Annotated in this window: 48 protein-coding genes; 25 read left to right on the top strand and 23 right to left on the bottom strand. The window is 67.6% G+C overall.

Going from position 1 to position 57153, the window contains the following annotated elements; translation table 11 throughout:
- Positions 1–1342: 1342 nt before the first annotated feature.
- Both Q0Z44_RS07775 and Q0Z44_RS07770 read left to right on the top strand, forming a co-directional pair.
- Positions 1343–2476, top strand: coding sequence for an efflux RND transporter periplasmic adaptor subunit (locus tag Q0Z44_RS07775; protein WP_298011592.1), 1134 nt, complete (start codon positions 1343–1345; stop codon positions 2474–2476).
- A gap of 10 nt (positions 2477–2486) precedes the next feature.
- On the top strand, positions 2487–5594 hold the full coding sequence (locus Q0Z44_RS07770) for an efflux RND transporter permease subunit (protein ID WP_298011590.1): 3108 nt from the start codon (positions 2487–2489) through the stop codon (positions 5592–5594).
- Here Q0Z44_RS07770 and Q0Z44_RS07765 read toward each other — a convergent pair whose 3' ends face one another.
- Positions 5595–9107 (bottom strand): transglutaminase family protein, encoded by a 3513-nt coding sequence (locus tag Q0Z44_RS07765; RefSeq protein WP_298011588.1) that lies wholly within the window; start codon positions 9105–9107, stop codon positions 5595–5597.
- Between the two features lie 102 nt (positions 9108–9209).
- Positions 9210–9914, bottom strand: coding sequence for an HTH-type transcriptional repressor FabR (fabR, locus tag Q0Z44_RS07760; protein ID WP_298011587.1), 705 nt, complete (start codon positions 9912–9914; stop codon positions 9210–9212).
- A 133-nt stretch (positions 9915–10047) separates the two neighbouring features.
- Between fabR and Q0Z44_RS07755 the strand changes: the two genes are divergently transcribed.
- Entirely contained in the window at positions 10048–11148 is a 1101-nt protein-coding gene (locus Q0Z44_RS07755) for a ferredoxin reductase (RefSeq protein WP_298011586.1), read from the top strand.
- A 13-nt stretch (positions 11149–11161) separates the two neighbouring features.
- On the top strand, positions 11162–12283 hold the full coding sequence (locus tag Q0Z44_RS07750; RefSeq protein ID WP_298011585.1) for an acyl-CoA desaturase: 1122 nt from the start codon (positions 11162–11164) through the stop codon (positions 12281–12283).
- An 82-nt stretch (positions 12284–12365) separates the two neighbouring features.
- Here the strand turns inward: Q0Z44_RS07750 and Q0Z44_RS07745 are convergent, their stop codons facing one another.
- The 3 genes from Q0Z44_RS07745 to zwf form a co-directional block, all read right to left on the bottom strand.
- Complete coding sequence (locus tag Q0Z44_RS07745; protein ID WP_298011584.1) at positions 12366–13337, bottom strand: glucokinase; 972 nt, start codon at positions 13335–13337, stop codon at positions 12366–12368.
- 34 nt (positions 13338–13371) lie between these two features.
- On the bottom strand, positions 13372–14079 hold the full coding sequence (gene pgl / locus Q0Z44_RS07740) for a 6-phosphogluconolactonase (RefSeq protein WP_298011583.1): 708 nt from the start codon (positions 14077–14079) through the stop codon (positions 13372–13374).
- A gap of 83 nt (positions 14080–14162) precedes the next feature.
- Entirely contained in the window at positions 14163–15635 is a 1473-nt protein-coding gene (gene zwf, locus Q0Z44_RS07735) for a glucose-6-phosphate dehydrogenase (RefSeq protein WP_298011582.1), read from the bottom strand.
- Between the two features lie 196 nt (positions 15636–15831).
- Between zwf and edd the strand changes: the two genes are divergently transcribed.
- A complete protein-coding gene (edd, locus tag Q0Z44_RS07730; RefSeq protein WP_298011581.1) occupies positions 15832–17676 on the top strand; it encodes a phosphogluconate dehydratase in 1845 nt (614 codons plus the stop codon).
- 52 nt (positions 17677–17728) lie between these two features.
- A complete protein-coding gene (gene eda / locus Q0Z44_RS07725) occupies positions 17729–18370 on the top strand; it encodes a bifunctional 4-hydroxy-2-oxoglutarate aldolase/2-dehydro-3-deoxy-phosphogluconate aldolase (RefSeq protein ID WP_298011580.1) in 642 nt (213 codons plus the stop codon).
- Between the two features lie 103 nt (positions 18371–18473).
- On the opposite strand, the gene Q0Z44_RS07720 is transcribed toward eda, so the two are convergent.
- Positions 18474–20300, bottom strand: a complete 1827-nt coding sequence (locus Q0Z44_RS07720) for a glucokinase (RefSeq protein WP_298011579.1) — start codon at positions 20298–20300, stop codon at positions 18474–18476.
- Positions 20301–20604: 304 nt separating this feature from the next.
- Between Q0Z44_RS07720 and Q0Z44_RS07715 the strand changes: the two genes are divergently transcribed.
- From Q0Z44_RS07715 to Q0Z44_RS07695, 5 genes are read left to right on the top strand one after another with little or no spacing between them, the layout of a single operon-like run.
- Positions 20605–21840, top strand: coding sequence for an efflux RND transporter periplasmic adaptor subunit (locus tag Q0Z44_RS07715; RefSeq protein WP_298011577.1), 1236 nt, complete (start codon positions 20605–20607; stop codon positions 21838–21840).
- Between the two features lie 21 nt (positions 21841–21861).
- Positions 21862–22569: an ABC transporter ATP-binding protein gene (locus Q0Z44_RS07710; protein ID WP_298011576.1), complete on the top strand. Its 708-nt coding sequence runs from the start codon at positions 21862–21864 to the stop codon at positions 22567–22569.
- Between the two features lie 14 nt (positions 22570–22583).
- Positions 22584–23744 carry an ABC transporter permease gene (locus tag Q0Z44_RS07705; protein ID WP_298011575.1) on the top strand — a complete coding sequence of 387 codons (1161 nt, stop codon included), beginning with the start codon at positions 22584–22586 and terminating at the stop codon, positions 23742–23744.
- A gap of 9 nt (positions 23745–23753) precedes the next feature.
- Positions 23754–24923 carry an ABC transporter permease gene (locus Q0Z44_RS07700; RefSeq protein WP_298011574.1) on the top strand — a complete coding sequence of 390 codons (1170 nt, stop codon included), beginning with the start codon at positions 23754–23756 and terminating at the stop codon, positions 24921–24923.
- An 8-nt stretch (positions 24924–24931) separates the two neighbouring features.
- Complete coding sequence (locus tag Q0Z44_RS07695) at positions 24932–26356, top strand: alpha/beta hydrolase domain-containing protein (protein WP_298011573.1); 1425 nt, start codon at positions 24932–24934, stop codon at positions 26354–26356.
- Here the strand turns inward: Q0Z44_RS07695 and Q0Z44_RS07690 are convergent.
- From Q0Z44_RS07690 to yegQ, 9 genes are all read right to left on the bottom strand, one after another.
- Complete coding sequence (locus Q0Z44_RS07690; RefSeq protein WP_298011571.1) at positions 26316–27689, bottom strand: acyltransferase; 1374 nt, start codon at positions 27687–27689, stop codon at positions 26316–26318. The genes Q0Z44_RS07695 and Q0Z44_RS07690 overlap by 41 nt on opposite strands.
- Before the next feature lie 12 nt (positions 27690–27701).
- Positions 27702–28304, bottom strand: coding sequence for an isoprenylcysteine carboxylmethyltransferase family protein (locus tag Q0Z44_RS07685; protein ID WP_298011570.1), 603 nt, complete (start codon positions 28302–28304; stop codon positions 27702–27704).
- 212 nt (positions 28305–28516) lie between these two features.
- Complete coding sequence (locus tag Q0Z44_RS07680) at positions 28517–29110, bottom strand: thioredoxin family protein (RefSeq protein WP_298011569.1); 594 nt, start codon at positions 29108–29110, stop codon at positions 28517–28519.
- Between the two features lie 218 nt (positions 29111–29328).
- The gene (locus Q0Z44_RS07675) at positions 29329–30213 is read right to left on the bottom strand and encodes a phosphoribulokinase (RefSeq protein ID WP_109037051.1); all 885 of its coding nucleotides are present in this window, start codon (positions 30211–30213) and stop codon (positions 29329–29331) included.
- 10 nt (positions 30214–30223) lie between these two features.
- On the bottom strand, positions 30224–31306 hold the full coding sequence (locus tag Q0Z44_RS07670; protein ID WP_298011568.1) for a class 1 fructose-bisphosphatase: 1083 nt from the start codon (positions 31304–31306) through the stop codon (positions 30224–30226).
- Positions 31297–32352 carry a CbbX protein gene (gene cbbX, locus Q0Z44_RS07665; RefSeq protein ID WP_298011567.1) on the bottom strand — a complete coding sequence of 352 codons (1056 nt, stop codon included), beginning with the start codon at positions 32350–32352 and terminating at the stop codon, positions 31297–31299. The genes Q0Z44_RS07670 and cbbX overlap by 10 nt, the downstream gene beginning before the upstream one ends.
- Entirely contained in the window at positions 32349–32801 is a 453-nt protein-coding gene (locus tag Q0Z44_RS07660; protein ID WP_298011565.1) for a ribulose bisphosphate carboxylase small subunit, read from the bottom strand. Before Q0Z44_RS07660 ends, cbbX begins: the two co-directional genes overlap by 4 nt.
- A gap of 15 nt (positions 32802–32816) precedes the next feature.
- A complete protein-coding gene (locus tag Q0Z44_RS07655) occupies positions 32817–34283 on the bottom strand; it encodes a form I ribulose bisphosphate carboxylase large subunit (protein ID WP_298011564.1) in 1467 nt (488 codons plus the stop codon).
- Between the two features lie 110 nt (positions 34284–34393).
- A complete protein-coding gene (gene yegQ, locus Q0Z44_RS07650) occupies positions 34394–35791 on the bottom strand; it encodes a tRNA 5-hydroxyuridine modification protein YegQ (protein ID WP_298011563.1) in 1398 nt (465 codons plus the stop codon).
- A gap of 90 nt (positions 35792–35881) precedes the next feature.
- Here yegQ and Q0Z44_RS07645 point away from each other — a divergent pair, with 90 nt between their 5' ends.
- Entirely contained in the window at positions 35882–36841 is a 960-nt protein-coding gene (locus Q0Z44_RS07645; protein WP_298011562.1) for a LysR family transcriptional regulator, read from the top strand.
- Here the strand turns inward: Q0Z44_RS07645 and pqqE are convergent.
- The 5 genes from pqqE to pqqA form a co-directional block, all read right to left on the bottom strand.
- On the bottom strand, positions 36816–37988 hold the full coding sequence (pqqE, locus tag Q0Z44_RS07640; protein WP_298011560.1) for a pyrroloquinoline quinone biosynthesis protein PqqE: 1173 nt from the start codon (positions 37986–37988) through the stop codon (positions 36816–36818). The two genes, Q0Z44_RS07645 and pqqE, sit on opposite strands and share 26 nt — an antisense overlap.
- Positions 37985–38296 carry a pyrroloquinoline quinone biosynthesis peptide chaperone PqqD gene (gene pqqD, locus Q0Z44_RS07635; protein ID WP_298011559.1) on the bottom strand — a complete coding sequence of 104 codons (312 nt, stop codon included), beginning with the start codon at positions 38294–38296 and terminating at the stop codon, positions 37985–37987. The genes pqqE and pqqD overlap by 4 nt, the downstream gene beginning before the upstream one ends.
- 16 nt (positions 38297–38312) lie before the next feature.
- Complete coding sequence (gene pqqC, locus Q0Z44_RS07630; protein WP_298011557.1) at positions 38313–39080, bottom strand: pyrroloquinoline-quinone synthase PqqC; 768 nt, start codon at positions 39078–39080, stop codon at positions 38313–38315.
- Positions 39077–39994 carry a pyrroloquinoline quinone biosynthesis protein PqqB gene (pqqB, locus tag Q0Z44_RS07625; RefSeq protein ID WP_298011556.1) on the bottom strand — a complete coding sequence of 306 codons (918 nt, stop codon included), beginning with the start codon at positions 39992–39994 and terminating at the stop codon, positions 39077–39079. The genes pqqC and pqqB overlap by 4 nt, the downstream gene beginning before the upstream one ends.
- Positions 39995–40062: 68 nt before the next feature.
- Positions 40063–40137 (bottom strand): pyrroloquinoline quinone precursor peptide PqqA, encoded by a 75-nt coding sequence (gene pqqA, locus Q0Z44_RS07620; RefSeq protein WP_109038365.1) that lies wholly within the window; start codon positions 40135–40137, stop codon positions 40063–40065.
- Between the two features lie 214 nt (positions 40138–40351).
- Here pqqA and Q0Z44_RS07615 point away from each other — a divergent pair, with 214 nt between their 5' ends.
- The 8 genes from Q0Z44_RS07615 to Q0Z44_RS07580 all read left to right on the top strand — a co-directional run bounded on the left by Q0Z44_RS07615 (position 40352) and on the right by Q0Z44_RS07580 (position 49511).
- Positions 40352–41356: an alpha/beta fold hydrolase gene (locus Q0Z44_RS07615; RefSeq protein ID WP_298011555.1), complete on the top strand. Its 1005-nt coding sequence runs from the start codon at positions 40352–40354 to the stop codon at positions 41354–41356.
- Positions 41353–42711: a sensor histidine kinase gene (locus tag Q0Z44_RS07610; RefSeq protein WP_298011554.1), complete on the top strand. Its 1359-nt coding sequence runs from the start codon at positions 41353–41355 to the stop codon at positions 42709–42711. The genes Q0Z44_RS07615 and Q0Z44_RS07610 overlap by 4 nt, the downstream gene beginning before the upstream one ends.
- Positions 42712–43350, top strand: coding sequence for a response regulator transcription factor (locus tag Q0Z44_RS07605; RefSeq protein ID WP_298011553.1), 639 nt, complete (start codon positions 42712–42714; stop codon positions 43348–43350).
- A 105-nt stretch (positions 43351–43455) separates the two neighbouring features.
- Positions 43456–44643 carry an acetyl-CoA C-acyltransferase family protein gene (locus tag Q0Z44_RS07600; protein WP_298011552.1) on the top strand — a complete coding sequence of 396 codons (1188 nt, stop codon included), beginning with the start codon at positions 43456–43458 and terminating at the stop codon, positions 44641–44643.
- A 68-nt stretch (positions 44644–44711) separates the two neighbouring features.
- The gene (locus Q0Z44_RS07595) at positions 44712–45608 is read left to right on the top strand and encodes an alpha/beta hydrolase (RefSeq protein WP_298011551.1); all 897 of its coding nucleotides are present in this window, start codon (positions 44712–44714) and stop codon (positions 45606–45608) included.
- A gap of 88 nt (positions 45609–45696) precedes the next feature.
- Positions 45697–46461, top strand: coding sequence for an AraC family transcriptional regulator (locus Q0Z44_RS07590; RefSeq protein ID WP_298011550.1), 765 nt, complete (start codon positions 45697–45699; stop codon positions 46459–46461).
- A 205-nt stretch (positions 46462–46666) separates the two neighbouring features.
- Positions 46667–48151, top strand: a complete 1485-nt coding sequence (gene putP, locus Q0Z44_RS07585) for a sodium/proline symporter PutP (RefSeq protein WP_298011549.1) — start codon at positions 46667–46669, stop codon at positions 48149–48151.
- Between the two features lie 76 nt (positions 48152–48227).
- On the top strand, positions 48228–49511 hold the full coding sequence (locus Q0Z44_RS07580; RefSeq protein ID WP_298011548.1) for a Glu/Leu/Phe/Val dehydrogenase: 1284 nt from the start codon (positions 48228–48230) through the stop codon (positions 49509–49511).
- 4 nt (positions 49512–49515) lie between these two features.
- On the opposite strand, the gene Q0Z44_RS07575 is transcribed toward Q0Z44_RS07580, so the two are convergent.
- Complete coding sequence (locus tag Q0Z44_RS07575; RefSeq protein WP_298011547.1) at positions 49516–50490, bottom strand: WYL domain-containing protein; 975 nt, start codon at positions 50488–50490, stop codon at positions 49516–49518.
- A 63-nt stretch (positions 50491–50553) separates the two neighbouring features.
- A complete protein-coding gene (locus Q0Z44_RS07570; protein ID WP_298011546.1) occupies positions 50554–51663 on the bottom strand; it encodes a hypothetical protein in 1110 nt (369 codons plus the stop codon).
- 274 nt (positions 51664–51937) lie between these two features.
- Between Q0Z44_RS07570 and Q0Z44_RS07565 the strand changes: the two genes are divergently transcribed.
- Positions 51938–52327, top strand: a complete 390-nt coding sequence (locus Q0Z44_RS07565) for a c-type cytochrome (RefSeq protein ID WP_298011545.1) — start codon at positions 51938–51940, stop codon at positions 52325–52327.
- Positions 52328–52447: 120 nt separating this feature from the next.
- Here Q0Z44_RS07565 and Q0Z44_RS07560 read toward each other — a convergent pair whose 3' ends face one another.
- A complete protein-coding gene (locus Q0Z44_RS07560; RefSeq protein WP_298011544.1) occupies positions 52448–53098 on the bottom strand; it encodes a phosphatase PAP2 family protein in 651 nt (216 codons plus the stop codon).
- A gap of 172 nt (positions 53099–53270) precedes the next feature.
- Here Q0Z44_RS07560 and Q0Z44_RS07555 point away from each other — a divergent pair, with 172 nt between their 5' ends.
- The 4 genes from Q0Z44_RS07555 (at position 53271) to Q0Z44_RS07540 (ending at position 57019) form a co-directional block, all read left to right on the top strand.
- The gene (locus Q0Z44_RS07555) at positions 53271–53648 is read left to right on the top strand and encodes a hypothetical protein (RefSeq protein WP_298011543.1); all 378 of its coding nucleotides are present in this window, start codon (positions 53271–53273) and stop codon (positions 53646–53648) included.
- Between the two features lie 301 nt (positions 53649–53949).
- On the top strand, positions 53950–55227 hold the full coding sequence (locus Q0Z44_RS07550) for an integrase arm-type DNA-binding domain-containing protein (RefSeq protein WP_298011542.1): 1278 nt from the start codon (positions 53950–53952) through the stop codon (positions 55225–55227).
- Between the two features lie 89 nt (positions 55228–55316).
- The gene (locus Q0Z44_RS07545) at positions 55317–55697 is read left to right on the top strand and encodes a helix-turn-helix transcriptional regulator (RefSeq protein WP_298011541.1); all 381 of its coding nucleotides are present in this window, start codon (positions 55317–55319) and stop codon (positions 55695–55697) included.
- A gap of 53 nt (positions 55698–55750) precedes the next feature.
- Positions 55751–57019 (top strand): DUF6161 domain-containing protein, encoded by a 1269-nt coding sequence (locus tag Q0Z44_RS07540; RefSeq protein WP_298011594.1) that lies wholly within the window; start codon positions 55751–55753, stop codon positions 57017–57019.
- The last annotated feature ends 134 nt before the right edge of the window (positions 57020–57153 follow it).

Below are 57153 nucleotides of genomic sequence, written 5' to 3'. Positions count from 1 at the left end.
CACACCACCAGGTGTGCAGCGACGGCAGGGCCAGCGGCTCGCCCAGCAGCCGCTCGGACAGCGCGGGCAGGAAGCCGTGCACGGCCGGCGACTCGAGAAAGCCGGTGCCCAGGGCGTTGGCCAGCACCACCTTGCCGGCGCGCACAGCCTGAAGCAACCCCGGCACACCGAGCGTCGACTCGGACCGCAGCTCCAGCGGGTCGCAAAAGTCGTCGTCGAGGCGGCGCAGCAGGCCGTGGATGGGCTCGAGGCCCTGCACCGTCTTCAGGTAGACGGTGTCGTCGCGCACGACCAGATCCCCGCCCTCTACCAGCGGCAGGCCGAGGTAGCGCGCCAGGTAGGCCTGCTCGAAATAGGTCTCGTTGTAGGGGCCGGGCGTCAGCAACGCCAGCCGCGGTGTGGCGCCGCCGGCGCAACGGCTGGCCAGTTCGGTCACGGTGTCGATCAGGCGACGGTAGCCCGTGGCCAGGTGCTGCACGTTCAGTGCGCGGTAGGCCTCGGGGAACAGACGCGACACGATCAGCCGGTTCTGCATGACGTAGCCAAGGCCCGATGGCGCCTGGGTGCGCTGCGACACCACCCACCAGGCGCCGTCCGGCCCGCGCACCAGGTCGAACGCGACCACATGCAGGTACACATCGCCGACCGGCGAGACCCCTTGCAGGCCGCGAAGGTAGCCCGGATGGCCGAGCACCAGCGCGGGGGGCAGCAACCCCTCCTTCAAGGCAGACTGCGGGCCATAGACGTCGCGCAGGATGTGGTCCAGCAGGCTGGCGCGCTGTGCAATGCCGCGCTCGAGGCCGCGCCATTCGTCGGCGTCGATCAGCAGGGGCAGCGTCTCGAGCGACCAGGGTCGGCTGGGCTCGCCCTGGGCGTTGTAGACGTTGTAGGTGATGCCGTCCTCGTTGATCTGACGGGCCAGCAGGGCCTGGCGGCGGGTCAGGTCATCCAGCGGCGCCCCCAGCTGGTCTGCAAACGTCTGCCAGGCGGGCCGAAGCCCGCCATCCGGCCCGCGCAGTTCGTCGTGATGCCCGCTCTCCACGGCGGCAGCCCGGCGCAGCAGGTCCTCCGCCACGGCAGGAGCAGGGTCGACATCGTCAAAGAGGGGCAGTGAGGAGGGCATGGGCAGGCAGGGGCGCAGCGACCGGTTGGGAAAACCGGCATGTGCATTGTCGACGAAGCAAGCAAGAGGCTTACCACGCGTTCACCCGTGCCGGTGAGACCAGCGCGCGGGAGCGGGTACGGCGCACGGCACCGGGCCCGTTGAAACGCCCGCGTACACTCGCTGGCGACATGCCGGCAAGGGCCACGTCGAGGGCCCGTCACCATGCCAAGGGAAGCCATGAACCGACTCCGCAGCCTGACCCTGTCCGCCACGCTCCTGACCCTCACCCTGCTGGGGGCCTGCGGGCGCGACGAATCCGCCAACCCCGCTGAAAGCGCGTCCGCTGCAGACTCGGCCTCCAGCGCCGGTTCCGCCCGTGCGGCGTTGAGCGTCAACGTCACCTCGCTGGAGGCGGCGTCGTGGCCACGCACGATCAGCGCCGACGGCAGCATTGCGGCGTGGCAGGAGGCCATCATCGGCGCCGAAACCAGCGGCCTGCGACTGCAGCAGGTGCTGGTCAACGTGGGCGACACGGTGCGCCGTGGACAGGTGCTGGCCGAGTTCCGCCAGGACACCGTGCGCGCCGAGGCCGCGGCCACGCGGGCGGCCGTCGCGGAAGCGCAAGCGGCCCTGGCCGAAGCCCAGGCGAATGCCGAACGCGCCCGCCAGCTGCAGCCGCAGGGCTTCATGAGTGCCCAACAGGTGCAGCAGGCCCTCACCGTCGAGCAGACCGCCCGCGCCCGGGTCGAAGCGCAGAAGGCGCGTCTGGCGGTCGACGATCTGCGGCTCAGCCAGACCCGCGTGCTGGCACCGGACGACGGCGTGATCTCGGCCCGCCCGGCCACGGTGGGCAGCGTGGTGCAGCCCGGTCAGGAGCTGTTCCGCCTGATCCGGCAGGGCCGGCTGGAATGGCGCGGCGAAGTGCCCCAGGTCGATCTGGAACGCGTTCAACCCGGTCAGCCCGTGAGCCTGACGCTGACGGGTGGCACGACACTGAACGGCAAGGTGCGCACGGTCGCCCCCACCTTGAACCCGGGCAACCGCCTGGGCCTGGTCTATGTGGACGTGCCCGCGGGCGGGGTCGCACGGGCCGGCATGTTTGCCACGGGGCGGATCGAACTGGGCACCACCCCGGCGCAGACTCTGCCGCAAAGCGCCGTGCTGCTGCGCGAGGGCTTCCACCTCGTCTACACCGTGGGGCCGGGCAACCGGCTGCGCGCCGTGAAGATCGATGTGGGCCGCCGCGTGGGCGACCGCATCGAGGTGCGAGGCGGCCTCAAACCCGAAGACCGCGTGGTCGTGTCGGGCGGCGCCTTTCTCAGCGAGGGCGACCTGGTGAAGGTCGTGGCCAGCGCACCGGCCGCACGCTGAAGGACACCCCATGAGCCTCAACGTCTCGTCCTGGTCGATTCGCAATCCGATCCCGGCCATCCTGCTGTTCATCATGCTCACGCTGGTGGGCCTGATGGGCTTCAGCCGGATGAAGATCCAGAACTTTCCCGACATCGAGCTGCCCTCGGTGGTGGTGACCGCACAGCTGCCCGGCGCCTCGCCTGCCCAACTGGAAACCCAGGTGGCACGCAAGATCGAAAACAGCGTGGCGACCCTGCAAGGCGTCAAGCACATCTACACCACGGTGCAGGACGGACAGGCCACGACCACGGTGGAATTCCGCCTGGAAAAGCCCATTCAGGAGGCCGTGGACGACGTGCGGGATGCCGTGGCACGTGTTCGGGCCGACCTGCCCGCCGAGCTGCGTGATCCGGCCATCTCGAAGATCAACCTCTCCGGCCTGCCCATCCTGACCTTCACCGTGGCCTCGCCGCGCATGGACGACGAAGCGCTGTCCTGGTTCGTGGACCACACGGTCACGCGCCGGCTGCTGTCGGTCAAGGGTGTGGGGGCGGTGTCGCGCGTGGGCGGCGTCACGCGCGAAGTGCGCGTGGAGCTCGACCCCGCACGCCTGCTGGCGCTCAACACCACCGTGGCCGATGTGTCGCGCCAGCTGCGTGCCATCCAGCAGGAGGCTTCGGGCGGCCGGGCCGACATCGGCGGTGCCGAGCAGTCTGTGCGCACCATTGCCACCGTGCAGTCGGCCGAGGAACTGGGCGCCATGTCGATCAGCCTGTCCGACGGCCGCCGCGTGCGGCTCGACACCGTGGCGAGCGTGCGCGACACCGTGGCCGACGCGCGCAGCGCCGCCTTCCTGAACGGCAAGCCCGTGGTCGGCTTTGAAGTGGTGCGCGCGCGCGGCGCGGGCGAGGTCGAGGTGGAAGCCGGCGTGCGCGAGGCGCTGTCCCGACTGCAACAGGAGCACCCCGACATCGCCGTGACCGAGGCCTTCAACTTTGTCGATCCGGTCAAGGAGAACTACACCGGCTCGATGCACCTGCTGTACGAAGGTGCCGCGCTGGCCGTCATCGTGGTGTTCCTCTTCCTGCGCGACTGGCGTGCCACACTCGTGGCGGCCGCCGCCCTTCCCCTGTCGGTGCTACCCACCTTCGGGGTCATGTACCTGTTCGGCTTCACCGTCAACGTCGTGACGCTGCTGTCGCTGTCCATCGTCGTGGGCGTGCTGGTCGATGACGCCATCGTCGAGATCGAGAACATCATGCGCCACCTGCGCATGGGCAAGACGCCCTATCAGGCCGCGATGGAGGCCGCTGACGAAATCGGCCTGGCGGTGATCGCCACGACGTTCACGCTGATTGCCGTCTTCCTGCCCACGGCCTTCATGAGCGGCGTGGCCGGCAAGTTCTTCGTGCAGTTCGGCTGGACGGCCGCCATCGCCGTGTTCTTCTCGTTGGTGGTGGCGCGGATGCTGACGCCGATGATGGCGGCCTACATCCTGAAGCCGCCGCGCCACGCGCACCGCGAGCCCTTCTGGATGGCGCGCTACCTGGGCTGGGCGCGTTGGTGCCTGAAGCACCGCTTGCTGACCGTGCTGCTGACCATCGGGTTTTTCTTCGGAGCCATTTTCATGGGCGGCCGACTGCCCACGGGCTTCCTCCCGCCAGACGACCTCTCACAGACGCAGGTCACGCTGACCTTGCCCCCCGGCAGCACGCTCGCCCAGGCGAAACAACTGGCCGAAGACGCGCGGCGCATCGTGGCGGCCAACGCCAACGTCAAGCTCGTCTACACGGCGATCGGGGCCGGCAAGGCGGGTGGAGACCCCTTCACCTCCGCCGGGGCCACCGAGGTCAGCAAGGCCACCCTCACGGTCAACCTCACGCACCGCAGCGAGCGGCCGGGGCTGACCAAGCAGGACATCGAAGGCCAGATGCGCGAGGCCCTGCAGGCCCTGCCCGGCGCCCGGGTGCGCGTGGGCCTGGGCGGCGCCAACGACAAGTACGTCCTCGTGCTGGCCGGTGAAGACGGCGAGGTGTTGAGCGCCCATGCCGCCAAGGTCGAACGCGAGTTGCGCACACTGCCCGGCATCGGCAACGTCACATCGACGGCCAGCCTCGTGCGACCCGAACTCATCGTGCGGCCCGATTTTGCGCGGGCAGCCGACCTGGGCGTCACGGCCAGCGCCATTGCCGACACGCTGCGCGTGGCCACCGCCGGGGATTACGACCAGAGTCTTTCCAAGCTCAACCTGGCCCAGCGCCAGGTGCCGGTGGTGGTGCGCCTGCCCACCTCGGCCCGCGAGGACATCGAGCTGCTGCGCCGCCTGCCCGTGCCCGGTGCGCAGGGTGCAGTGCCACTCTCGAGTGTCGCCACCATCGCCCTGGCCAGCGGCCCGGCACAGATCGACCGCTACGACCGCCAGCGCAACATCAACTTCGAGATCGAGCTGAACCAGCAGCCACTGGGGGCCGTGGAAGCGGCGGCCCTGGCCCTGCCCAGCCTGCGCAACCTGCCCCCCGGCGTCACGCAGACCACGGTGGGCGATGCCGAAGCCATGGGTGAGCTCTTCGCCAGCTTCGGCTTGGCCATGCTGACCGGCGTGCTGTGCATCTACGTGGTGCTCGTGCTGCTGTTCAAGGACTTCATTCAGCCCGCGACCATCCTCACGGCACTGGTGTTGTCGGTGCCGGGCGCGATCGTCGCGCTGTTCATCACGCAGACGGCGCTGTCCATGCCGTCGATGATCGGCCTGATCATGCTGATGGGCATCGCCACCAAGAACTCGATCCTGCTGGTGGACTACGTGATCCTCGCCCAACGCGAGCAGGGCCTGTCGCGCTTCGAGGCCATTCTCGATGCCTGCCACAAGCGCGCACAGCCGATCATCATGACGACCGTCGCCATGGGGGCCGGCATGATGCCCATTGCGCTGGGCATCGGCGTCGACCCGAGCTTCCGCGCGCCGATGGCCATCGTGGTGATCGGCGGGCTGATCACGTCCACGTTCCTGAGCCTGCTGGTGATCCCGGTGGTGTTCAGCCTGGTGGACGGCGGCATTGCCCGCACGAAGCGGCTGGTGCGCCGCGCACGGGGCTCCGCCGGTGAAGCAGAGCCCCCGCTGCGCGAGGCGAACTGATCAGCCCTGTCGGGCCACCCGCAGATCCAGCGTCAGCGGGTGCTCGATGCCGGGTGGCAGCGGCTTGAGGTTCATCACGCCGGGTGTGTGGCCCATGCGGAAGAAGCGCGCGAGCCGCCGGCTCTCGGCCTCGTAGGCGTTGATCGGGAAGGTGTCGTAATTGCGGCCGCCCGGATGCGCGACGTGGTACTGGCACCCGCCCACCGAACGCTTGAGCCAGGTGTCGACCACGTCGAACACCAGCGGTGCGTCGACGCCGATGGTGGGGTGCAGGCAGGCGGGCGGCTGCCAGGCCCGGTAGCGCACGCCGGCCACGAACTCGCCCACCCGGCCGGTGGGATGCAGCGGCAGGATGTGGCCGTTGACCGTGATGACATGGCGGTTGCCATTGAGCCCCGAGGCCTTGACCTCCAGCCGCTCCAGCGACGAATCCACATAGCGCACGGTGCCCCCGATGGCGCCCTCCTCGCCCATCACGTGCCAGGGCTCGAGCGCCCCACGCAGCGTGAGCTTCACACCCGAGGCCGCGAAGTCGCCGATGAAGGGGAAGCGGAACTCGAAGTGCGGCGCGAACCAGGCCGGGTCGAAGGCATAGCCGGCCATCTCGAGCTCGGCCAGCACATCGGCAAAGTCCTGCTGCACGAAGCTGGGCAGCAGGAAGCGGTCATGCAGGCCCGTGCCCCAGCGCGTCAGGCGCTGCGCGCCGTGGCCCTGATACGGCTCACGCCAGAACCAGGCCACCAGCGCACGCAACAGCAACTGCTGCACCAGGCTCATGCGCGCATGGGGCGGCATCTCGAAGGCGCGCAGCTCCAGCAGCCCCAGCCGGCCGGTGGGGCCGTCGGGCGAATACAGCTTGTCGATGCAGAACTCGCTGCGGTGCGTGTTGCCTGTCGCGTCGATCAGCAGGTTGCGCAGCATGCGGTCGATGAGCCACGGCGGGCACTGGCCCCACACGCCCATCTGGCGCTCGATTTCCTTGAGCCCCACCTCCATCTCGTAGACCTGATCCTGACGGGCCTCGTCGATGCGCGGCGCCTGGCTGGTGGGCCCGATGAACAGGCCCGAGAACAGGTAGGACAGCGACGGGTGGTTGTGCCAGAAGGTCAGCAGTGACGGCAACAGATCGGGCCGACGCAGGAAGGGACTGTCGGCCGGCGTGGCCCCGCCCAGCACGAAGTGATTGCCCCCACCCGTGCCCGTGTGCCGGCCATCGACCATGAACTTCTCGGTCGACAGGCGGGTCTGGTGCGCGGCCTCGTACAGGTACTCGGTGTGGTCCACCAGCTCGGCCCAGTTCGAAGCCGGGTGGATGTTCACCTCGATCACGCCAGGATCGGGCGTGACCTGCAGCACCTTCAGGCGCACATCGCGCGGCGGCGGGTAGCCTTCCAGCACGATCTGCACGCCCTGTTCGGCGGCCGTGGCTTCCACCGCGGCCAGCAGGTCGAGGTAGTCGTCGAGGCTGCTCAGCGGCGGCATGAACACGTACATGACGCCACCGCCCTGTCCCGCCGACTCGACCTTCGGGCCATTGGCGCGGTCGGGGTTGCGCACCTCGACGCACAGCGCCGTGCGCGTGATCCAGTGTGCCGACTCATGGCGGGCGGGCATGCGGGCCGTGTCGCCATCGGGCCCAGTGCTGGAGCCTGCTGCCCCGGTCGCCGGATTGGCCGGTAGATGCCCCCACTCGCCCCCCACGCCGCGCCCGCTTGCCCCCTCGGCAGCCTGCCCCTGAACGGACACCGCCCCGCCCTGCGCAAAGCCGCCGCCCACCTGATGGGCCGCATACTGCGCGCGCAGCGCAGACGCCTCGGCCAGCGGGGCCTTCGGCGCGAACGGATCGTGCGCGTGCACATAGGGGTAGTCGGCCTCGCTTACCCACGGCAGCGAATCCAGCGGCAGGCGGTAGCCCATCGGCGAATCGCCGGGCACCAGGTACATCCGCTCGTCCCGGAAGAACCACGGCCCGGTCACCCATTTCGGGCCCGCCATGCCGACACCTTCGTCGCGCTTGAGCGGCAGGACATAGCCCACGCGGTGGTCCAGTCCCTGGCCGAACACGCGCCGCAAGCGCACGCGCTCCAGTTCATCGTCCAGCCGGGCCTCCAGCGGGTCGACGTTGACCGGGAGACGGCGTTCGCGCCACAGGTAGTACCAGGTGTCCTCGTAGCCGGTCTGGATGTGCGCCGTGCCGACGCCCAGCTTGTTGCTCAACGCCTCGATGAAGCGCTGCGCGTCGTCCGTGGTGTAGCGCGGTGCGTGGCGCTCGTCGGCAAACAGGCTGGCGTCATGCCAGCACGGCTGGCCATCGGCGCGCCAGAAGATGGAGAGCGCCCAGCGCGGCAGTTGCTCGCCCGGATACCACTTGCCCTGCCCGAAATGCAGAAAGCCGCCGTCGCCATACCGGGCGCGCAGCTTGTGCACCAGCTCGGTGGCCAGGCCGCGCTTGGTGGGGCCCAGCGCGTCGGTGTTCCACTCGGCGCCATCGCGGTCATCCACCGACACGAAGGTCGGCTCGCCCCCCATGGTCAGGCGCACATCCCCCTGGCTCAGTTGCTGATCCACTGCCTCTCCCAGCGCGCCAATGGCCGCCCACTGGTCGTCGGTGTAGGGCATCGTCACCCGGGGCGATTCGTAGATGCGGGTGATGGCCATGTGGTGCTCGAACGCAACCTCGCACTCGTCCACCGCGCCGGTGACGGGTGCGGCACCGGAGGGCTCCGGCGTGCAGGCCACCGGGATGTGGCCCTCGCCGGCCAGCAGACCCGAGGTCGGATCCAGCCCGATCCAGCCCGCGCCGGGCAGGAACACCTCGCACCAGGCATGCAGGTCGGTGAAGTCGACTTCGGTGCCCGAGGGACCGTCGAGCGACGCCACATCGGCCTTCAGCTGGATCAGGTAGCCCGACACGAAGCGCGCCGCCAGCCCCATGTGGCGCAAGGCCTGCACCAGCAGCCAGCCCGTGTCGCGGCACGACCCCGATTTCAAGGTCAGCGTCTGCTCGGGCGTCTGCACGCCGGGCTCCATGCGCACTGTGTAGGCAATCTCGCGCTGCAGACGCTGGTTCAGGCCCACCAGGAAGTCGATCGTGCGCACCTCGGTGCGGTCGATGCTGTCGATGAAGGCCTTGAACGCGGGCGTGAGCTCGGCCCGAGCGAGGTAGGGCTGCAGGTCGTGCAGCGAGGCCGCGTCGTACGCGAAGGGAAAGCGCTCGGCGTAGGGCTCGAGGAAAAAGTCGAACGGGTTGTAGACCGCCATCTCGGCGACGAGGTCGACCGTGACCTTGAAGACCTCTGTCTTGTCGGGAAAGACCAGCCGCGCCAGATGATTCGAGAACGGATCCTGCTGCCAGTTGATGAAGTGCGCGGCCGGCTCGACCTTGAGCGTGTACGACAGGATGCGGGTGCGGCAGTGGGGCGCGGGCCTCAAGCGCACGACCTGGGGCGACAGGGTGACCGGGCGGTCGTAGCGGTAGTGGGTGACGTGATTCAGGGCAACGTGGATGGACACACGACTCTCCGTAGGGCCTGCACCCATGGTGCAGAGACCGTGTGACAAGAGCAAGTTGCGGGCCACCAGTTTGGTGCGGTGCACCCCGCCCCACGGGCAGGCTCAGCGGTCGGGGCGCTCGGCGGAGGCCGCCATGGCCTGCGTGCCTTCCACAATCATGCGGACCATGATGACCATCTGCTCGGTTACTTCACGCTGCCGCGCGGGGCTGAGGTCCATCGCCGTCGCGCCCATGGCGAACACCAGCCGGGTGATGGCCTTGGCGGTCAGCGCCGGCTCGTGCAGCCCCGTGCGCCCGGCACGGGCCAGGCGAATCAGGTCCAGCCGGAGTTCTTCCTCAAAAAAATTGAGCTGCCTGTCGACCGCCTGCTTGAAGGCGTCGGAACCCACCGAGCCCTCGCGCAGCAGGATGTGCAGCAGCTTGTCGTCGGCCTGCAGTTGCTCCATGAAGGCCTCGACCGAGCTACGCACCACACTGCCCTCGCGCCGCGCGCGCCGGCGGGCCTCCCCGATGATCTGGCGCAGCGACTCGCCGGCCCGGTCGATCAGGGTCACGGCGAGCTCGTCCACATCGCGGAACTGGCGATAGAAGCTGTTGGGCGCAATGCCCGCCTCGCGCGCCACCTCACGCAGGCTCAAGCTGGACACGCTGCGGTGCGGCCCCAGCAGCTTGAGCGCGGCCGTGATGATGTCCTCGCGTGAAATGACAGCCTTGCGCCCGGGCCCGGCTGGCACCGACGCGACAGAGGCGGCAGCCAGTTCCGAGACAGAAGCGAGACCGGGCACCGGCGAGGAGAGTGTTGTCATGAAGCTGGGTTAGAACTGACCGACATCATACGGGCCCGAATTAATGCACACGTGTATAGACAATTGTTCTGGCGTGCGTATACTCGGTGGCAAGTTCCTGATCTGCGCCCTTTTCGAAAGGCCCTCCGACACCGTGTCTGTCTCCGCTTCCGGCGCACGCGCGCCCTCCACGCTGGGTCGGCTCATCGAGCCGTTCATCGCCCCCGATGTCTTTGACTTCTGGGTGGGTCACCTCAACCCGGCTTGGTCGTGGTCTCGCCCGCTCGCCAAGGTGGTGGAGCGTCGCGTCGAAGCGGCCGACACCGTCACCCTGGTGCTCAAGCCCAACCGCCACGTCGGCCGCTTTCAGCCGGGTCAGCACGTCAACGTCAGTGCCGAGGTCAATGGCCGGCGCACCACGCGCAGCTACAGTCTCACGGGCATCCCGCAACGCAACGGCCGCTTCAGCCTGACCATCAAGCGAGTCGAGGGCGGCAAGCTCAGCACCCACCTGTGCCGCGATGTCCAGGTCGGCGACGTGCTGGAGATCGGCCCGGCTTTCGGCGAGATGACCCTGCCCGCGAAGCCGGAAGGCCGCTGGGTGTTTCTGGCCGCCGGCAGCGGCATCACCCCGCTGATGAGCCTGACGCGGGCTCTGGCCGCACAGAACATGCCGGTCGACACGACCCTGGTCTACTGGGCCAAGACGCGCGCCGAGTTGTGCTTCCTGCTGGAGCTGCAGGGCCTGGCCCGGCGCTTCCCCAATTTCCACCTGCACATCGTGCTGACGCACGAGGCCCAGCTGATTGCCGGCGAACACAGCGGCTTCATCAGCACCGAGCAGCTGACCGAGCTGGCTGGTGACATGTCGGACGCGCAGGTGTACGCCTGCGGCCCGAGCGGCTTCGTCGACACCGCCCGCGCCCTGACCGAAGGCCGTGTGCACCGCTTCCTGGCCGAGGGTTTCACGCCGGCTCAGATCGACACCACCGATGCCACCACCGTGCGCGTGCAGCTCGCCCGCACCGGCCGCACCCTGGAGGTGTCGACCGGGCAATCGCTGCTTGAAGCGCTGGAGGCGCACGGCGTGAACCCGCGGTCAGGCTGCCGCATGGGGGTGTGCCACACCTGCGTGTGCACCAAGCGCGCCGGCACCATTGAAGACATCAACACGAAAGAACAGAGCACCGAGGAAGAAGGCCAGGTCCGCATCTGCGTGAGCCGCGCCCGCACCGACGTCACGCTGGACCTTTGAGGAGCCCACGAGCATGAGCACCGCATCCCTGCACCGCACGCTGAACGCCGAAGAGATCGAGCGCTTCGGTGCCGAAATCGACGCGCTGCGCGCCCGCACCGTGGCCGACCTCGGTGAACGCGACGCCCGCTACATCCGCCGCATCTACAAGGCCGTGCGCTACACCGAAGCGCTGGGCCGCATCCTGCTGATGGCGGCCTTCTTCCTGCCGGAAGGCTGGCTGTTCCCGGCTGCTGCGCTGGGCGCCGTCATCCTCGGCATGTCGAAGATCCTGGACAACATGGAGCTGGGTCACAACGTGATCCACGGCCAGTACGACTGGATGGGTGACGCCCACCTGCAGGGCAAGCACTTCGAGTGGGACATTGCCGGCACCAGCGACAACTGGCGCAAGACCCACAACTTCCGTCACCACACCTACACCAACGTGCACGGGATGGACGAGGACCTCGGCTACGGCGTGCTGCGCCTGTTCCCCGAGCAGAAGTGGCATCCGGCGCGCCTTGGCCAGCCGATCTACGCCATCATCTTCGCGCTGCTGTTCGAATGGGGCGTGGCCATTCAGGATCTGCGCCTGGGCCGCTGGCTGTCGGGCCGTGTGAGCAACAAGCAGATGTACCGCATCGCCCACCCGGCGCTGCTGAAGATGCGCCGCCAGATCATCAAGGACTACCTGGTGTTCCCGCTGCTGGCCGGCCCTGGCTTCCTCACCGTGCTGGCGGGCAACGCAGTTGCCAACGTGATCCGCAGCATCTGGACCTACACCGTCATCTTCTGCGGTCACTTCACGACCAACGTCGAGACCTTCCCCAAGAGCGTGCTGAAGAACGAGACGCGCGCCCACTGGTACCTGCGTCAGGTGCGCGGCTCGTCCAACCTGACGGGTGGCAAGCTGATCGACCTGTGGACAGGCAACCTGAGCCACCAGATCGAGCACCACCTGTTCCCCGACGTGCCGGCCAACCGCTACGCCACCATGGCGGTGGAAGTGAAGGAGATCTGCGCGCGCTATGGCCAGTTCTACAACACCGGCTCGATGGTCAAGCAGTTCAGCCAAGTGATCTGGCGCATCCTGCGGCACTCGTTCCCGAGCTCGCCCGCCCGCGTGCGGCGCTCGGCCCAGCCTGCCGCCTGAGGTTCACCTCCGCAAAAGCAAACCCGCCAACAGGCGGGTTTCTTTTTGGGCAGAACGAACAGCGGTGCGGCGGCGTGAAGCCTCAGGCGCGACTGGCGCCGATCAGGGCCGGGTAGGCCGAGTGGATCACGTACACGGGGATGCGGGCCAGGTAGGCCCCGAAACGCCCCTTGCTTTCGAAGCGGGCCCGGAAGGGCGAGTGCAGGAAAAAGTCACCGAGCTTGGGCACGATGCCGCCTCCGATGTAGACACCGCCTTGTGCCCCCAGCGTGAGCGCCAGGTCGGCCGCGACCGTGCCCATCATGGCGCAGAAGGTGTTGAGCGCCGCCACGCAGTGCGCATCGCTGCCGTCCAGCGCATGCTGGGTCACCTCGGCGGGGCTCAGTGCGCTGGCCTCGGCGCCCGCCAGGTGGCAGTGCGCCTGGTACAGCGCCTGCAGCCCCTGGCCCGACAGCGCGCCGCGCTCGGCCGAGACATGGCCGGGCAGCAGCGCGCGCAAGGCGCTGAGCACCCTGGCCTCTTCCTCGTCGAAGGCGGGCAGCGTCACGTGGCCGCCCTCGCCTTCCAACGGCACCCACCGCCCCGTGCCCGGCACCGGCACCAGGCCCGACACGCCCAGCCCCGTGCCCGCACCCAGCAGCGCCTTGGCCTTGTCCGGCATGGGCTCGGTTCCACCCACCTGCACCAGATCGGAGACCGGCAACCCGGGCAGCGACAGCGCCAGCACGGTGAAGTCGTTGAGGAAGCGGAGCGATTCCAGGCCCAGCGCATCACGCAGCGCGCTGATCGAGAACGCCCAGTGCGCGTTGGTCAGCGCGATGTGGTCACCCAGGATGGGGTTCGCGATGCCGACCACGCCCGAGCGCGGTCGCATCCCGCCGGTGTGCGGCAGCACCTGCGCGAGGTAGTGCTCGATCGCCTGCTGGGGGCCGGCAAAGTCCTTGCACGGCAGGTTGACGATGTGCTCGATGGGGGCATCGGGCGCTTGCTGAAGGGCCAGGCGGGCGTTGGTGCCGCCCACATCGCCGAGCAGACGGGGGTAACTGGCAGACATGATCAGGTTCGGGTCGGAATGGGCAAAGCCGACGTCAGTCGACGTGGAAGACGTGCACGGGCACGCGGTCCTGCTGGAAGACGATGCGGATGGGCAGTTCGGCGATGTCGCCCGCCGTCGCCGCCTGCTCCAGCAAGGCGCGCTTGGCCGCGCCAGTGCAATGGACCACGGCACAGCGCGTGTCGAGCAGGGCCCGGCGTGTGAGGGTCAGGCGCGGCACCGGCACGTTGGGCTGCGCGGGCGCCCCCACCGGCAGCGTCAGCGGCGCGTGAGCGTCGTCCAGCGCGGCATCCAGTTCGGGCGCATGCGGAAACAGCGAGGCCGTGTGCCCATCGCCGCCCATGCCAAAGACCGTGACCTCGGCCGGCCACGGCAGCTCGACCAACTCGTCCTCGATGGCGCGCTGCCCGGCGGCGGGCGACGGCGCCTCGCTGCTCACGGGCACGAACGTGGCAGCCCCGGCCGGCCCTTGCAGCAGATGGGCACGCACCAGCCGGGCGTTGCTGTCGGCATGGTCGTGCGGCACCCATCGGTCGTCGGCCAGGGTCACGACCACGCGAGACCAGTCCAGCGGCAGCTTGCTCAGCGCCTCGAAGAAGGGAACCGGGGTGCTGCCGCCAGACAGCACCAGCAGCACGCGGTCGCGCTCGGCGAGGCCGGCCTGCAGGTGGTCTGCGGTGAAGCGCGCCAGATCGGCCGCCAGGGTGGTGGCGTCGGCAGCGGTGTGGTGATTGAGTTGCATGGTGTCAGGACCCGAGGGTGAAGCGGCGGCCAGATGACGGGCAATCGCGGTGCCCGTCCGCACCGCCACGCTCGGGAATGGGATCAGATTTCTTCATGCCAGGCCAGGCCATCCCATCCCAGCAGGGCACTCGAGGCCGCCGGCCCCCATGTGCCCGCCGTGTAGGCCTTCGGCCGCTCGGTGCAGGCCTTCCAGGCATCCATGATGGGCTCGACCCAGCGCCATGCGGCTTCCTGCTCGTCGCGGCGCACGAACAGCGTCAGGTTGCCACGCATCACATCCATCAGCAAGCGCTCGTAGGCATCCAGCCGGCGCGAGCGGAAGGTCTCGGCAAAGTCCAGGTTCAGGTGCACGGGCTGCAGGTGCATCACGTCACCCGGCTGCTTGGCCAGCAGGTGCAGCTCCACCTTTTCCTCGGGTTGCATGCGGATCACCATGCGGTTGGGATTCAGGCTGTCGGCTGTCTGCCCGAAGATGGAATGCGGCACGCTGCGGAAGTTGACGACGATTTCGGCCACGCGCTGCGGCATGCGCTTGCCGGTGCGCAGGAAGAACGGCACGCCGGCCCAACGCCAGGTGTCGATTTCGGCGCGCAGCGCCACGAAGGTTTCCGTCGTGCTGCCCGGCGGGATGCGATCCTCTTCCAGATAGCCGGGCACCGGCTTGCCGCCGGCCGCCCCGGCACGGTACTGGCCGCGCACGGTCTTCAGGCCGACATCGGCGCCGGCAATGGGTCTGAGGGCCCGCAGGATCTTCAGCTTCTCGTCGCGCACGGCGTCGGCCGAGATCGACGCCGGTGGCTCCATCGCCACGATGCACAGCAGCTGCAGCAGGTGGTTCTGCACCATGTCGCGCATCGCGCCCACCTGGTCATAGAAGTCGCCGCGCGACTCCACGCCCAGTTCCTCGGCCACGGTGATCTGCACGTCGCGCACCGATTCGCGCCGCCACAGCGGCTCGAACAGCGCGTTGCCGAAGCGCAGCGCCAGCAGGTTCTGCACCGGCTCCTTGCCCAGGTAATGGTCGATGCGGTAGATCTGCTGCTCGCCGAAGAAGCCGCCCACCGCATCGTTGATGGCCTGCGATGAGGCCAGGTCATGCCCCAGTGGCTTTTCGAGCACGACGCGGCTGCGCTCGGTGTGCAGCCCGCGCGCAGCCAGCTGCTCGCAGATCGTGGCAAACAGACGCGGCGCCGTTGACAGGTAGAACACGCGCTCCCGCTCGGGCGCAGCCAGCAGCGTCGACGCCAGCCCCTCGTACGAAGTGGCCTCGGTGGCGTCCACACAGGCGTAATCCAGCAACTCGGCGAAGCGGTCCCAGGCAGCGACATCGAATGCCGCGCCCAGGCACGCCGACACGCGCTGCTGGGCAAGCGCACGGAAGGCATCACGGTCCAGCGGCTCGCGCGCCACGCCGATGACACGCAGCCTGGCCGGCAGCAACCCGTCGTGCTGCAGGCGGATCAAGGCCGGCAGCAGTTTGCGCATGGCGAGGTCCCCCGTGCCACCAAAGATGACCAGGTCCAGTTCGGGAGCGGCTTGCAGTCGTGTACCCATGTTTCCTCGGGACGTCGCAGAACAATGTAGTAATACTACTTCAACGGAAGCCACTTAAACGTGAGAGTGCGTTCCGGGTTATCCCTCGCATCAAGGCCAAAGCATCTTTTAAACATCCAGTGTCGGAAGGGTCAGACTGGAAAAGCTATTGAAATTTCGCTACATTCGGTGCTCTGCCAGCCTACGTGTCTTCAACATGGCCACCTCCCCTGCCCCCTTGCACCCGCAACTCCAAGCCGTCACCGACCGCATCCGCGAACGCAGCGCGGCCTCGCGTGCGGCCTACCTCGCCCGCATCGATGCGGCAGGCCAGACGGGCCCGGTCGAGCGCTCGGCCCTGGGTTGCACCAACCTCGCCCACGCCTACGCGGCCGCACCGGCCGGCGACAAGATCTGGCTGCGCGAACAACGCAGCCCCAACCTCGCCATCGTGTCGGCCTACAACGACATGCTGTCGGCCCACCAGCCGCTGGCCGAGTTCCCGGAGTGGATCAAGCAGGCCGCCCGCGAGGTGGGTGCCACGGCGCAGTTCGCTGGCGGCGTGCCTGCCATGTGCGACGGCGTCACACAGGGCAAGGCCGGCATGGAACTGTCGCTCTTTTCGCGCGACGTGATCGCCATGTCCACGGCCATCGCGTTGTCTCACAACATGTTCGATGCGACCCTGTGTCTGGGCGTGTGCGACAAGATCGTGCCTGGCCTGCTGATCGGCGCACTGAGCTTCGGCCACCTGCCCACGGTGTTCGTGCCGGCCGGCCCCATGACGACCGGCCTGAGCAACGACGACAAGGCCAAGGTGCGCCAGCGCTTTGCCGCTGGCGAGGTGGGCCAGGACGAGCTGCTTGAGGCCGAGGAAAAGGCCTATCACGGCCCAGGCACCTGCACGTTCTACGGCACGGCCAACAGCAATCAGATGCTGATGGAGATCATGGGCCTGCACCTGCCCGGCTCGGCCTTTGTGCACCCGCACAGCGCACTGCGCGCCGCGCTGACCCGAGAAGCCGCTCGCCAGGCTGCGCGCCTCACGCGCCTGGGCAGCCAGTACACCCCTGTGGGCCACGTCATCGACGAACGCGCCGTCGTCAACGGGCTGGTCGGGCTGATGGCCACCGGCGGGTCCACCAACCACACGCTGCATCTGGTGGCCATGGCGCGTGCGGCCGGCATCGTCATCGACTGGGATGACTTCGATGCGATCTCCACCATCACCCCGCTGCTGGCCCGCGTCTACCCCAACGGCAAGGCCGATGTGAACCACTTTCACGCGGCAGGGGGCATGGCCTTCCTGATCCGCGAACTGCTGGATGCCGGCCTGCTGCACGAAGACGTGAAGACCGTCGCTGGCGGCACCGAAGGCCTGCGCGCCTACACCCGCCTGCCACAACTGGACGGCGACCATCTGGTGTGGGTGGACGCGCCCGCACAGAGCGGCGACGCCAGCGTGGTCAGCACCGTCAGCGCCCCCTTCTCGCCCGATGGCGGCCTGCGCGTGCTCAAGGGCAACCTGGGTCGCTCGGTCATCAAGGTCTCGGCGGTCAAGCCCGAGAACCGCCTGGTGGAAGCACCTGCCGTGCTCTTCAACGACCAGAGCGAACTCATTGCCGCCTACAAGCGCGGCGAGCTGAACCGCGACTTCGTGGCTGTGGTGCGCTTCCAGGGCCCGCGGGCCAACGGCATGCCCGAACTCCACTCGCTGACACCCACACTGGCCAACCTGCAGGACAAGGGCTTCAAGGTCGCCCTGGTGACCGACGGGCGCATGTCCGGTGCCTCTGGCAAGGTGCCTGCTGCCATCCACATGACGCCGGAAGTGACGGCGGGCGGCCCGCTGGGCAAGGTGCGCGCAGGTGACCTGATTCGGCTGGACGCCGACGCCGGCACACTCGAGGCCCTCGTGCCTGCAGCCGAATGGGCCCAACGCACGGTGGACACGGCCGATCTGTCCGCCAACTGGGCGGGCACAGGCCGCGAGCTGTTCGGGGGCTTCCGTCAGGCCATCACCGGCGCAGAACAGGGCGCGATGAGCTTCGGCGGTTTCTGACACGCCACGCGCACTCGCTCACTCACTGATCCTCTCCAAGAAAGACACGACGATGCCCAACCTGAACCCCGGCCTGGCCTCCTTCATGCGCCTGAGCCCCGTGATCCCGGTTCTCGTGATCGACCGCACCGAAGACGCCGTGCCGCTGGGCCGTGCGCTGGTCGAAGGCGGCCTCAAGGTGCTCGAGATCACGCTGCGCACGCCGAACGCAATCGAAGTGATCCGCGAAATCGCGCAGCAGGTGGACGGGGCCGTGGTGGCCGCCGGCACCGTGACCACGCCTGCACAGTGGGAAGCCGCGGCCGAGGCCGGCGCGCAGTTCATGGTGTCGCCGGGGCTGACACCGGCCCTGATCGAACACGCACAGCACGCTACGACGGGCCTGCTGCCGGGCGTGGCCACGGCATCCGAGCTGATGATCGCGCTGGACGGGGGCTTCACCAACTTCAAGTTCTTCCCGGCCCAGCAGGCCGGCGGCGTCGGCATGCTCAAGGCACTGGGTGGGCCGTTTGCCGACGCCCTGTTCTGCCCCACGGGCGGCATCACGGTTGAGACCGCACCTCAGTTCCTGAGCCTGCCCAATGTGGCCTGCGTGGGCGGTTCGTGGCTGGCGCCCGCAGCGCTGGTGAAGGCGGGTGACTGGAATGCCATCCGCGATCTGGCCCAGGCGGCCTCGACCTTGCGCGCGGCCTGATCACACCGTTGTTGTATGGGGTCGGCGCCATCGCGGCGCAGACTTTTTGACCGACCCGGCTTCCAGGCCTGGTTGGTCTTTTTTTGCTTGAATGCGACGCGGCTCAGCGTGCGTGCGAGATCCACGCCGCAGCGTCTTCCCGCAGCCCGAACGGCGACTTCACCGAGCCGGGGCGCTGCATGGCCACGCCCACGGCCAGCACGTCGATCATCAGCAGGTGCAGGATGCGGGACACCATGGAGAGCTGCTCGGTGCGGCCTTCGACGTGGTCCACCGCCAGCGTCACGGTGGCACGCCGTGCCAGCGGGGAATCGCTCGCGGTGATTGCCACGACGGCGGCGCCCGCATTCAACGCCTTGTCCACCGCATGGATCAGATCCGGCATGGCACCCGAGCGCGACACGGCGACCACGACATCGCCCGGCCCCAGTAGATCGGCCGCCATGGCCTGCAGGGCGCTGTCTGCGTGCGCCGTGGCCGGGATGCCGAAGCGCAGGAACTTGTACTGCCCGTCGACCGCCACGACATGCGAGTTGCCCACCCCGTGGAACTCGACCCGCCGCGCCTGTTGCAGCAAGGCGATGGCACGCCCGATGGCCTGACCGTTGAGCCCGTCACGCAGCGACACGATGGCCGACACCGTGTTGTCCAGCACCTTGGCAGACAGATCGGGCGCGGCATCGTCCACCCTGACCTGGCTGTGCCGCAACGGGATGGTGCCGGTGAGCCCGGAAGCCAGCTTGAGCTTGAAATCCGACAGCCCCTCGAAGCCAAGGCTCCGGCAGAAGCGGATGACGGTGGGCTGGCTCACCTCGGCCTGCCGGGCAATCTCGGCCACCGGCTCGTTCATGAAGGCACGCGGATGGGCCAGCAGGTGATCGGCCACACGCTGCTCGGCGCGGCTCAGCTCGTTGCGCAGGCTCTTGATGCGGGCCATGACGCCCCCATCGTGCAGCGCCGCACCGCGGTCTCGCAGGTGATGGGCGAGCAGCGCCTCCAGCCCCGTGAGCACGGGCCAGGGCGCCGTGATCAGCACGGTGGGCACGGCCGCCAGCCAGCCTGAAAAACGACCCTTGCTTTCGAAGCGTTCACGGAAGCCGCCGGCCGCCAGCAACGGCCCCATGCGCGGCAACAGTTCGCCACCGAGGTACACGCCACCGACCGCGCCCAGCATCAGTGCCACATCGGCCGCCACCGTGCCCAGCATGCGGGCGAACACGCCGACGGCTGCCGCACTGCGCGGCTCACCGGCGTGCGCCTGGTCGATCACGGTGAAGGCATCGGGGGGCGTGTCGGTCCGCGTGCCCAGCGTCTGCCAGATGAAGCGCAGCCCCTGCGCCGACACGAGCCGCTCTGCCGACACATGCGGCCACTGCCGCCACGCCGCCTGCAGGATGGCCAACTCCGTGTCGTCGGCCGGTGCAAAGCTGATGTGGCCACCCTCGCTGCCCAGCGTGATGCGCCGGTCTTCGGCCGGAATGAGGCCCGACACCCCGAGCCCCTCGCCCGGCCCGATCAGGCCGATCACCCCGCCGGCCTGCGCCTGCCCGCCACCCAGCGCCACACAGGCCTCGGGCGGCAGTGCGGGCAGCGCCATGGCCAGCGCCGTGAAGTCGTTGACGACCAGCAAGGTCTCCAGGCCGAGCGCCTCACGCAGCGCCGACACCGACAGACGCCAGCCCTTGTGGGTCAGCACCACTTCGTCGTCGTGCACCGTGCCCGCCACGGCCAGCGCCAGATGCCGCAACGGGCCTGCCTGCCGCCCGGCCTGAGCCACCCAGCCCGCCTTCAGCGCGCTCGCCAATTGGGCCGGTCCTGTACACGCGCGCTGCTCGACCACCGGCACGCCCTGCAGCAGCGGGCCATCGGGCCGGCACAGGCTGAGTCGGCCATGGGGATCCAGCAGGGCAAGCAGACGAGATCCGTCCATCGAAAAAGCAGCGGTCGGCAAGGTGAGTGAGGGTCGAGGCCAGGGCGCGGGTCAGTATAGGGGGAGCGCCTTCTCTTCCCACTTGGTCCGGGGGGAGACCACGCAATCCCTAAGCGGGCCCCTTCTGCATCTGACTTAGCCTGTCTTCAACCCGGGCGGGGTCCACCTCGCCACCGCAATCACAGACACCCCCGCTTGTCCATGGGTTCTAGCCCGGCGGGGCCTTGGTTCGAGGGTCGGCTTAACGATCATCGTTATCAGTGAAGTGACAATGCAGAATCTCGATTTACCGAGCAGTGACACCATGACGACCGACGCCGCAGCCCCTTCCGCCCTGTCCCGCCTGAAGATCGACAGAAGCGTGCAAGCCAAGACTGGGCGCCCCTCCGCCCTGTTGCCCTGGCTCATTGCGGGCGGGGTGGGCCTCGCCGCCGCGGGTGCATGGGCGCTCTATCCGCGCACGGCCGAAGTCACGACGACCTCGGTGGTGCAAAGCACGCCCTCGCAGCAGTATGTCCAGCTCACGGCGTCCGGCTACGTGGTCGCGCAGCGCCGTGCGGCGGTGTCGTCGAAGGCCTCGGGCCGGTTGATCGAGCTCACCGTGCGCGAGGGCTCCAACGTGAAGAAGGGCGAGCTGCTGGCCCGCCTGGACGCCAGCGACATACAGGCCGGCATCATGGCCGCCGAGGCCGCCGTGCTGCAGGCCGAGGCCAACCAGAAGCAGGCCATGGTGCAGCTCATCAACGCACGCGCCGAGACCACCCGTACCCGCAGCCTCGAAGCCCAGGGCTTTGTATCGGGGCAGATGGTCGACAGCGTGGTGAGCAAGAACAAGGCGGTCTTCGCACAGGTGTCGGCCGCGGAAGCCGCGCTGGCCCAGGCCCGCGCCCAGCTCAAGGCGCAGAAGGTGGCGCTCGACTACACCGAGATCCGCGCGCCCTTCGATGGCGTGGTGCTGGTGAAGAACGCCAACGTGGGCGACATCATCATGCCGATGTCGAGCGCGGCCGGTGCACAGGGCGCGGTCGTGACGATGGCCGACATGGGCACGCTCGAAGTTGAGGCGGATGTGTCGGAGGGCAACCTGTCAAAGGCCCGCCCCGGCCAGCCGGTCGAGATCACGCTCGACGCCCTGCCCGGCACACGCTTCAAGGGCCATGTGGTCGGCATCGTGCCCACGGTCGACCGCGCGAAAGCCACGGTCATGACCAAGATCCGCTTCGATCAGCTCGACCCGCGCGTGCTGCCCGAGATGAGCGCCAAGGTGGCCTTTCTGTCTCGCGAGATCACCCACGCCGACCAGCAGCCCGTGACCGCCGTGCCCACCGCCGCCATCACGCGGCAGGGTGATCAGCACGTGGTCTGGCTCGTGCGCCAGGCCGATGACCGCAGCACGGTCGAATCCGTGCCCGTCAAGCCCGGCCGTCAGCTCGGTGAATTCCGCGAAGTCAGTGGACCCATCAAGCCAGGCGACAAGATCGTGGCCTCGCCCCCTGCCCGTCTGAAGGATGGCGCCCGCGTCGCGCTCAGTGCCTCCTGACGTCACCCGCAGTACGACACCATGCAGCCACGCAAGCGTGAACCGGTGATCCGCATCGATCACCTCAGCAAGACCTACACCCGCGGTGGGCAGCCCATCCCGGTCCTGCGCGACATCAACCTCGAGGTGACCGAAGCCGAGTTCGTCTCGCTGATGGGCCCCAGCGGCTCGGGCAAGAGCACGCTGCTGAACCTCATTGCCGGCATCGACCAGCCCAGCAGCGGCACCATCGCCATCAACGGGGTCGACATCGCCACGCTCGATGAAACCGCGCTGGCCGACTGGCGAGCGGCCAACGTCGGCTTCATCTTCCAGTTCTATAACCTGATGCCGGTGCTGACGGCCTACGAGAACGTCGAGCTGCCGCTGCTGCTGACCAACCTCAGCCGCCGTCAGCGCAAGGCCCATGTCGAAGCCGCACTCGAGATGGTGCGGCTGGCCGACCGCATGGACCACTACCCCAACGAGCTCTCGGGCGGCCAGCAGCAGCGCGTGGCCATTGCGCGCGCCCTGGTGACGGACCCGACGCTGATCGTTGCCGACGAGCCCACTGGCGACCTGGACCGCGCCACCGGTGAAGAGGTGCTGGCCCTGATGGACGAGCTGCACCGTGATCTCGGCAAGACCATCGTGATGGTGACGCACGACCCCAAGGCCGCAGCACGCGCCAGCCGCATGATCCACCTCGAGAAGGGCGTGCTGGTCAGCGATCCGGCCGAGGCCCACTGACCGCGCGGGCCACGATGTTCCTGTTCAAGCTGCTGCTGAAGAACGCCTTCCGGCACAAGCTGCGCACGCTGCTGACCATGGTGGGCCTGATCGTGGCCATCAGCGCCTTCGGGCTGCTGCGCACCATCGTCGATGCCTGGTATGCCGGCGTGGATGCCACCTCCAGCACGCGCCTCATCACGCGCAGCGCCATCTCGGTGGGCTACCCGCTGCCGCTGTACTACGCCGAGCGCATCCGCAAGGTCGAAGGCATCACCGACGTGACCTGGGCCAACTGGTTCGGCGGGATCTACATCGACCGCAAGAACTTCTTCGCGCGTTTCGCGGTGGACGGCCCGAGCTATTTTGCGCTTTATCCCGAATACCGCGTCAGCGACGAACACAAGGCAGCCTTCCTGGCCGATCGGCGCGGGGCCATCGTGGGGCGCAAGATCGCGCAGCGCTTCGGCTGGCAGGTGGGCGACACCATCCCGCTACAGGGCAACATCTACCCGGGCAACTGGAACTTCACCATCCGAGGCGTCTACACCGGCGCCGATGCCCGTACTGACGAAACGCTGATGCTGATGCACTGGTCGCTGCTGGCCGAAAGCGTGCGCCAGCGCGTGGGGTCGGCCCAGGCCAACCAGGTCGGCCTGTATGTGGTCGGCATCAAGGATCCGAACCGTGCTGCCGCCATCTCGCAGGAGATCGACGCCCTGTTCCGCAACTCCGGTGCAGAGACCCGCACGGAAACCGAGAAGTCATTCCAGCTGGGCATCGTGGCCATGAGCCAGGCGGTGCTGATGGCGATCCGTGCGGTCAGCTTTGTGGTGGTGCTCATCATCATGGCGGTGATGGCCAACACCATGACGATGACGGCGCGCGAGCGCCTCGCCGAGTACGCCACGCTCAAGGCCCTGGGCTTCTCGCCGGGCTTTGTCGTCAAGCTGCTGTTCGGTGAAAGCCTGATGATCGCGGCCATCGGCGGGGCGCTCGGCATCGCGGCCACCTTCCCGCTGGCCAGCGCCTTTCTGTCGCAGACGCAGCAGCTCTTCAAGGTCTTCGCCGTGTCGCAGGAAACCATGCTGATCCAGGCCGGGGCCGCGCTTGTGGTGGGCCTGATTGCCGCCGCCTGGCCGGCCTGGAAGATGTCGCGCATCGACATCGTTCAAGGCCTCCGCCACATCGCCTGAAGCCCGACCATGCGCGCCATCCCCCTCTCCTACGTGATGCGCAACCTCTGGGTGCGCCGCGTCACCACCGCCTTGACGGCTGGCGGCATGGCGCTGGTGGTGTTCGTGTTCGCCACCGTGCTGATGATGAGCGAGGGCATCAACGAAACCATGGTCGCCACGGGCCAGCTCGACAACGTCATCGTGTTGCGCAAGGGCGCCGGCACCGAGATCAACTCGGCCATCTCGCGCGACCAGGCCGCGGCCATCGAAGCGCTGCCGGCTGTGGCGAACGACAGCCTCGGTCGCAAGCAGCTCTCGCGCGAGGTGGTGGTGCTCAACAACCTGCCCAAGCGCGACAGCGGCGAGCTCAGCAACGTCACGGTGCGCGGCACCAACGCCGTCGGCATCGGGCTGCGGCCGCAGGTCAGGCTGGTGCGGGGGCGGATGTTCCAGCCTGGCACGTCCGAGGTCATCGTCGGCTCGGGCATCGTGCGCGGTTTTGCCAACATGGAGATCGGCCACACGCTGCACTTCGCTGGCCGGGACTGGGTGGTGGTCGGGCACTTCGATGCACAGCGCAGCGGCTTCGACTCCGAGCTCTGGGCCGACAGCGAGCAGGTCATGCAGGCATTTCACCGCGCGGTGTACTCCACCCTGCTCTACCGCCTGAGCCACCCGGGTGCCCTCGATGCCACGCGCCAGGCCATGACCACCGACCCGCGGCTGCAGATGGACGCCAAGCTGGAGCAGCGTTTCTACGCCGAGCAATCCGAGTCGATGTCACGCTTCATCCGGCTACTGGGCCTGTCGCTGTCGGTCATCTTCTCCATCGGGGCCATCGTGGGGGCCATGATCACCATGTTCGCGGCCGTGGCCTCACGCATCGGCGAGATCGGCACCCTGCGCGCGCTGGGCTTCCGCAAGGAGGCCGTGCTGATTGCCTTCCTGGGCGAGTCACTCGGGCTGGCCCTGGTGGGCGGGCTGGTGGGGCTGGGCGCGGCCTCACTGATGCAGATGGTCAACATCTCGACAGTGAACTACCAGACCTTCTCCGAGATCGCCTTCCGGTTCCGGTTCACACCGACGGTGGCGGGCCAGACCATGGCCTTCGCGCTCCTGATGGGCTTTCTGGGCGGGTTCGTGCCGGCCTGGCGCGCCGCACGGCTGAGCATCATCGAGTGCCTGCGGCAGGCGTGATCGGCGCCATGAGTCCCTCGCACCTGCGCTCTTCGCTGATCGCCGCACTGCTTGTGCTGGCTCACTCATTGAGCCTGTCCGGCCCTGCGCTGACGGCCGACGACCGGTCCGCCGCCACACTGACGCCCGCCATGGGCGCACCGGTCGCCACCTCGCGTGCGGCCCTGCTGGCACGGCACGGCCACACCGAGCAGGAGTGGTGGCTGAGCGGCCAGGCGCGCGTGTACGACCGTGCCGGCAGCTGGGACGCCGACGGGCGCTGGGGCGTGACGCCACGTCCGGGCAGCGCCCGACCCTACGCCACGCGCCTGTTGGTGCGCCACCCGACCGACCCGGCGCGCTTCAACGGCATCGTGCTGGTGGAGTGGCTCAACACCACGCTGGGCTTCGACCTGGATGGCGGCTGGATCCTGACCCGCGACGAGCTGCTGCGCGAAGGCTATGCCTGGGTCGGCGTCAGCGTGCAGGCCGAGGCACTGCCGGGCTTGCGAGCGCTGGGCGGCTCGCGCTATGAGGCGCTGAACCTGCCCGGCGACGCACATGCCTGGGACCTTTATGCCGACGCAGCCGAAACCGTGCGCCGGCAGGCCGCGCGTCTGCTGGAACTGCCCGCCCCCCGGCCTGTCCGGCTGGTCGGGCTCGGCTATTCGCAGTCGGCCGTCTTCCTGACCACCTGGCTCAACGTCTTCGAGCCCGCACGCAGGTTGTTCGACGGCTTTCTGCTGCACGGCGCCGCGCCGGCGGCCGCCCCGCTCCATGGCGACGACAGCCATGTCTACGCGCCCCGCTTGCGCGCCGATCTGCCCGTGCCCGTCATGCAGGTTCAGACCGAGATGGAAGTGGCCGTGAGCTGGCCGCTTTCACGCACGCCCGACACGCACCGTGTGCGTTACTGGGAGGTGGCGGGCGCCGCCCACCTGGATGCCGACGTGCATGCTCAGACCCACACCGTGGCCCCCCCCGCCTGGCGCGCCAAGGAGCCCCGCTGCCTGAAGCCGCTCAACACCCTGCCGCTGCGCCATGCCGATGCCGCCGCCTTGCACGCACTGCGCCGCTGGATGACCGAAGGCGTGGCACCCGCCATCGTGCCACGGATGGCGCGCGGCCCCATCGGCTTCCTCACCCACGATGACGATGGCAACGTGGTGGGCGGGTTGCGCTTGCCGGCCATCTCGGCGCCGCTGGCGCAGTTCGGCACCTACGGCAACCTCACCGCCAGCTGGCCCAGCGTGCGTGGCCTCTACACCTGCATCGCCGGAGGCAGCACGACCCCGCTGACGCCGAAGCGGCTGCAGCAACGCCACGGCAACCGTGAAACCTGGCTGCAGGCCGTGCATCGCTCGGCAGATCAGCTGCGGGACGCCGGGCTGCTGCGCCCGGCCGACCATGCCGCTACGCTGGAGACAGCGCGCCGGACGGCCTGGCCCCGTTGAGCGCCGCAGACGACGCGGGCGCCGCGCTCTGCGCCGCAATGGCACGGCGCACCGCCTCGATCTCGGCCGGCCGCGCGCTGAGATGCAGATCCAGCCCGCCATCGCCTTCCGGGGTCGAGACCACCATCAGCATGCGGAAGGCCACGCCGCAGATGTCGTACCAGGCGGGGCCGCCCTGCCCCAGGTCGATGCGGTACATCGGAAAGTTCACGCAGTTGTTGAGGATGAAGCCGGCGCGCAGCGTCTCACCGGCCGGCCGCATGAACAGCCGCCAGACCGACTTCTGCGCGCGATGGTGGTCCAGCAGCGCCAGCAGGTCTGACAGCGCGTCGTGGGCCAGCTGGGCCGCTGTGGGCCGACACCGCAGGGCCAGTTCAGGCAGGCTCAGACTGGCGACTTCCTGGGTCGTGCAGCGCCCTTCGCCGTAGCCCAGCGCATTGCCGAAGTAATCGCGTGGGATGCGCAGCCGGCGGCGTGCGCGCAGGTCGAGCACGATCCCCACACTGCGTTCATGCTGCGGCGGCATCAGCGGTGAAAACTGTTGAAGGCAGAAGGCCGCCACGAGGTCGCTCGAACTCACGCCCGCCGTCGCATCGCCCGCTGCACGGGCCTCGTCCTTCCACCGTTGCACCAGAGAGGCCGGCACACGCAGCACCGCCTTGCGCAACTGCAAGGCCTGCCAGCCCAGGCGAGCGAACAGGCCGATGCGCTCGGGCATGCTCGGGTCGTACAGCAGCCCCGCTTCCTGCGGCACCGGCCGATCGGCCACGATGTCCGTCAGAACCTTCCGATCGAATGCCCGCAATGGCACAGCCTCTCCGCGACATGCCGCAGACCAGTCGCTCATGAACTGCCAGAAGCTGATGCCATCGAACACCGAGTGCGTGCCGTAGCACGACAGCACGATGCCGCCATCCTCGAAGCGCCAGACGTCGACCTGCAGCAGGGGCACATCGCGCCCGACGATGCGCCAGGGCAGAAACGGCTTGAAGTAGCGGCGCAGGTCGCGGCCCATCGGGCGCTCGATACCGTACGTCGGCAGCGGCCCCGCACAGGCATGCACGCGGAAGTCGATGCCCGCATCGTTGCAATCGATGAAGGCATGGCCGTCGCTACCCTTGCGAAGCCGGCCGGTGATGACCGGGTAGCCGCGCAGCACCTCGCGCAAGGCCCGCTCGGCCCGCACGACATCGAAGCCTTGCGGGTAGACCAGCATGACCGGGATACCGACGTGCCCGTTGAACAGGTCCGATCCCGTCAGACGCTGGGGCGGCGCCTGGGTGCCGGCCTGCAGCCGAACATGGCGCAAGAGGGACGACGAAAACCGGGCCATGGCGCCCCTCCCTCAATAGACAAAGGGGATGAGGCGCTTGCGGGTCTGCTTGAAGCGGCGGTAGCTGTCGCCCAAAGCGGCCTCCAGCGCCGCTTCTTCCACATGGATGCGGTAGAGGTAGATCGCCCACGAGCCGACAAGCATCACGCCCAGGCTGAGCAGGTTGCCCAGCATCAGGCCAAAGCCGCCCAGCGTCATCAACGCGCCCAGGTAGGACGGGTGGCGCAGGTAGCGGTACGCCCCCACATCCACCACCTGGTGATCGGACTGCACCGTGACGGTGTGGGTGAAGAAACGACCGAGCGCCGCCCAGCAGTGCATGCGCAGCAACATGCCGGCCACGATGACCGCCACACCGCCGTAGTACGCCATCAGCCGGCCCTCTGCCTGGATCGCGGTGGGCGCGTGCCATGCTGCCAGCACGGCCAGCACCTGCAGTGCGGAGGCCCCCACCGAGATCACCAGCCCCGAATAACGGTCATCGCCATCGTGCCCGCCCGAGAAGGCTTTCTTGCGCTGCAGTTGGCGCCACTCCATCGTCAGGGCCCAGGCCATCACGGCCCAGATGAGCAGGCCCTCAGGCCACACGAAGATCAGGGGGCGAAGGGAGTCCATGGCTGCTCGCTACGTGTTGAATGCTGAGCAGATTGTGGTCGGCGCATTCCGACCGCTTGCCAAGTGCTTTCCCCTGCTGGGCTCCCGCATCCGTGGGGTGCCGGCACACCGCGCGACACGGGCCTGTGCACGGGTCAGAAACGCCCACGCCCGCGTGAAAGCGGGCGTGGCAGCGGGGCCGGTATGCCGCGCGAGAAGCGCGGCGCGGTGCGTCAGGTGGCGCTCTGGATCAGGCCCCGCTCGGCGGCCTCCTGGGGTTCACGCCACTTGATGCTGCAACCGATGCTCGGCTCCTGCTCACCCGGCCCGTACCCCAGATGGGCCACCAGCCGCATCGCATCGAACAACTCGCGCGGGGCATCGTCATCCACCGGCTCCGTCCGGCCCGCGTCCAGTCGGCCGCGGTACTGCAGCCGCATCTCGGCATCGAAACCGAAGAAGTCGGGCGTGCAGACGGCCCCGTATGCACGGGCCACGGCCTGCGTCTCGTCGTGCAGGTAATGGAACGGCAGATCCCACGCCCTCGCCTGCTGCTTCATCGCGGCAAAGCTGTCCTCGGGGTAGGCGCTGGCGTCGTTCGGGTTGATGGCAATCACGTTCACGCCGATGGTGGCCAGTTCGCGGGCGTCGCGGATCAGGCGCGGCATCATGGCCTGCACGTACGGGCAATGGTTGCAGATGAAGGCCACCACGGTGCCGCGGCGGCCCATCAGCTGCTTCAACGAGTGGTAATGGCTGTCCACACCCAGCAGGCGGAACGGGGCGGCAGGCCAGCCGATGTCGGCAATCGGAGTGGTCAGGGCCATGGTCATTTCCTTTCAGACGAGGTACTGCAAGGGAACACGGACGCGGGAGACAAGGCGGCACGACGGGCCTTGGCCTCGTGCTGCACACGCCCTCCCGGACGGGCACGCAGGGCCTTCGTCGGCTGCGCTTTCCGTGATGGAATCACACCCTTTCGGTGAACGCAAGCCCCGCTTCGTAACAGGGCGGGCGGGGGTGGGTGACACACGATTGACACGCCTCAGTACCCCGCGAGCGCTCGCTGGCGCCGCTCCATCATGCGCCAGATGAAGGGGGTGAAGATGAGCTGCATGGCCAGCGCCATCTTGCCGCCCGGCACCACGATGGTGTTCGCCCGCGACATGAAAGAGTCATTGATCATGTTGAGCAGGTACGGGAAATCGATGCCCTTCGGATTGGCAAAACGGATCACGCAGAGGCTCTCGTCGGCCGTGGGAATGTCACGCGCGATGAAGGGGTTGGAGGTGTCCACCACGGGCACGCGCTGAAAGTTGACGTGGGTGTGCGTGAACTGCGGGCAGATGTAGTTCACGTAGTCCGGCATGCGGCGCAGGATGGTGTCGGTCACGGCTTCGGCCGAGTAGCCGCGCACATGCTTGTCGCGCCACAGCTTCTGGATCCACTCGAGGTTGATCACCGGCACCACGCCGATCAGCAGGTCGGGGTAGCGCGCGATGTTCACCTCAGGCGTCACCACGGCGCCATGCAGGCCTTCATAGAACAGCAGGTCCGTGCCGGGCTGCAGATCCTCCCACGGCGTGAACGTGCCGGGCTCTTGTCCGTAGGGCGCGGCCTCCACGGGGTCGTGCAGATAGTGGCGCGTCTTGCCCGAGCCAGTTTCGGAGTAGCTGCGAAACAGCTGCTCCAGCTCGGCAAACAGGTTGGTCTCCGGGCCGAAGTGGCTGAAGTGCCCGTTTCCCGAGCCCTCGGCTTCGGCCTGGCGTGCGCGCATCTCGCTGCGGTCGAATCGATGGAAGCTGTCGCCTTCGATCAGCGCGGCCTTCACGCCCTCGCGGCGGAAGATGGCCTCGAAGGTACGTGTCACCGAGGTGGTGCCGGCACCCGAGGAGCCGGTGATGGCGATGATGGGATGTCGTTCGGACATGGCAGGCCTTTCAGTCGCGGAACAGGCTGCGCTCGGTGAACAATGGGTTCAGGTCGCTGCGGCTGACCGGCTCGTGGTGATAGCGCTCGATGCGCTCGACTTCCGCGCGCGAGCCGAACACCAGCCCGATGCGCTGGTGCAGCGACGTCGGTCGCACGCCCAGCAACGGGTGGCGCCCGGTTGACGCCCTGCCGCCCGCCTGCTCCATGATGAAGCCGATAGGATTGGCCTCGTACAGCAGACGCAGACGGCCAGGGCGGCTGGCATCGCGGGTGTCGCGCGGGTAGAGGAAGACGCCGCCCCGCATGAGGATGCGGTGGGCCTCGGCCACCATGGATGCGATCCAGCGCATGTTGAAGTCCGAACCGCGCGCGCCCGCCGCGCCGGCCAGGCACTCGTCCACATAGCGCTTGACGGGCGGCTCCCAGAAGCGGCTGTTCGACGCGTTGATCGCGAACTCACGCGTGTGCTCGGGCACCTGCAACTGCGGGTGCGTGAGCATGAACTCGCCCAGGTTGGGATCGAGCGTGAAGCCGACCACGCCGTTGCCCACGCTCAGGATGAACATGGTGCTCGGGCCATAGAGCGCATACCCTGCAGCCACCTGAGCCGCGCCCGGCTGCAGGAAGTCGATCTCCTCCGCATCGCGCTCACCGGCCGTCACGCCCGCGGGGGCCCGCAGGATCGAGAAGATGCTGCCCACCGTCAGGTTGACGTCGATGTTGCTCGAGCCATCCAGCGGATCGAACACAAGCAGGTATTTGCCGCGCGGCCAGGCCTGCGGGATCTGATAGGGCTCGGCCATCTCTTCGGAGGCCATGCCCGCCAGATGCCCGGCCCACTCGGTGCGGCGCAGAAAGACCTCGTTGCTCAGCACGTCGAGCGGCTGCTGCACTTCACCTTGCACGTTGCGTTGCCCGCCCACCTGATCGAGGCCGGGTGCCAGGCGGCCGAACGCGACCGTGCGGGCGATGGCCTTGCACGCCAGTGCGACATCGAGGATGAGTGCATTGAGCGCGCCGCTGGCGCCCGGAAAGCGTCGGCGCTGCTCGATCAGGTATTGCGTCAGGGTCAGGGGATGGGTCAGCGACATGGTGACGCTCCAGGGAGGGTTTCGGATTCGGTGGTGGCCTGCCGGAACACCCGGCTGGCGGCAAAGTCGGCGACGGTGAGGGTGGCCAGTGCGGCTTCGTCCAGCACCGCATGGCGTTCGGCAAACAGGCGGCCGGCCTGGCGCAGACGTGCGCGCTCCAGCGCATTGCGCACGCTGCGTGCGTTGGCAAAGTGGGGCTGCTCGCGCCGCAGGCTCACGTAATGAGCGAATGCCTCGCGCGCACCCGGACCGAACCGATAGCGCTGCGCCTCCAGCATGCGATCGGCAATCTGCAGCAGGTCGGACGGGTCGTAGTCCGGGAAGTCGATGTGATGGGCGATGCGGCTGCTCAGCCCCGGGTTGGACTGGAAGAAGGTCTGCATGCGATCGGGGTAGCCCGCCAGGATCACCACCAGGTCATCGCGGTGGTTCTCCATCACCTGCAGCAGGATCTCGATGGCCTCGGCCCCGTAGTCGCGCTCGTTCTCCGGGCGATAGAGGTAGTAGGCCTCGTCGATGAACAGCACACCGCCCATGGCGCGCTTGAGCACCTCTTTCGTCTTGGGCGCCGTGTGGCCGATGTACTGGCCCACCAGGTCGTCACGCGTGACCGACACCAGATGCCCCGTGCGCACGTGCCCCAGTCGGTGCAGGATGGTGGCCATGCGTTGCGCCACCGTGGTCTTGCCCGTGCCCGGGTTGCCGGTGAAGCACATGTGCAGGCTGGGCGTGCCTGTGCCCAGGCCGTGCGCGGCCCGCAGCCGGTCGATCACCAGCAGCGCAGCCAGCTCGCGCACCTTCTGCTTCACGGGCTGCAGACCCACCAGCTCGGTGTCCAGCTCGTCCAGCACCGATTCCACCTGCGTGGCAGCCAGCACCTCGTGCACGGTCCGTGGCGCGCGATCCCGCAGCGCAGGCGCACCGGCTGGATCGGCACCTGGCACGCCATGCTGCTGCGGTGACGATGTCCATGGCTGTTGGGCCTTCGCATCGCGCGGCGTCGCCGGCACCGGCGCCCCGGGCAGCCGGAACACCGGCGCCGTCATGAGGCGGCCCCGGCTCCGTAACGCTCGCCTTCAGGCCGCTCGGCCTCGTAGCCGCGCACGGTGTAGCGCTGCGTGCGGCCCCAACCTTCGGTGCGCACCAGCCCGAAGCCTGCTTCGGATGCGGGCCGCTGCACGATGAAACTCATCGTGATCGACTCGATGCCGCGTGTGGCGTTGAATGCCACCAGCCGGATGTAGTGCTGGGGAAAGGTCGCGCGGCATTCGCCCAGCACCTGCATCACGCCGGCCGCGTCTTCCAGGTCGAACATCGGCATGCCGAACATCTCCCAGTAGGTGTTGCGCGGATGCGGGTCGTCGGTGTATTCCACGCTCCACGCGTGGCCCTGGCGCAGGGCCCACTGGATCTGCAGGCGGATCTCGTCGTCGCTCAGATCGGGCAGGAAGCTGAACTGGCCCTGGGTGAGCCGGCCGGTCGGGTTGGTCATCATGGCGTGCGCTCCGGGTCAGGCAAGGACGGGGGTGGCGACGTGGTCGCTGGTGTCGGTCGAGGCGTAGTTGAAGGCCACGTCCTTCCAGGTGTCGAGCGCCTGGGCCAGCGGCGCGCACCAACGGGCGGCCTGCTGCAGGATCTCGGGGCCTTCCTGGTCGATGTCACGCCCCTCGTTGCGTGCCTTCACCATGGCTTCGAGCGCCACGCGGTTGGCCACGGCGCCGGCCTGGATGCCGGCGGGGTGGCCGATGGTGCCGCCGCCGAACTGCAGGATCACGTCGTCGCCGAACAGGCTCAGCAGCTGGTGCATCTGCCCGGCGTGGATGCCGCCCGAGGCCACCGGCATCACCTTTTTGAGGTCGGCCCAGTCCTGGTCGAAGAACAGCCCGCGCGGCAGATCCTGCCGGTTGTAGGCCTCGCGGCAGACGTTGTAGTAGCCCTGCACCATCAGCGGATCGCCTTCGAGCTTGCCCACGGCGGTGCCTGCATGCAGGTGGTCGACGCCCGCCAGGCGCAGCCACTTGGCCATGACCCGGAAGCTGACCCCGTGCGACTTCTGCCGCGTGTAGGTGCCATGGCCGGCACGGTGCATGTGCACGATCATGTCGTGCTTGCGTGCCCAGTTGGCCAGGCTCTGGATGGCGCTCCAGCCAACGATCAGGTCGACCATGACGACGACCGAGCCCAACTCCTTCGCAAACTCGGCGCGCTCGTAGATGTCTTCCATCGTCGCGCCGGTCACGTTCAGGTAGCTGCCCTTGACCTCGCCCGTGGCGGCGCTGGCCTTGTTGACCGCGTCCATCACGTACAGAAAGCGGTCGCGCCAGTGCATGAAGGGCTGCGAGTTGATGTTCTCGTCGTCCTTCATGAAATCGAGCCCGCCCTTCAGGCCTTCGTAGATCACGCGGCCATAGTTGCGGCCGGACAGGCCGAGCTTGGGCTTGGTGGTGGCGCCCAGCAGCGGGCGGCCGAACTTGTCGAGCCGCTCGCGTTCGACGATCAAGCCGGTGGGCGGGCCCTTGAAGGTCTTGACATAGGCCACCGGGATGCGGATGTCCTCCAGCCGGCAGGCCTTCAGCGGCTTGAAGCTGAAGACGTTGCCGATCAGGCTGGCCGTCATGTTGGCGATCGAGCCTTCCTCGAAGAGGATGAGGTCATAGGCCACCCACGCGAACACCTGTCCCGGCTGGCCGGGCACGGGCTCCACCTTGAAGGCCTTGGCCCGGTAGGTGTCGCAGGCCGTGAGGCGGTCCGTCCAGACCACCGTCCAGGTGGCGGTGCTGCTTTCGCCGGCCACCGCGGCCGCGGCCTCGACCGGGTCCACGCCGTCCTGCGGCGTGATGCGGAAGAGGCACACCACGTCCGTGTCCTTCGGAACGTAGTCGGGCTCCCAATAGCCCATCTGGCGGTACTTCAGCACCCCGGCGCTGTAGCGCTGCCGGGCGTCGCGGATGATGCCCTCTTCGACTGGCTTGTTCATGACCTGCCCCCATGTCTGATCGATGGATCAGCCGACTGTAGGAAGCGAGGTCGCTAAGGTAAATTCAGTTTTTCTTTTCAGCCAGTTCAGCAATCACTTAACAAACCACCTCACGCAGGTGACGCTTCCGCGTTCTGAGGAACCAGCAACTTGGCCACCAGGGCACCGGCGTACCGGGCGTCGAGCGGAATGCGCACGTGCAGCGGGCTGCCGGGTGCCGCGGTGATCGGATCGCCGTCCATGTTGCGCATGGCGTCCAGCCGGAACTGCAGGTTGCCCTTCGGGTGGATGATCTCCAGCGTGTCGCCCACATCGAAGCGGTTCTTGACCTCGACCTCGGCCCAGCCATCGGTACCCGTTTCACGCACTTCGGCCACGAACTGGCTGCGGTGGAACTGCGAGTGCCCCGCGATGTAGTTCTGGTAGTCCTGGGCCGGGCGGCGCTGCAGGAAGCCGCTGGTGTAGCCGCGGTTGGCCATGCCTTCGAGCTGCAGCAGCAGGTCGGGGTTGAACGACCGGCCGGCCACGGCGTCGTCGATGGCCTGACGGTAGACCTGGGCAACGCGCGCCACGTAATACAGCGACTTGGTGCGGCCTTCGACCTTGAGCGAATCGACCCCGATCTCGGCCAGGCGCGCCACATGCTCGACGGCCCGCAGGTCCTTCGAGTTCATGATGTAGGTGCCGTGCTCGTCTTCCATGATGGGCATCAGCTCACCCGGGCGCTCGGCTTCTTCCAGCAGGTAGACCCGGTCGGCCGCCGGGTGGCGCTTGCCGTCGCCGCAGCCGGAGAAGGCCTTCTCGGCCGCTTCCTGCTCGCGGGCGAAATTGAAGTCGCCTTCCAGTTTCAGCGGCACCGCCTCGCCGGTGTCGGACTGCTCGGTGGCGCCGTGGGTCTTGTACTCCCAGCGGCAGGCGTTGGTGCAGGTGCCCTGGTTGGGGTCACGGCGGTTGAAGTAGCCCGACAGCAGGCAGCGGCCCGAGTAGGCAATGCACAGCGCGCCGTGCACGAACACCTCCAGCTCCATGTCGGGGCATTCCTGGCGGATCTGCTCGATCTCGTCCAGGCTCAGCTCGCGCGACAGGATGATGCGCTGCACCCCCACCTTGCCCCAGAACTTCACGGAGGCGTGGTTGACCGTGTTGGCCTGCACCGACAGGTGGATGGGCACCTCGGGCCACTTCTCGCGCACCATCATGATCAGGCCCGGGTCGGCCATGATCAGGCCATCGGGCTTCATCGCGATCACGGGCTCGATGTCCCGTAGATAGGTGCGCACCTTGTCGTTGTGCGGCAGCAGGTTGCTGGTAACGTAGAACTTCTTGCCGCGCGCGCGGGCCTCTTCGATGCCCTGCTGCAACTGTTCCAGGCGGAACTCGTTGTTGCGGGCACGCAGGCTGTAGCGCGGCTGGCCGGCGTAGATCGCATCGGCGCCAAAGTCATAGGCGGCGCGCATCTTGTCGAGCGAGCCGGCGGGCAGGAGCAGTTCGGGGGCTGGGCGTTTCACGGGCGGTATTGTCGCTGTTCGCGGGTCTCACGGCATCCCCCGGCGCGATCCCCCCACCCCACCACCGCGTATTCACCTCGCTTCCACCGCATGCGCAGCGTCACCTTTCGTCAACTCCGCGTCTTCACCGAGGTCGCGCGGCACCTGAGCTTTGCACGCGCGGCCGAGGCCCTGCACCTCACGCCGCCAGCCGTGACCATGCAGGTCAAGGAGCTGGAAGGCCACGTGGGCCTGCCGCTGTTCGAGCGCCAGGGGCGCCAGGTGCAGCTCACGATGGCGGGCGAGTACTTTCTGGTCTACGCGCGCCGGCTGCTGTCCACGCTGAAGGACGCGGAAAACGTCATGGCCCGCTTCCGCAAGGTGGAAACCGGCGTGCTGACCATCGGCCTGCTGAGCACCGCCGGCTACTTCCTGCCCGCGCTGCTGGCGCGCTTCCAGGCCGAGCACCCCGGCATCGACGTGCGGCTGGACGTCACGCGCGACCTGAGCAAGCTGCTGGACCGCCTGCATGGCAACGAGATCGATCTGGCCGTGATGGGCCGCCCCCCGCGCGAGGTCGCCATGCGGGCCGAGCCCTTTGCCGCACACCCCATGGTGTTCGTGTGCCCGCCGGGCCACCCGCTGCTGGGCGTGGGCCACCCGCCGCTCGACGCGCTGGTGCGCCACCCGCTGATCGTGCGCGAGCCCGGAGCCGAGGTGCGCGCGGCGCTGGACGCCTACCTGCGCGAACACCGGCTCGACCCGCGCGTGGCCATGGCCATCCCGAGCAACGAGACGCTGAAGGCCTCGGTGATGGCGGGCATGGGCATCGGCTTTCTGTCGTTGCACGCGGTGGCCAGCGAACTGCGCGCGGGCCTGCTGCACGTCGTCGAGTTCGAGGACACGCCGGTGGTGCGCACCTGGAACATCGTGCACGAGGCCTCGAAGGTGTTGTCGCCGGCGGCCGAGGCCTTCCGCTACTTCCTGCTGGACGAAGCCGAGGCCCTGCTGGCCGCGCAGGCCGAGGCGCTGCTGGGCCAGCCGATCAAGGCTGCGATCGAGTCCCGCTGAGCGCCAGCGAGGCCTTCGGGTCGCGGAACACCAGCGGCTGCTCGCGCACACCGGCTTCGGCCTGCGCAACGGCCTGCTCGATCAGGTAATGGTGCGGCGACAGGCTGCACACCGGGTCGGCCGCGGCCGGGTCCTGCGTGAGCATGTAGGCCTGACAGCGGCACCCACCCAGGTCCTTTTCCTTCTCGGGGCAGGTACGGCACGGGTCTTTCATCCAGCCGTCGCCCCGGTAGCGGTTGAAGCCTTCGGACGCGTACCAGATGGACTCGATCGACTGCTCGCGCACGTTCGGAAAGGCCAGCCCGGGCAGCATCTTCGCGGTGTGGCATGGCAGGGCGGTGCCATCGGGCGTGACGGTCAGGAAGACATTGCCCCAGCCATTCATGCACTTCTTGGGCCGGTCACCGTGGTAGTCGGGCACGACGAAGAACAGGCGCATGCGGTCGCCGAGCTTCTCGCGCCAGGCCTGGGTGGTGCGCTCGGCGGCTTCCAGCTGCGCGCGGGTGGGCAGCAGCTGCGCGCGGTTCAGGTGGGCCCATGAGTAGTACTGGCTGTTGGCCAGTTCCATGTACTCGGCACCCAGCGCGTCGCCCATCGCGATGATCTCGCCGATGTGGTCGATGTTCAGGCGGTGCAGCACCACGTTCATCACCATCGGGTAGCCATGGGCCTTGATCAGGCCGGCCACCTTCTGCTTGAGCTCGAAGGTCTTGGTGCTGGACAGGAAATCGTTGACCTCGCGCGTGGCGTCCTGAAACGACAGCTGGATGTGGTCCAGACCGGCGGCCTTGAGCGCGGCAATGCGCGACTCGGTCAGGCCCACGCCCGATGTGAGCAGGTTGGTATAGAAGCCCAGGCGGTGTGCCTCGGCCACGATGGCTTCGAGGTCGTCACGCACCAGCGGCTCGCCGCCCGACAAGCCGAGCTGCACGCTGCCGGCGGCGCGGGCCTCGCGCAACACGCGGAACCAGTCTTCGGTGCTCAGCTCCTGCTCGGGCGTCGTCTGTGCGAAGTCCACCGGGTTGTAGCAGAACACGCAGTGCAGCGGGCAGCGGTAAGTCAGCTCGGCCAGCAGCCAGAGCGGCGGGCCGGGGCGCGGCGCGGAAGCCGAAGGCCGGTCGGGCGCGGCCGTCATGTCGACGCTCATGCGGGCACCACCGGCGTGATGTCCAGCCAGCGCTGGGCACGTGCCATGTCGACAAAGGCCAGCACGTCGGCCTGCAAGCCCGTGGTCTGGAAGGCCTGCTCCAGCTCGGTCACGATGGCCTGCACGCTGCGCTCACCATTGCAGCGCTGCATGATCTCGCCCGCGCTGCGGTTCAGCTTGATCATGCCCTCGGGGTAGAGCAGCACCCACGCATCCTGGGCCGCCTCCCATTGCAGCCGATAAGGCGCGCGCACGCGGGGTGTGTCGTCCGGCGCGGTCTGTGTGGCAGGCAGGTTGGCGTCGCTCATGCTGTCGTGTCCGGTGTCAGGCCCGCGGCCCGGTGATCTCGACCTTGCACTGGCTCAGCATGATGGCGTCGGCCAGCGCCCACAGCACATCGAGCTTGAACTGCAGGATCTCGAGCGCGCGCTCCTGCAGCGCACGCGTCTGGCTGAAATAGTCGAGCGTGAAGCGCAGGCCATGCTGCACATCGCGCCGGGCCTGGGTCAGGCGGTTGCGGAAGTACTGCAGGCCCTCCGCCTTGATCCATGGGTAGGCCTCGGGCCACAGGTCCAGCCGCTGCTGGTGGATGTGCGGGGCAAACAGTTCGGTCAGGCTGGATGCGATGGCCTCCTGCCAGGGCTGCTGCCGCGCGAAGTTCACATAGGCGTTGACCGCGAAGCGTGCGGCCGGGGCCACCAGGCGCTCGGACACCACGTCGTCGCGGGTCAGGCCCACGGCCTCGCCCAGACGGATCCACGCCTCGATGCCACCTTCTTCACGCACGCCATCCACCAGGCGCCCGTCGTGATCGAGGATGCGCTCGATCCACTCGCGCCGGATCTCGCGATCCGGGCAGTTCGACAGAATGGCCGCGTCCTTGATGGGAATGGCCACCTGGTACAGATAGCGGTTGGCCACCCAGCCCTGCATCTGCTTCTGAGTGAGCTTGCCCTCGGCCATCATCACGTGGAAGGGATGGTGGATGTGGTAGCTGGTGCCCTTCTCTCGCAGGCGGGCTTCGAACTCGTCGGCCGACCAGCGTGGCCGGCCATCGTCGACCCAATGGGCCTGGTGGTGCGTGTGGCTCACAGAATGATCTCCATGCCGTCTTCGGCCACCTCGACGCCGCGGCGGGCCAGTTCGGCGCGCTCGGGGCTGTCCTCGTCGAGGATGGGGTTGGTGTTGTTGATGTGGATGAGCACCTTGCGCGTCGTGGCGGGCAGGCGGTCGAGCCAGGCCAGCATGCCGTCCTCGCCGCTCAGCGGCATGTGGCCCATGGCACGGGCAGTGCGCGTGGACGCACCCAGGCGGATCATCTCGTCGTCCGTCCACAGTGTGCCGTCCACCAGCACGCAGTCGGCCTGCTGCATGGCGGCCCACACATGGGGCTCCATCTGCCCGAGGCCGGGCGCGTAGAACAGGCTGCGGCCGCTGCGCGCATCACGAACCAGCATCCCGGCGTTGTCGCCCGGGTCGGGCTGATCGCGGCGTGGCGAGTAAGGCGGGGCGTTCGACAGCAGAGGCAGCGCCTGCAGGTGCAGGCCGGGCAGGCGGTCGATGGCAAAACCGGCCTGGTCCAGCGGCATCGCGTGCCACGCCACGCCGCTGTAGTGCGACAGCACCTGGAACAGCGGGTTGCCGCCCATCAGGTCGCTGCGCACCGGCGCCGTGCACCAGATGGCCCACGGCTGGCGGTGCTCGCGCAGCATGTAGAGGCCGGTGGTGTGATCGATCTGCGCGTCCATCAGCACGATGGCCTCGATGGCGGTGTCGCGCAGGGCGCGGCCCGGTTGCAGCGCTGGAAACTCGCGCAGCTGCTGCAGGATGTCGGGCGAGGCATTGAACAGCAGCCAGCGTTCGTCATCGGCGCTGACCGCAATCGAAGACTGGGTGCGCGCCTTGGCTCGCACAGTGCCTTCGCGCCAGCCGCGGCAGTTATGGCAGTTGCAGTTCCACTGCGGAAAGCCACCACCGGCGGCACTGCCCAGAATGCGGATTTTCACAGAAGGGAATCCGGTTCAGGTGCGCCAGTGCCGTGGCAGCCGGCGCACCGGGTTCGCCGAGCCGAAGCTCAGCGGTTGGCGATGTACATCGTGATTTCGAAGCCAAAGCGCAGGTCGGTGGCGGCAGGGGTTTCCCAGGTCATGAGCAGGTCTCCTTTGAGGGGTGTCGCACGGGCTCGCTGCCCGCACGGGCCATCACGGCGTGACGGCTGAACACACTGTAGGCAGGTCGGGATGCGACTGCCATCACGGGTTTCCTGCAGCCCGGCTCATGAATTTCTGGAGTTCCGTTTTGGAACAGTCCGTGACACACCGTGGTACACCGCCGCACCACCCTCGCGCTGCTAGCATCCCGCCATGCCCACGCCTCCCCGGTTGCCCAAGCTGCCCTCGCTGTCTTCTGCGCTGTGTCTGCAGGATTCCGGCTGGCTCGACGTGGGTGCCGGCCACCGCATCGCCTGGTCGCGGCACGGCACACCGGATGGCATGCCCGCGGTCGTGCTGCACGGCGGCCCCGGCAGCGGCAGCAGCGCACGAAACCTCGAGTTCTTCGATCTGGCCCGCTGGCAGGTGGTGCTGTTCGACCAGCGAGGATGCGGGCGCAGCACGCCCCTAGGCGACATCGCGCACAACACCACCGCCGACCTCGTCGACGACATCGAGGCCCTGCGTCAGCACCTCGGCATCGCGCGCTGGCTCGTGGTCGGCGGCTCATGGGGTGCGACGCTGGCCCTGACCTACGCCCTGCGCCATGGCCAACACTGCCTGGGCCTGCTGCTGCGCGGCACCTTCCTCGGCCAGCAGGCCGACATCGACTGGTTCGTGGACGGCGCGCGTGCCGTGCGCCCCGCCGCCTACGCCGCGTTTGCCGAAGGGCAGGCGCCACATGCCCTCATCGAGCGATACGCCGAGGCCTTCCGAAGCGGCGACGCAGCAAAAGCCCATCGTGCGCTGGTGCGCTGGCTGCGCTGGGAAGCGGCGCTCGAATCGCCCGTTGAGCCACCACCCGATGGCCCAGCCGTGCCGGCACCAGGCAGCCCGGAAGCCGATCGCCTGCTGGCCCGCGGGCGGATCCAGACGCATTACCTGCGTCACCGGTGCTTCCTGAAAGACAGCGAGCTGATCGAGGGCGCGCGCGGGCTCGGCCATCTGCCCGGCGTGCTGCTGCACGGCACGCACGACCTGGTGTGCCGCCCTGCCAATGCCGAGGCCGTGCACGCAGCGTGGCCCGGCAGCGTGCTGCACTGGGTGCCCGGTGTGGGCCATGCACCGTTCGAGCCGGCCATGCAGTCCGCCATGCGTCAACAATTGGCGCACTTTCTGGCGCACGGGCGCTTCGCCGAGCAGGAGGCGACGCCATGAGCCTGCGGCTGCGCCTCACGCTTGTCATCGTGGCCCTGATGGCGCTCACCGTGGGCCTGCTGGCCTGGCGCGAGATCAATGGCACCCGGCGCAGCGTGCACGAAGAAATCGAGGCGGCCAGCCGCGTGGCCGTGCAGGTGCTGCGGGTGGTGAACCAGCGGCCCTTCGCGGAAGCCCGGATCATGGTGCAGGGCCTGGGCCGCGTGCGCGCCAACGAGATCACCCTGTTCGACGCACAGGGCGGGGTGGCCTATGTGTCGCCCCCTTCGCCCTACAAGCCTGGCCGGCAGGCTCCCGACTGGTTTGCCGCGCTCGTCATGCCACGCACTGCGGTGCAGAACATCGCGTTGCCTGGGGGGCGACTGTCGGTGCGGCCCGATCCGTCTCGCGCCGTGCTCGATGGATGGGACGATTTCGTCCAGCTGATGCTGCATGTGGCCGCGGGCCTCGTGGTGGTGGGTGGCTTCACGGCGTTGACGCTGGTGCGCACCCTGGCACCCCTGGCCCGCATCGAAGGGGCATTGCGCAGCCTTCAGCGCGGTGATTACGACACCCGCCTGCCACCGCTGCCAGGGCGCGAAGCCGCCCTGATGAGCCAGGCCTTCAACGACATGGCGCAGTCCATTCAGGACAACCTGCATGCGCGCGACGAGGCCCGTGCCGCGCAGGCGAGCCTTGCTCAGTCACGCGAGCTCACCCAGGTCATTCTTCAGCGTGTGGAAGCCGAGCGCGCCCGCATTGCCCGTGATCTGCATGATGAACTCGGCCAGCAACTCACGGCCCTGCGCACGGTGGCTCAGGTCCTGAGCCAGGATCCGGCCCTGATGCGCGACAAGGCCGAGCTGGTGGGCCTGCTCAAGCGCGTGTCCGACGACATGGCCGCCAGCCTGCAGGGCATGCTGCCGCGCCTGCGCCCGCTCGCGCTCGACCGCCTGGGTCTGCACGATGCCCTGTCGGACCTGCTGCTGGACTGGCGGCAGGTGGCGCCCACGCTCGACATCACGCTGCACGTCGACCCTTTGCCGGATGGCCTGGGAGACACCCTGGCCACCGCCGCGTATCGCATCGTGCAGGAGGCTGTGACCAACGCCATCAAGCACGCGCAGGCGCACCACATCAGCGTGGCACTCACATGCACGGGCCACGCGCTCGAACTCGCTGTGCAAGACGATGGCATCGGTCTACCCGCCGCATGGCAGCGCCCCGGCCACCACGGCCTCCTGGGCATACGCGAGCGGGTTCAGGCACTTGGCGGCACACTGACGCTTTCTGCCGCGCAGCCCGCCGCCCCCCGCCCCGGCCTGCGCCTGTCGGCCGCCCTGCCCTGGTCCCAGTCTCCCGTTTCAGGCACCTGAATGAGCTCCCGCCTCCACGTTCTCCTCGTCGACGACCACGCGGTCGTGCGCATGGGCTTCCGTCTGCTGCTGCAGACCACGCCGGACATCGTCGTCGTGGGCGAAGCCGACAGCGGCGAGCAGGCGCTGGATCTCTACGCCGCCCTGCGCCCCGACGTCGTCGTGATGGACATCACCATGCCAGGCATGGGCGGCATCGAGGCCGTGCGGCGCCTGGTGTCCTTCGACCGCGATGCGCGGGTGCTCGCCCTGTCGGCCCACGAAGACGCCAGCCACCCACGCCGCGTGCTGAAGGCAGGGGCCTGCGGCTACCTCTCCAAACGGGGCGCCGCCGAAGCGCTGGTCCAGGCCATTCGCGACGTGGCCGCGGGTCGCATCGCGCTCGATCCACTGATCGCCCAGCGCCTGCACGCCGGTGAAGAAGCGGGCGCCACGGTGCTGGGGCGCCTGTCCGAGCGCGAGTTCGAGGCCTTCCTTGGCCTGGCCCGCGGGCAAAGCGTCCAGCAGCTCGCTGAAGCCATGCAGTTGTCCGCCTCGACGGTCGGCACCTACCTTTACAACATCAAACAGAAACTGGGCCTGCAGAACCAGGCGGAGATGACCCTGCTGGCGGTACGCGAGGGTCTGATCGAGCCGTGAGGGTACCTTTCTGTACCCTCCCCCGTGTTTTCACGGATAATCTGACAACGACGCCCGCCTGATTGGCGGTGCATGATCGCGTTTTCACCCCTGCAAGGAACACACATGACCCGTGACGTCGTCTTCGTGGGCGCAGCCCGTACCGCCATCGGCAGCTTCGGTGGCTCGCTGAAGGACATTCCCCCTGCGCAACTCGGCGCCCTGGTCATCAAGACCGCGCTGGAGCGCGCCGGCGTGGCCCCGAAGGACGTCGGCCATGTCGTGCTCGGCAACGTGATCCCGTCCGTGCCGCAGGACGCCTACATCAGCCGTGTGGCCGCGCTCGAAGCCGGCGTGCCGCAGGAAACCCCCGCCTTCAACGTCAACCGCCTGTGCGGCTCGGGCCTGCAGGCCATCGTGTCGGCCGCCCAGTCCATCCTGCTGGGCGACTGCGACGTGGCCATCGGCGCCGGTGCCGAGTCCATGAGCCGTGGCGCCTACCTCGTCACCAGCAATCGCTGGGGCGCGCGCATGGGCGACGTGAAGATGCTGGACTTCATGCTGGGCGCGCTGCATGACCCACGCCTGAACATCCACATGGGCATCACGGCCGAGAACGTGGCCGCCCGCCACGGTATCAGCCGCGAGCAGCAGGACGCCTACGCGGCCGAGTCTCAGGCCCGCGCCGCCAAGGCCATCGCCGCCGGCCTGTTCAAGGAACAGATCGTTCCTGTGGAGATCAAAACCCGCAAGGGCGTCGTGGTGTTCGACACCGATGAAGGCGTGAAGGCCGACACCAGCGTCGACACGCTGGGCAAGATGAAGCCCGCGTTCAAGAAGGAAGAAGGCACCGTCACCGCCGGCAACGCCTCGACGCTGAACGATGGCGCCGCCGCCGTGGTCATGGCCTCGGCCGAGAAGGCCAAGGAACTGGGTCTGAAGCCGCTGGCCCGCCTGGTGTCCTATGGCCACGCTGGCGTCGAGCCCGAGTACATGGGCATCGGCCCCGTGCCCGCCTCGAAGGCCGCCCTGGCCAAGGCCGGCCTGACCGTGGCCGACCTCGACGTCATCGAGTCCAACGAAGCGTTCGCCGCCCAGGCCTGCGCCGTGTCCAAGGAAATGGGCTTCCCGGCCGACAAGACCAACCCGAACGGCTCGGGCATCTCGCTGGGCCACCCGGTCGGGGCCACCGGCGCCATTCTGGTGACCAAGGCACTGTACGAACTGCAGCGCACCAACGGCCGCTACGCGCTGATCACGATGTGCATTGGCGGCGGCCAGGGCATCGCCATGGTGATCGAGCGTCTGCAATAAGCGCCGACCACATCACGCACCAAGGGGCCACCAGGCCCCTTTTTCGTTCGCGCCTACCATCTCGCGCCATGCATGAACTGAAGCTGCACCCGTGGTCTCATCCCGCCCGTGAAGGGTTCACCCTGCGGGGCTGGCACAGCGTCCCCAGTGGCAAGCCGTTGTTGCACGTGCTACATGGCAACGGGTTCTGCGCCCGCATGTACGAGCCCATGCTGAAGCCGCTCAGCGCCCACTTCGACCTGTGGCTCAGCGACGTGCAAGGGCATGGCGACAGCGACGAGGGCGCGCGCTTTCTTGGCTGGAACCGCAACGCCGAACTGGCGCTGGAAGCCTTGCAGGCGCAGGGCCACGCGTTCCGGCAGGTGCCACACCTGGCCCTCGGCCACAGCTTCGGCGGCGTGCTGACGGCGCTGATGATGGCCGAGCACCCTCGGCACTTCTCGCGTGCCGTGCTGCTGGATCCGGTGCTGATGCCGCCCGCCATGCTGTTTGGCCTCACTCTGGCCGAGATGACCGGCACCGCCAAGCTGGCACCGCTGGCGCGGCAGGCCCGGCAGCGACGCCACCACTGGGCCAGCCGCGAGGCCGCTTTCCAGGCACTGCACGGCCGCGGCGTCTACAAGGGCTGGACGGACGAGGCGCTGCACGCGTTCGTTACCCATGGCATGCGGGAAGCGGCTGACGGCAGCGTGAGCCTGAAATGCCCGCCCGCCCGCGAGGCAGAGATCTTCAGCACCGGGCCGGAGCGACTGTGGGCCTCCCTGGGCCGGGTGCGCACCCCCACCCTGGTCCTGCGGGCCTCGCACACCTTCGGCTTCGTGCGCGAGGCTGTCTCGCGCTGGACCCTCGTCAACAGCGCGGTGGAAGAGGCCGAGTTTCCCGGGGGGCACTGCTTCATGCAGAGTCACCCCGAAGACGCGGCCCGGACCGTCCTCGGCTTTCTGATAGAGCAATCCAAGGGTTAACCCCGAAGTCCGGCATTCAACTTGCTTTAATAATGAGAGTGTCCGTTGGTGCACCCGCGTGGTGCCCGACGCGGCCGTCCGCTGCAACATGCTCCACACCCGCCTGATTCCCCTGAGCCCCGATGCGCACCACCATGCGCACAGGCACCACCAGCTTGTGCTGTCCGTGGATGGGAAAGCCGAGTTCGAGGTGGAAGGCCATGGCGGCGAGGTGTGCCGGATGCGAGCCTGCCTGGTGCCTGGCAACGCCGAACACCAGTTCGCCGGCTTGGGTGACAACCGCATGCTCATCATCGACTTCGACGCAGGCGACATGCAGACGCCCGACCTCGACGTCATGAGCCGCCTGTTCTCGGTGCCTCGTTACCCCCTGCTGGACGCCGACTTCCAGCACCTGCTGTGCTATGCCAGCGCAGAACTGAAGCGCTTTGGCAGCGACCCTTTGCTGGCCCAGGGGCTGGGGGCCACCCTGCTGCGGGCGCTGCATCTGCGTCTGTTCGAGCAGGACACACCCGCCCGCACAGGGCGTCTGGATGTCGGCCGCATCGACACCTTCATCGACCGGCACCTGGCTCGGCCCATTGGCGTGCAGGAACTGGCCCGGGTCGCGTGCATGAGCACCAGCCACTTTCACGCCGAGTTCAAGCGGGTTGCCGGCATGACGCCCCACCAATACCTGCTGCAGGCACGGCTGAAGCGCGCGAGCATGCTGTTGCGGGACAGCAGCCTGCCGGTGCTTCAGGTCGCCGAGGATTGCGGCTTCTCGAGCCAGAGCGCCCTGACCACGGCCATGAGCCGCCACCTGGGCATGACGCCCAGGCGCCTGCGCACAGCACGGCTGGCACAAGCCTGAACCGATCACCCTGCCCGGCTCCGGAGTTTTCCGAAAAACCATCGGAGAGCCGGTAAAAAAATCGGTCAACGCTCCCCTACGCTGCCCACCAAGCCGCACCTCGCCCGAGGTGACCGTAAGACAGTCGCCCCGCACGGCCGCCTTCCGGCACTGGCGCAAGCTGCTTCCCTCCACCCGCCCAGACGCCCCGCCAGGGGTCCACCTCATGAGCTTCTCCAACCCAACCCTGATCACCTTCGTGATCTACATCGCCGCGATGGTGCTGATCGGCTTCCTCGCCTATCGCTCCACCGAAAACCTGTCGGACTACATCCTGGGCGGGCGAAGTCTGGGCAGTTTCGTGACGGCCCTGTCTGCCGGCGCGTCCGACATGAGCGGCTGGCTGCTGATGGGCCTGCCCGGCGCGCTGTTCGTCTCCGGCCTGTCTGAAAGCTGGATCGCCACGGGTCTGATCATCGGGGCCTGGCTCAACTGGTACTTCGTGGCCGGCCGTCTGCGCGTGCACACCGAACATAACGGCAACGCGCTGACGCTGCCGGATTACTTCAGCCACCGCTTCGAGGACGACAGCCGCGTGCTGCGTGTCCTCTCCGGCCTGGTGATCCTGGTGTTCTTCACCATTTACTGCGCCTCCGGCGTCGTGGCCGGTGCGCGCCTGTTCGAGAGCACCTTCGGCATGAGCTACGACACCGCTCTGTGGGCCGGCGCCGCCGCCACGATCGCCTACACCTTCGTGGGTGGCTTCCTTGCCGTGAGCTGGACGGACACCGTGCAGGCCAGCCTGATGATCTTCGCGCTCATCCTCACGCCCATCGCCGTGATGCTGGCCACCGGCGGCATCGACCCCACGCTCGCCGCCATCGAGATGAAGAACAGCGAAGCCTTCAACCTGTTCAAGGGCACGAGCGCCATCGGCATCGCCTCCCTCATGGCCTGGGGCCTGGGCTACTTCGGTCAACCGCACATCCTCGCGCGCTTCATGGCCATCGACTCGGTGAAGTCCATTCCGAACGCCCGCCGCATCGGCATGGTGTGGATGGTGGTCTGTCTGGTGGGTGCCATGGCCGTCGGCTTCTTCGGCATCGCCTATTTCTCGGCCCATCCCGACCAGGCTCAAGCCGTGACCGAGAACCCCGAGCGCGTGTTCATCGAGCTGGCCAAGATCCTGTTCAATCCGTGGGTGGCCGGTGTGCTGCTGTCGGCCATCCTGGCTGCCGTGATGAGCACGCTGAGCTGTCAGCTGCTGGTGTGCTCGAGCGCACTCACCGAAGACTTCTACAAGCCCTTCTTCCGCCCGAACGCCTCTGAAAAGGAACTCGTGTGGGTGGGCCGCGCCATGGTGTTCCTGGTGGCGGTGATCGCCATCGTGCTGGCCACCAACCCGAACAACCGCGTGCTGGGCCTGGTGTCCTACGCCTGGGCCGGCTTCGGTGCCGCCTTCGGCCCGCTGGTGCTGTTCTCGGTGCTGTGGAAGGGCATGACCCGCAACGGCGCCCTGGCCGGCATGCTGGTCGGTGCCGTCACCGTGATCGTGTGGAAGCAGTTCGGCTGGCTGGGCCTGTACGAAATCATCCCAGGCTTCATCCTGTCGAGCATCGCCATCGTCGTGTTCAGCCTGATCGGCCCGAAACCGACCAAGCGCATGGTGGTGCGTTTCGAACGCGCCGACCGCGAGCACGCTGCGAGCTGATCGCACAGACAGAACGAACGGGGCCTTGTGCCCCGTTTTCCTTTCCGGCGCTTCTTTTCAACAACAGGAGGTTTTCTTGAGCACCGAACGTTTCCCGTCCTACATCGACCCCGCCGCCCCTGGCCCGTGGGGCATGTTCCTGGAGCAACTCGACCGCGTCGAGCCCCACCTGGGCCCGCTGGCCCGGATGATGGACACGCTGCGCCGCCCCAAGCGCATCCTGGCCGTCGACGTGCCCATCCACCGTGACGACGGCACCATCTACCACGTCGAGGGCTACCGCGTGCAGCACAACCTGTCGCGCGGGCCCGGCAAGGGCGGCGTGCGCTATCACCCGGGCGTGAACCTGTCGGAGGTGATGGCGCTGGCCGGTTGGATGACGATCAAGAACGCCGCGGTGAACCTGCCGTTCGGCGGCGCCAAGGGTGGCATCCGCGTCGATCCGGCCACGTTGTCGCTTGCAGAACTCGAGCGCCTGACGCGCCGCTACACCAGCGAGATCGGCGTGATCATCGGTCCGGACCGCGACATCCCGGCACCCGACGTCAACACCAACGAGCAGACGATGGCCTGGATGATGGACACCTACTCCATCAACCAGGGCGCCACCCAGCCGCGGGTGGTGACCGGCAAGCCCATCACCATGGGCGGCAGCCTCGGGCGGCGCGAGTCCACCGGCCGGGGTTGCTTCGTGGTGGCCCGGGAAGCCATGCGCAAGCTCGCCATCCCGATGGAAGGCGCCCGCATCGCGATTCAGGGCTTCGGCAATGTGGGCAGCGCCGCAGCGCGGGCCTTCCACGCCGCGGGCGCGCGGATCGTGGCGGTGCAGGACGCGACGGGCACCGTGCACAACGAGGCGGGCATCGACCCCGCCGCGCTGGATCGCCACATCAGACAGGATGGCGGCCGGGTTGCCGACTTCCCTGGTGCGATCCCGGTTGCAGACGAGGATTTCTGGGCGCTGCCTTGCGAGGTGTTGCTGCCGGCGGCGCTGGAAGGCCAGATCACGCGCGACAACGCCCGCAGCGTGAAGGCCCGTCTGGTCGTCGAAGGCGCCAACGGCCCCACCACCCCGGAGGCCGAAGACATCCTGCTGGACCGGGGTTGCCTGGTGCTGCCCGACGTGCTGGCCAACGCGGGCGGCGTGACGGTCAGCTACTTCGAATGGGTGCAGAACGCGTCGAGCTTCTTCTGGACCGAAGACGACATCAACGCGCGGCTGGACCGGGTGCTGACCGAGGCGTTCGAGGCGATCTGGCAGGTGGCCGCGGCGCGCCAGGTGCCGCTGCGCACGGCGGCCTTCATCACCGCCTGCACGCGCGTGCTCGAAGCCCGCGCGCTGCGCGGGCTCTATCCCTGAGCCTTTACTTGTATTGCGCCAGCGCGGCCTTGAGACGGGTGCTCACGGCATCGCGCAGGGCCTTGGGCGACACCACCTCGACCTCGGCGCCATGGCGCAGCACATCCATCGCCAGCTCGGTGGGCTCCACATAGGGCACCTTGAGCTCGTAGCGGCCATCGGGCAGCGTGCGGGTCTTCTGGTCGGGGTGCCACTCTTCGCGCGACACCCACTGGGCGGCCTCGGTGCTGAACACCAGCGTCGCCCAGTTGACCTTGCTGCCGGCGAAGATGCCATAGCCCCCGTCGAGCTCCTGCTCCACGCGCTTCAGGCTGATGTCGCGTGCCTTCTGGCCGGTCATCTCGGCCGACTCGACTGCATCCAGCGCAAAACGCTTGAGCGCATCGCTTTCATGGCACCAGGCGTCCAGGTACCACGTGCCGCGGTAATGGATCAGGCGCTGGGGCGAGACCTCGCGGTCGGAACTCGTCTTGCGGCCGCGCGTCAGGTAGCGCATCGCAATGCGCTGACGCTGCAGCAACGCCGCACCGATCAGCTCGAAGTGCTCGCTCGGCACCGGGCGCTTGCCCGTGCCCATGATGCGCACCCGGCGCATCAGTTCGGCGCTGTCGGAGTCGTTCGTGCCCAGCAGGTGGTAGATGCGGTCGAGCAGCGGTTGCAGGTGGCGGCTGAGCGTGCCGTTGCTGTCCAGGCTGGACAGCAACTGGTGGGCGGTCAGCAGGCTGTAGAGCTCACGTTCGTCGAACCACAGACCCGGCAGCTCGTGCTTCTGGCCGCGGAACTCCTCGCCGAAACGGTAGAGGTTGTCATCGCGGTGGTAGACGATCGGCGCGTCCATGCGGTCACGCAGGAACTGCAGATCGCGCTTGAGCGTGGCCGGCGAGACCTCGAGCGTGTCCAGCATCTGCTGGAAGCTCACGCCGCCGTGATGGCGGATCAGGTTCTCGATCTTGTAGAAGCGTTCGGTGCGATTGCCCATGGTGTGTCGACTCCCAGGCTCATCCCCTGAGCCTCGAAGGCGACTCTAGCAGACTCCGCCCCGTCAGCGCACGACGAACAGTTCTGCCTGGCGGGCCGCCAGCCAGTGGTCGGCCGGCAGGCTCACCTTGGGATCCGGCAGACGGCGCGGCACCGGGCGGGGGCTGAGCAGACCCCGCGTGGCCAGCGCCCAGCCCTCGGTGGCCTGCGCGTCAGGCAGGCTGCGGGTGCCTTGCGCCAGTGCGTTCACGATGGTTTCGGCCTGCGTGGCCGTGAGCGCACGCGCCACGCGCTTCCAGCGGTTGAGCACCAGACGCGTCTGCCACGCGTCTTCCACCGCCCACCGCAGCGTGAGCGCCTGCTGCGTGCGGCGCAGCGCGCGCACCTGGGCCACATACGCGTCGGTGAAGGCCAGCACATCCTTGCGCAGGGCCTTGCCCGGCACCAGGGCGCGCAGCGCGTCGATGTGCTCGTCCAGCGCCTCCGGGCGCTCGCTCTCGGCGTGAGTCAGCACCAGGCGGCACACCACCGCCTGCAGCGCCTGGATGGGGTTGAACACGCGCAACCGGTTCGAGGGCAGCACCAGCATGGGCAGCACAGCCGCCTCCTGGTGATCCAGCCGGGTCACGAAAGACGCGAGCACCGCCACGCGGGCCCACTCGGCGCCGTTCAGGCCATCGATCTCCGTCACGCCCCCCTCGCAATCGCGCATGTAGCGGATTGCGTCATGAAAGCTGGCGTCGCCCTTCGCCGCGTTGGCGCGCCGGCTCATGACCGCGAGGTTGCCGGCCGCATACGCCGCGTCATTGAACACCCGGTCGACCGACCAGTCGGTTTCGGCCCCGGCGCCATGCGTCAGCGCCGACCGCGTGATGGGGCAGGTGTCGGTGTCGATCAATTGCAGAAAGCGGGGCGTGACCTGCTCGGTGTCGAACACGCGGCCGCGGTTCAGCGCATTGAGGCGCAGGTTCAGCCACTTGCGGGCATGGCGGGTGGGCTGCAGCACGCGCAGGCCGAAGGTCTGCCGGCCGGCGTCGACGCCCTGGGCCAGCTGCGGCCAGGCCGCCTCGGCGCCCTCCGGGACAGCCAGTCCGTAGTGGGCAAAATCCCAGCCCAGCTCGAAGGCCAGATCGACGCCCAGACGGGCAACGCGCGAAGTGACGGATGTGTGCATGGGGTGCTCCTGGATAAGCGGCCCACCGACACGGCGAGACCGACCATGCCCTGCAGTCTGACGACGCACAGGCTCAGGGCGTGATCCACCGATGAACGGCTGCGACGCCACGAAACGACATGCTCGCCGGCGCGCCACTGCTCCATTTCGCAGCAGTCACGAGCCCCGCTGCTCCATCCTGAGAAAAGCCCCGGCGTTCTTGACCTCGCTCAATCCCGCGCCACCATGGCGCCCTATCTTGGGGACACCCCGGTTGTTTTTCAGGAGAAAACAAATGACCAAAATGGTGCTCCCCCTCGCCGCCCTGCTTGCCTCGTGTGCGGCGCTCGCCGCCGACCCGGCCACCGACAAGCCCATGCTTGATCTGGCCAACCACGCCGGCTGCATGACCTGCCACCACGTCGAGCCCGGCGCCAAGGGCCCGGACGGCCTGCCCCCCATCGGCCCGCCGTGGCGTGATGTGTCGGCCAAGTACAAGGGCCAGAAGGGTGCGCTCGAGCAGCTCACCCAGACCGTCATGAAGGGCTCCAACCCGTACGACAGCCACTGGAAGGGCAAGGCTTCGGGCCTCGCCATGCCGCCCAACGCTGCCGCCATCAAGGAAGCCGACGCGCGCAAGCTCGTGAAGTGGATCCTGTCGCTGGAAGCAGGCAAGAAGTCCTGATCCGGCACCGGCCCTGATCTGCCTGTTTTTTGTGCAGACCAGGGGCTCTCCCAGGGGCGGGCTCGTTTGCCCCACCCTTCCCAACAGACTTGTCCACAGGAAACAGGGACAAGTCTGTTTTCATTGGGTGGCCTGCGCCTGGGGCCACACCCGGCGCAGCACCATCACCCACAGCAGCGCGACCGCCGCACCGGCGAGCACATCGGTCGGAAAGTGCACCTGCAGGTAGATGCGTGAAGCACCCACCGCGGCCACGAACACTGCCACCCACGCCCAGCCCCATGCACCCGCACGATGGCGCCGCTGCAGCAGACAGGCCACCGCAAACGCGCATGCCTGCATGGTGTGTGCACTCGGGAAGCTCGGGTCGACCGGCATCGTGACCAGGGGCTCGAACAAGCCCGGCCGGGGGCGTGCCACCGCCAGTTTGAGCGCGTGGACGATGGCACTGGCGCCGACCAGCGCCGCTGGCACAAACAGCGCATGCCACCGCCCGCCTGGCGCTTCCCGGCTTGCCTGCCACGCAGCGAGGGCCAGAGCGGTCGGCAGGAGCACATAAAGCGATCCCAGCCAGGTGACGGCCGTCATGAGCCGGTCTGCCCAGGGGGAGCGGTACTGGCTCATCCACGCCAGCCCGGCTTCGTCGAGCACGGTGGTGCCGCAACTTCCTCCGGGGCAGAGCCACGCCGCGGCGGCCGCCAGAACGATCAGCAGCGCGGCCAGTAGCGCGAGGCGCGTGGGCCGGACAACGGGCGAAGTGGGCAGAGTCATGCAGCGTGCGGGCAAGCCATGTGCCGATGTTGCCCCAAAGCAGCAGCCCTACCGTGGCAGGGCCCGGGACGGCTCTGCGACACTCCGGACAAGCCCACCACAGCCACGCTGCATGACTGCCCCGCATCGAACTTCAATCCCACGCCGCCCTGCTGCCACGATATCTCGCCACATGCGCCTTCTGGCGTGGGGCCTGGCCGCGTTTCTCGGCCTGCTGTGGACAGCCGGCGCGTGGATGGGCGCTGCGCTGACGGAGTGGGCCAGCGCCGTGCTTCAGTCGGGCAACCTCACGGTGGAAGAGGTGCGGCGGATGCCGCTGCCCGAGATGCCGGAGTGGCTCCGGCGCTGGGGCGACTTCCTCGGGCTGACCGCGTGGCGCGATGCCATGCTGGGGGCGCTGTCTGTCGTGCAGCGCCACCTGCCGATGCTCGGCGGGGCGATGGCGTGGCTGGTGCCGCTGATCTGGGTGGTGTGGGGCGCAGGCCTGGCGCTGCTCATTGCCGGCACCGCGGGCCTGCTGCGGCTGATTGGGCGGCATCAGCGGCCGTGAGGGCCCGGACATACATGGCGCCCCCGGAAACAACAAAGCCCCGGAGGTCATCCGAGGCTTTGTGCTTGATTCTGATGGTGCCGGAGAAAGGAATCGAACCCTCGACCTTCTCATTACGAATGAGCAAGAAATCGTGTTTGCGAACATTCCGAAGCGTTGATAAACTGGCTGCTCTCTCTAGGAATTACCCAGGGACTGCGCGCGGAAGTGTTGAGCGCCGTTCAACACTTTTCGGGATTTCGTCTTACATCCGCCCTTACATCAGGACGACATGTAAGGGCGGATGTAAGACTGGAGTGGCATGGCCAAGGTTTCGTTCACAGCTGCGCGAGTGGCAGGGTTCAAGTGCCCGCCGGGCAAGGCTCAGGCTTTCATGTGGGACGAAGGCACACCTGGCCTGGGCCTGCGGGTCACCCCGAACGGCAAACCCTCGTACGTGTTCCAGGGTTCCTACTGCGGGCGCGACATCCGCATCACAATTGGCAGCCCAGCAGCTTGGAGCATCAAGGAGGCGCAAGCAAAGGCTCGCGAGTTCCAGCGACAGATCGACGAGGGAAAGGATCCCCGAGGACTGAAACGTGAGGCGCTCGCCGCTCAGAAGGCTGACGACGCCCAGAGAGCCGCCCAGGGCGTGACCGTAGGGGAGTTGTGGCCGACGTACCTCACCGAGGGAAAGCCGAAGCGTCGGGACGCATGGAAGCCGCGTTACGTCGAAGACCTCAAGAAGATGGCAGACCCGGGCGGCAAGCCGAAGAAGCGAGGCAGCGGCAAGACCCGACCGGGCCCACTGTGGCCGCTGATGTCCATGCGCCTAGTGGACATCACGGAAGATGCCCTCAAGGAGTGGCACGATGCGGAGGCCAAGGCGAGCAGACACCAGGCGGCCCGCGGCCTGATGATGTTCAGAGGCTTCATGCGCTGGTGCGCCACGCGCCCACGGTACCGCGATCTAGTGGACTTAGATGCAGGCAGAGCCCCTGCCCTGCTGCAAGACCTGCCCGGCGCCAAACGGCGCACGGATGTCCTGGAATCAGCTCAGATGCGCGGCTGGTGGAGTGCCGCCGAACAGTTGACCAATCGCACGGCATCGGTTTACCTGCGTGCCTTACTGTTGACCGGCGCGAGGCGGGAGGAGATGGCCGGCCTCAGGTGGAAGGAGGTCGACTTCACTTGGCGCAAGCTGACCATCGCGGACAAGGTCGCCAAAGCGCGCACCATTCCCCTAACAGCGCACTTGGCGCATTTGTTGGCAGGCCTACCGAGAATCAACGAGTTCGTGTTCGCGAGCACTGGCAAGAAGGGCCGGATTGTCGACGTACGCGCGAGCCACCAGAAGGTTCTGCAGGCGGCGGCCATCCCACACCTGACGCTCCACGGCCTCCGTAGAGCGTACAAGCAGCGCGGGCGCGCTGTCGTGCCTCACGGAGCTGTGGATCAGATCCAGGGGCACGCGCCCTCGGGCACTGCGGACGGTTATGCGGTGTTGCCGCTGGACGACCTGCGCCCGTTCGCTGAGGCAATCGAGCGCCATATTCTCGAGTTGGCGGGTGTCTCGAGCGCAGGATCTGAGCCAGCATGATGTGTATGCCGCCGCGGTACCACTCACAGTGGTGATTGGCGAAGCTGCACTTGCGACCTACCCTGCGAGCTTCTTCACCAAGTTCCAGCATGGCGACCTACAACGCATCCAGTGCCGTTCGAGCCAACATCACCCGGATGCTGGAGGCCTCGGACATGAGCCTGAACGCGTTTTGCCAGCATGCCGGCCTCCCCTATTCGACCGTGCAGCGCCTCTTAAGCAAGGAAGGCCCTGAGATGTCTCCGACTCTAGCAACGCTCGAGGGCATCGCAAACGGCTTCGGCGTACCACTCGCTAACCTGTTAGCGGCAGATGCGCCCGTGGCACGCCCGAGTCCTGCGGCAGGCCCCTCTCCAACGCTTGCGAAGCAAGTAGGCCGACTGGTACAGGACTTCATGAGTTGCCCCGAACCGGTCCGTGCGCGGGTTCTCTACCAAGTCGAGCGAATTGCGGCAAAGCACGCAGCCTGACCACGTTCACCGCTGGGCAAGAGAGCACTCGACTCCATTTTGATAAGTAATTGATGAACGACAGAAGGCAGTACGTTGTAGAGGTGGGCCCGGCCAACGAAACGCTGGAGTGGGGTTCATTGGACGAAGCGGCGACTTGGCTACAGACTCAGCTCGACAAATGGTCTTGGACCTCTGGCGGAATGGCGGCCTCGCTTGCGCAGAACCAGGTTTGGGGCGTGATCTCGACCACGCTAGGTGACGTCCGTACCAAGTTCAACCACGCGAAGATCTTTAGCCAGTCGGCCCCGGGGAACTCTGACGAGGTGGAGAACTTTCGAGAGGGTGCGCTGCTTCTGAAGAGGGCTTACGAAGAACACCCTTGGTTGTCAGAGCAATCCCCGGCTGGCAAGTTCATAGCCGATGTCAGACGGCGAAAGGGTGACGCAGTCGCGAGCGGCGTACTCGCGATCTGGATGAATCTCAGCTTCAACAGCGACAACCACCCGTATTTCGTGGCCCAGGCCGTAGCAGAGTCCGAGTTCTATGCACGCGGCGGGCCGGACCGTCTAGCGTGGGAAGAGGCGGAGTACGCGAACATTTTGCAAGGGATCACGCGCTCCCGGGACACGATGGCTGCGCTTCAAGAAGGCCTCCGACAGCAGGTTGAAGAGCAAACGAAGGCCTTCAGCTCCGAGAAGAGCGCCCGTGCCATGCACTTCTCCACAGAGAAAAGCACCCGCGATGAACAGTGGAAGCAGCAGGTCGACGATGCGACGCAAAAGCTGAAGCAGATTGAAAGGGCTTACCGAGAGCATATGTCTCTCGCTGCGCCAGTCGAATACTGGGAGAAAAAGAAGATCCGCCACTTCCGATGGATGGTCGCGACTGGTCTGGTGACCATATCGGCAATGGGACTTGCCGGTTGGCTACTTCACTGCGAGCTAACAGAAGTCGGACAAGCTGCAAGTGCTGCTGCATCGTCTGCCAAGGCAGCCAGCGGTGCGGCTGCCTTGGGGAAAACCGATGGGGTAATGGCGCTGCTGACCGCCGCTACCACTTGGCGCCTCGGCTCCTTCATCCTGCTGGCGACCCTCGCCTTCTGGGTGCTCCGCCTTCTGGTGAGGATCTTCTTGAGCAACATGCATCTGGAGAACGACGCGGCCGAGCGAGTCACTATGGTGAAGACCTACCTTGCGTTGATCAGCGAGGGGAAGTTGAACGGTGATAGCGAAAATCTGAAGGCGGTGCTCGCCGCCCTTTTCCGGCCCACAGGGGATGGCATCGTAAAGGACGAAGGGATCCCTCCCAACGTCCTTGAACTGCTCACCAAGCTGAAGTAGGCGTCACTCCTCAACGTACGCGAGTGGCCTGCTCAAAGCGGACACGGGAATGCCCGTCAGCATGCTGGTGAGCGTCAGCGTGTCGCGCAGTGCCCGCTTGGCGCTTCCGTCCTCCAGCACAGCGTTGTAGACCG

The organism is uncultured Aquabacterium sp., from assembly GCF_947366995.1.
Classification (GTDB): Bacteria; Pseudomonadota; Gammaproteobacteria; order Burkholderiales; family Burkholderiaceae_C; genus Aquabacterium.
This window is presented reverse-complemented; position numbering and strand designations above follow the sequence as displayed.

What these genes read in the sequence shown, in the direction of transcription:
- Q0Z44_RS07775 (WP_298011592.1), top strand. Translation starts at nt 1,343, where the DNA reads ATGAACCGACTCCGCAGCCTGACCCTGTCCGCCACGCTCCTGACCCTC.
- Q0Z44_RS07770 (WP_298011590.1), top strand. Translation starts at nt 2,487, where the DNA reads ATGAGCCTCAACGTCTCGTCCTGGTCGATTCGCAATCCGATCCCGGCC.
- fabR (WP_298011587.1), bottom strand. Translation starts at nt 9,914, where the DNA reads ATGACAACACTCTCCTCGCCGGTGCCCGGTCTCGCTTCTGTCTCGGAA.
- Q0Z44_RS07750 (WP_298011585.1), top strand. Translation starts at nt 11,162, where the DNA reads ATGAGCACCGCATCCCTGCACCGCACGCTGAACGCCGAAGAGATCGAG.
- Q0Z44_RS07745 (WP_298011584.1), bottom strand. Translation starts at nt 13,337, where the DNA reads ATGTCTGCCAGTTACCCCCGTCTGCTCGGCGATGTGGGCGGCACCAAC.
- pgl (WP_298011583.1), bottom strand. Translation starts at nt 14,079, where the DNA reads ATGCAACTCAATCACCACACCGCTGCCGACGCCACCACCCTGGCGGCC.
- zwf (WP_298011582.1), bottom strand. Translation starts at nt 15,635, where the DNA reads ATGGGTACACGACTGCAAGCCGCTCCCGAACTGGACCTGGTCATCTTT.
- edd (WP_298011581.1), top strand. Translation starts at nt 15,832, where the DNA reads ATGGCCACCTCCCCTGCCCCCTTGCACCCGCAACTCCAAGCCGTCACC.
- eda (WP_298011580.1), top strand. Translation starts at nt 17,729, where the DNA reads ATGCCCAACCTGAACCCCGGCCTGGCCTCCTTCATGCGCCTGAGCCCC.
- Q0Z44_RS07720 (WP_298011579.1), bottom strand. Translation starts at nt 20,300, where the DNA reads ATGGACGGATCTCGTCTGCTTGCCCTGCTGGATCCCCATGGCCGACTC.
- Q0Z44_RS07715 (WP_298011577.1), top strand. Translation starts at nt 20,605, where the DNA reads ATGACGACCGACGCCGCAGCCCCTTCCGCCCTGTCCCGCCTGAAGATC.
- Q0Z44_RS07710 (WP_298011576.1), top strand. Translation starts at nt 21,862, where the DNA reads ATGCAGCCACGCAAGCGTGAACCGGTGATCCGCATCGATCACCTCAGC.
- Q0Z44_RS07705 (WP_298011575.1), top strand. Translation starts at nt 22,584, where the DNA reads ATGTTCCTGTTCAAGCTGCTGCTGAAGAACGCCTTCCGGCACAAGCTG.
- Q0Z44_RS07700 (WP_298011574.1), top strand. Translation starts at nt 23,754, where the DNA reads ATGCGCGCCATCCCCCTCTCCTACGTGATGCGCAACCTCTGGGTGCGC.
- Q0Z44_RS07695 (WP_298011573.1), top strand. Translation starts at nt 24,932, where the DNA reads ATGAGTCCCTCGCACCTGCGCTCTTCGCTGATCGCCGCACTGCTTGTG.
- Q0Z44_RS07690 (WP_298011571.1), bottom strand. Translation starts at nt 27,689, where the DNA reads ATGGCCCGGTTTTCGTCGTCCCTCTTGCGCCATGTTCGGCTGCAGGCC.
- Q0Z44_RS07685 (WP_298011570.1), bottom strand. Translation starts at nt 28,304, where the DNA reads ATGGACTCCCTTCGCCCCCTGATCTTCGTGTGGCCTGAGGGCCTGCTC.
- Q0Z44_RS07680 (WP_298011569.1), bottom strand. Translation starts at nt 29,110, where the DNA reads ATGGCCCTGACCACTCCGATTGCCGACATCGGCTGGCCTGCCGCCCCG.
- Q0Z44_RS07675 (WP_109037051.1), bottom strand. Translation starts at nt 30,213, where the DNA reads ATGTCCGAACGACATCCCATCATCGCCATCACCGGCTCCTCGGGTGCC.
- Q0Z44_RS07670 (WP_298011568.1), bottom strand. Translation starts at nt 31,306, where the DNA reads ATGTCGCTGACCCATCCCCTGACCCTGACGCAATACCTGATCGAGCAG.
- cbbX (WP_298011567.1), bottom strand. Translation starts at nt 32,352, where the DNA reads ATGACGGCGCCGGTGTTCCGGCTGCCCGGGGCGCCGGTGCCGGCGACG.
- Q0Z44_RS07660 (WP_298011565.1), bottom strand. Translation starts at nt 32,801, where the DNA reads ATGATGACCAACCCGACCGGCCGGCTCACCCAGGGCCAGTTCAGCTTC.
- Q0Z44_RS07655 (WP_298011564.1), bottom strand. Translation starts at nt 34,283, where the DNA reads ATGAACAAGCCAGTCGAAGAGGGCATCATCCGCGACGCCCGGCAGCGC.
- Q0Z44_RS07645 (WP_298011562.1), top strand. Translation starts at nt 35,882, where the DNA reads ATGCGCAGCGTCACCTTTCGTCAACTCCGCGTCTTCACCGAGGTCGCG.
- pqqE (WP_298011560.1), bottom strand. Translation starts at nt 37,988, where the DNA reads ATGAGCGTCGACATGACGGCCGCGCCCGACCGGCCTTCGGCTTCCGCG.
- pqqD (WP_298011559.1), bottom strand. Translation starts at nt 38,296, where the DNA reads ATGAGCGACGCCAACCTGCCTGCCACACAGACCGCGCCGGACGACACA.
- Q0Z44_RS07615 (WP_298011555.1), top strand. Translation starts at nt 40,352, where the DNA reads ATGCCCACGCCTCCCCGGTTGCCCAAGCTGCCCTCGCTGTCTTCTGCG.
- Q0Z44_RS07610 (WP_298011554.1), top strand. Translation starts at nt 41,353, where the DNA reads ATGAGCCTGCGGCTGCGCCTCACGCTTGTCATCGTGGCCCTGATGGCG.
- Q0Z44_RS07605 (WP_298011553.1), top strand. Translation starts at nt 42,712, where the DNA reads ATGAGCTCCCGCCTCCACGTTCTCCTCGTCGACGACCACGCGGTCGTG.
- Q0Z44_RS07600 (WP_298011552.1), top strand. Translation starts at nt 43,456, where the DNA reads ATGACCCGTGACGTCGTCTTCGTGGGCGCAGCCCGTACCGCCATCGGC.
- Q0Z44_RS07595 (WP_298011551.1), top strand. Translation starts at nt 44,712, where the DNA reads ATGCATGAACTGAAGCTGCACCCGTGGTCTCATCCCGCCCGTGAAGGG.
- Q0Z44_RS07590 (WP_298011550.1), top strand. Translation starts at nt 45,697, where the DNA reads ATGCTCCACACCCGCCTGATTCCCCTGAGCCCCGATGCGCACCACCAT.
- putP (WP_298011549.1), top strand. Translation starts at nt 46,667, where the DNA reads ATGAGCTTCTCCAACCCAACCCTGATCACCTTCGTGATCTACATCGCC.
- Q0Z44_RS07575 (WP_298011547.1), bottom strand. Translation starts at nt 50,490, where the DNA reads ATGGGCAATCGCACCGAACGCTTCTACAAGATCGAGAACCTGATCCGC.
- Q0Z44_RS07570 (WP_298011546.1), bottom strand. Translation starts at nt 51,663, where the DNA reads ATGCACACATCCGTCACTTCGCGCGTTGCCCGTCTGGGCGTCGATCTG.
- Q0Z44_RS07565 (WP_298011545.1), top strand. Translation starts at nt 51,938, where the DNA reads ATGACCAAAATGGTGCTCCCCCTCGCCGCCCTGCTTGCCTCGTGTGCG.
- Q0Z44_RS07560 (WP_298011544.1), bottom strand. Translation starts at nt 53,098, where the DNA reads ATGACTCTGCCCACTTCGCCCGTTGTCCGGCCCACGCGCCTCGCGCTA.
- Q0Z44_RS07555 (WP_298011543.1), top strand. Translation starts at nt 53,271, where the DNA reads ATGCGCCTTCTGGCGTGGGGCCTGGCCGCGTTTCTCGGCCTGCTGTGG.
- Q0Z44_RS07550 (WP_298011542.1), top strand. Translation starts at nt 53,950, where the DNA reads ATGGCCAAGGTTTCGTTCACAGCTGCGCGAGTGGCAGGGTTCAAGTGC.
- Q0Z44_RS07545 (WP_298011541.1), top strand. Translation starts at nt 55,317, where the DNA reads ATGGCGACCTACAACGCATCCAGTGCCGTTCGAGCCAACATCACCCGG.
- Q0Z44_RS07540 (WP_298011594.1), top strand. Translation starts at nt 55,751, where the DNA reads ATGAACGACAGAAGGCAGTACGTTGTAGAGGTGGGCCCGGCCAACGAA.